Genomic DNA, 42,513 nt, shown 5'->3' on the forward strand with positions numbered 1-42,513 from the left:
TTTCTTTCAGGCTGCTGGTATGGGTTATGATAGGAAGCCTGAAAACTTGGAAAACACACATGAAACAGCGAACTCTGGCCAAGAAGCTCACCGCCACAGGCGTCGGCCTGCATTCGGGCGTGCGCGTGCTGCTGACGCTCAATCCGGCTGAAGCGGGCCGCGGCATTTCGTTCCGGCGCACCGATTTGTCGGGAAAGCAGGGCGAAGTGATTCCGCTGACGCCCTATCTGATTAACGATACCCGTCTGTCGTCCACCGTGGTTACCGAAGACGGGGTGCGGGTGGGCACCATCGAGCACATTATGTCGGCGCTGGCCGCTTACGGCGTTGATAATGCGCTGATTGAACTCAATGCGCCGGAAATCCCGATTATGGACGGCTCCAGCCTGCCGTTTATTTATCTGCTGCAGGATGCCGGCATTGTCGAGCAGGATAAGGAAAAGCGCTTTTTGCGGATTTTAAAGACGGTGGAAGTGAAAGACGGCGACAAATGGGTGCGCTTTACGCCTTACGACGGCTTTAAGGTGCGGCTGACCATCGATTTTGACCATCCGGTTTTCAACCGTGGCGGTACCACATTTGAGATTGATTTTGCCGGCCAGAATTATGTTGAAGAAATCGCCCGCGCTCGCACCTTCGGCTTTATGCAGGAAGTGGAAATGATGCGCTCGCACGGCCTGGGCTTGGGCGGCAATCTGTCTAACGCGGTGGTGATTGCCGACAACGACGTACTCAATCCCGACGGCCTGCGCTATCCCGACGAGTTTGTCCGCCACAAAATTCTCGATGCTATTGGCGATCTGTATATCGTCGGCCATCCGATTATCGGCTCCTTTGAAGGCTTCAAGTCCGGCCACGCCATCAATAATGCGCTGCTGCGCAAAGTGCTGGCCGACGACACCAATTACGAATGGGCGGAGTTCCCTGACAATCAGGATTTGCCTGCAGCCTTTAGCGGCGTGGATACGCTGGCAGCCTGAAAATATCGTCCGACAATCGAAAAAAGCAGCCTGAAAACCGAAAATCCGGTTTTCAGGCTGCTTTTTGCCGTATCAGTGTTTTTCAGGCTGCCTATACCTGATAGGTGGTGGAAGCGGTATTGCCGCCGCTGCCGGTCCAGTTGGTATGGAAAAACTCGCCGCACGGCCGGTCGGTGCGCTCGTAGGTATGGGCGCCGAAGTAGTCGCGCTGCGCCTGCAGCAGATTGGCAGGCAGGCGGCTGCTGGTATAGCCGTCGAGAAAAGTGAGTGCCGAGGTCATGCACGGGGCGGGAATACCGCTTTCGATGGTTTTGGCGACAACTTTGCGCCACTCCGGCAATGCGGTTTGCAGGATATCGCGGAAATAGGGATCGGAACCGAGGAAAACCAATTCGGGATCTTGGGCGTAGGCATCGCGGATGTTTTGCAGGAATACGCTGCGGATGATGCAGCCTTCGCGCCACAGCAGGGCGGTGTTGCCGTAGTCCAGCTGCCAGCCGAAACTTTCGCTGGCTTCGCGCATCAGCATAAACCCTTGCGCGTAAGAGATAATTTTCGCTGCCAGCAGCGACAGGCGCAGCGCTTCCAGCCAGCTTTCGCGTTCGCCTTTGATAATGGGATTCGGGCGGGAAAACAGCTTGGCTGCCTGCTCGCGCTGTGTTTTGAGCGCCGATACGCAGCGGGCAAACACGGCTTCGCTGATTAGCGTCAGCGGTACGCCGGCATCCAGCGCATTGATGGCCGTCCATTTGCCGGTGCCTTTCTGGCCGGCGGTGTCGAGAATTTTTTCCACCAGCGGGCTGCCATCGCTGTCCTGATAGCCGAGAATATCGGCGGTGATGCCGATCAAATAGGAATCGAGTTCGGTTTGGTTCCAGGCACGGAAGGTTTCCTGCATCTGCTTGTGATCCATGCCCAAACCGTCTTTCATAAACTGATAGGCTTCGCAAATCAGCTGCATATCGCCGTATTCGATGCCGTTGTGCACCATTTTGACAAAATGTCCGGCGCCGTTTTTGCCCACCCAGTCGCAGCAGGCTTCGCCGTTTGGCGTTTTGGCGGCGATGGCCTGCAGAATCAGTTTGACATACGGCCAGGCTTCTTCATTGCCGCCGGGCATAATCGAAGGGCCGTGGCGCGCGCCTTCTTCGCCGCCGGAAATGCCGGCACCGACAAAACGGATGCCTTGTTCGCGCAGCGCTTGGGTGCGGCGCTCAGTATCGGGATAGTTGGCATTGCCGCCGTCGATAATGATGTCGCCGGCATCCAAAAGCGGTAGCAACTGGCTAATAAAGTCATCAACCGCTTCGCCGGCGCGCACCATCAGCAGGATTTTGCGCGGTCGATCGAGCATCGCCACCAGTTCTTCCAAGCTATAGGCAGCCTGAACGGCGGTTCCTTTGGCGGTGGTGGCGAGAAATTCCTGTGTTTTGGACGCGGTGCGGTTGTAAGCGGCAACCTTAAAACCCTTGTCGTTCATATTCAAAACCAGATTCTGCCCCATTACTGCCAGGCCGATTACGCCGATATCCGCTTTCATTTTGCTACCTTCCAAATATTTTGAGACGGCGCACTTTACATTAGCTTTCCTGCCCAGACAACAGCTATTCCTGAGCTCGGGCTTTATCATTATTACGAATCTGATTTTAGAAATTTATTTGGTAATGCTAGTTTATATGGCCGGCTTATTTTGCTGGATAAAAATAATTCAGCCGATAAAACATTATTTTGAGTCGATATTAAGCCTGCGGAAAACCCTTGTAGCCGGCAGAATAATCATGTGGAACGATGTGGATAAAGCTGGGCATAAATACGAATTCTGTGTATAAGTTGCGCCGTGTTTTAGAATATCCCGCCTGAAGCATACCCAAATCAGGCGGTTTCGGCTAAAATCCGTCCGGCTTTCAGGCTGCCTGGTTTCGATAGGCAGCCTGAAAAAATCTTGGTCAGTCCGAAAGCCTTAAGGAATTGTTATGAAAGCATTGGTAGCCGTCAAACGGGTTGTCGATTACAACGTCAAAGTCCGCGTGAAAGCGGATGGTTCGGATGTTGATATTGGCAATGTGAAAATGTCGATGAATCCTTTCGATGAAATTGCGGTGGAAGAAGCCGTCCGTTTGAAGGAAGCGGGCAAAGTGAGCGAGGTGGTGGCGGTGTCGATCGGCGGCAAAAAAGCCGAAGATACCCTGCGTACCGCTTTGGCGATGGGTGCCGACCGTGCCGTGCATATCGAAACCGAAAGCAGCGTCGAGCCGCTGGCCGTGGCGAAACTGCTGAAAAAAATCGCCGAGCGGGAAGAGGCGCAACTGCTGCTTTTAGGCAAACAGGCGATTGACGATGATGCCAACCAAACCGCGCAGATGCTGGCGGCGCTGATGAATGCGCCGCAGGCAACCTTTGCCGGCAAAATCGAAGTGAACGGCGGCGAAGTACTGGTTACCCGCGAAATCGACGGCGGCGAGGAAACGCTTGCTTTCAGACTGCCTGTGGTGGTCAGCGCCGATTTGCGTTTGAACGAACCGCGTTTTGTGAAGCTGCCAAGCCTGATGCAGGCCAAAAAGAAACCTTTGGAAAAGCATACCGTTGAAGAATTGGGCGTTGATATTTCGCCGCGTTTGGCGGTGGCAAAATACGCCGAGCCCAAACCGCGCCAAGCCGGTATCAAAGTGGCGGATGTCGATGAGCTGCTGGCAAAACTGAAAGAAGCAAAGGCAATTTAAGGAGCGCGAAATGACTGTATTGGTATTGGCCGAACACAACGGCAAAACTTTGAATCCGTCCGTGCTGCACGCAGTAACGGCGGCCAAGCAGCTGGGCGAAGTGCACGTTTTGCTTGCCGGATCGGATATTGGTGCGCTGGCGGCGCAAGCGGCGCAAATCGAAGGGGTGGCTAAGGTATTGGCGGCCGATGCGGCGCATTATGCTGAAAACCTTGCCGAAGAAATCGCGCCGCTGCTGGCGTCGCTGGCCGGCGCTTACCGCCATTTACTGGCCGCTGCCAATGTTTACGGCAAAAACATCATGCCGCGCGTTGCCGCCCTGCTGGATAGCCAGCAGGTTTCTGATGTTGTTGAAATCATTAATGAAAACACTTTTGTTCGTCCGATTTATGCCGGCAATGTGTTCATTACCGTTTCTAGCCAGGATCCGCATCTGGTGCTGACCGTGCGCAGCAGCTCGTTTGACAAGGCTTCTGCCAGCGGCGGCAACGCCCAAATCGACAGCGTAACAGCCACTGCGCCGCAGAATCTGAGCCGTTTTGTCAGCCGCAAGCTGACCGAGTCCGACCGCCCTGATTTGACTCAGGCGCGGGTGGTGGTTTCCGGCGGGCGCGGATTGGGCAGCGCCGAGCAGTTTGATGCGCTGCTGACGCCGCTGGCCGATGCTTTGGGCGCCGCTATTGGTGCTTCACGCGCCGCCGTCGATGCCGAATATGCGCCCAACGATTACCAAGTGGGACAAACCGGCAAAATCGTTGCGCCCGAGCTGTATGTTGCCGTCGGCATTTCCGGCGCCATTCAGCACATCGCCGGCATGCAGGACAGCAAAGTGGTGGTCGCCATCAATAAAGATCCAGATGCACCGATTTTCAATGTTGCCGATTTCGGCTTGGTGGGCGATTTGTTTGATGTTGTGCCCAAACTGACAGCCGCTTTGCAGGTAAACGCATAAACAAGGTTTCACGTGAAACAAGGTTTGTTTCAGGTAGCCTGAAAACTGGTTTTATGGAAATATTCACTTATCAGACGATAGCCGCTTCGGTGCAGGCTGAATTTAAGGATAAAGGCAGCAGTTTTACTGCTCATGCCTATCCGGTTCGGACTGAGTCTGAAGTGAAAGAATACGTCGATAAGCTAAAGCAAGAGCATCATAAGGCGCGGCACCATTGCTATGCCTACCGCATCGGCGTGGACGGCAACCGTTTTCGCGCCAACGACGACGGCGAGCCGGCGGGAAGTGCTGGCCGGCCGATACTCGGGCAGATTGACTCTTTCGGGCTGACCGACGTTTTGGTGGTGGTGGTGCGTTATTTCGGTGGTACGCTGCTGGGTGTACCCGGCCTAATTCGGGCTTATAAAAGCTCGACCGAAATGGCTTTGCGTGAAGCGCAAATCATCGAAAAAAATATTGAAAAAACGGTATTGCTGCGCTGCGAATATCCGCATCTCAGCCAGATGCTGACCATAGGCCGGCAACATCAGGCGCAGGTGCTGGAGCAGGATTTGCAGCTGGACTGCCGGATTATATTCAGCATTCCCCTGTCGTCATACCGGCATTGTCTTGATGCCTGGATGGAAACGCGGCAGGCGGAAATTATCGAACAGGCAGCCTGAAAACTTTTCAGGCTGCCTTATTGTGATAAGGAAAAGGGATAATTATGAAAGTGTTAGTAATCGGCGGCGGCGGCCGCGAGCATGCTTTGGCGTGGAAGCTGGCGCAGTCTGAAAAAGTCTCGCGCGTGTATCTGATGCCCGGCAATGCGGGTACGGCGCGGGAAAATAAAATTGTTAATCTGGCGGCGAAAAACCATCAGGAGCTGATCGGATTTTGCCGCGATGAAAAAATTGCTTTTACCGTTGTCGGCCCTGAAGCGCCGCTGGCGGCGGGGATTGTTGATGATTTTCAGACTGCCGGACTGGCGGTTTTCGGCCCTACCCGCGCGGCGGCGCAGCTGGAAAGTTCCAAAGACTTTGCCAAAGCTTTCATGCAGCGGCACGGCATTCCTACCGCTGCCTACCAAACCTTTACCGATGCCGCAGCGGCGCATGCTTATTTGGAGCAAAAAGGCGCGCCGATTGTGATTAAGGCCGACGGTTTGGCGGCGGGCAAAGGCGTGATTGTTGCCGAAACCTTGGAGCAGGCGCATGCCGCGGTGGACGATATGCTGTGCGGCAACAAGATGGGCGATGCCGGCTCGCGGGTGGTAATTGAAGATTTTTTGCGCGGCGAAGAGGCCAGCTTTATCGTGATGGCCGATGGCGAAAACGTGCTGCCGATGGCCAGCAGCCAAGACCACAAACGTCTGCTGGACGGCGATAAAGGGCCGAATACCGGCGGCATGGGCGCGTACAGCCCGGCGCCGGTGGTCAGCCCGCAGGTGCACCAGCGGGTAATGGAAAAAATCATTTTGCCCACCGTGCGCGGTATGAAAGCCGAAGGCCATCCGTTTACCGGTTTTCTGTATGCCGGTTTGATGATAGACGGGCAGGGCGAGCCTTATACCGTCGAATTTAACTGCCGTTTCGGCGACCCCGAAACCCAGCCGGTTTTGAGCCGTTTGGACAGCGATTTTGCCGATTTGATTCAGGCTGCTTTGGACGGCCGTTTAAACGAAGTCCAAGCGCAATGGAACCCGCAAACCGCGCTCGGCGTGGTGCTGGCGGCGGAAAACTATCCCGATTCGCCGCGCAAAGGCGATGCCATCACCGGTTTGGAGCAGGCTCAGGAGCGCGGCTGCAAAGTCTTTCATGCCGGAACCGCCGCCAACGATGCCGGCGAAACCGTAACCGCCGGCGGGCGGGTGCTGTGCGTGGTCGGATTGGGCGACGATGTGGCGCAGGCCAAAGCGCAGGCTTACCGCGGCGTCGAAGCCATCCGTTTTGCCGGCATGCAGTACCGCCGCGATATTGGCGACAAGGCTTTGCCTGCCTGATGCCTGTTAGCCTGTTTTCAGACAGCCTGAAAACAAGCAAAACACGAATATCAAAAAAACAATAGAAAAGCAGCCTGAAAAGCGTTTTCAGGCTGCTTCAAGCGTTTATCCGCGCTTAGTTGCGGCAGGTGGTTTCGACGTTGTTGCCGTAGGGATCGGAGAACTGGAAGAAAGCTTCGTTGCCTTTCTGGTGCCATTCGGTCGGTTTGCCGTACAGGCCGTTTTTGGCGGCGTAGCGCTCGCCGGAAGCGGAAATTTCGCGTTTCAGGTTGACGCGTTTGCCGTCATGAATCAGCGTCAGACGGTCTTGGCCGGAGTATTGCACTTCGACGATGAAGCCGTTTTCGCATTCGAATTTGCTGCCGGCGTGGTTGTGGCGCGGCTCGGTATGGCGCTCTTCGTGGCGCTGGTCGTGATGGGAACCGTCGTCGAGTACGCCGCAGGCGGTTAAAGCCAGCAGCAGGGACAAAGGGGCGAGCAGTTTGGCGGTTTTCATAAATCAAACTCCAAAAGTAAGTGGAAAAATGCTGCCGCGGGGCAGACGGAGACAATGCTAATCAGGCTTGCTGCCGCTGGCAATATCACTTGACACAAATTTACACCGCCAAGGGTGGCCGTTTCAGCTTTTCATTAGGCGCACAGCCTTATAAAATGAAGCCCTTTTGGTTCCAATCCGCCGCTTTCAGGCTGCCTGAAAAAGACACAGGATTAACATTTATATACTGGAAACACCATGACCGACTATTCCAAAACCGTCAATCTTTACGAATCCCCCTTCCCTATGCGCGGCAATCTGGCCAAGCGCGAGCCGGGTTGGGTGAAGCAGTGGCAGGAGCAGCAGCGCTACGCCAAACTGCGCCGGAAGGCGGCGGGGCGGCCGAAATTCATCCTGCACGACGGCCCGCCCTATGCCAACGGCGACATCCACATCGGCCATGCCGTTAACAAAATCCTGAAAGACATCATCATCCGCAGCAAAACGCTGGCCGGCTTCGACGCGCCCTATGTGCCGGGCTGGGACTGCCACGGCCTGCCGATTGAAGTGATGGTGGAAAAGCTGCACGGCAAAGACATGCCGCCGAGCCGTTTTCGCGAGCTGTGCCGCGAATACGCCGCCGAGCAGATTGCCCGCCAGAAAAAAGACTTTATCCGTCTGGGCGTGCTGGGCGACTGGGACAAACCCTACCTGACCATGGACTACCGGACCGAAGCCGACACCGTGCGCACGCTGGGCGAGATTTACAAGGCTGGTTATCTGTATCGCGGTGCCAAGCCGGTGCAGTTTTGTTTGGACTGCGGTTCGTCGCTGGCCGAAGCGGAAGTGGAATACAAAGACAAAGTCTCGCACGCTATCGACGTTGCCTATCCTTTCCAAGATCCCGCTGCGCTGGCCAAGGCTTTCAGGCTGCCTGAAAACGATGCGCCCGCCTTTGCGGTGATTTGGACGACCACGCCGTGGACGCTGCCCGCCAGCCAGGCAGTCAGCGCCGGTGAGAATATTGTTTACCAGCTGATCGACACGCCCAAAGGCCGCCTGCTCTTGGCCAAAGACCTGGCCGCAGCCGCTCTGGAGCGTTACGGTTTTTCAGGCTGCCCCGTGCTGGCTGAAACCAGCGGCGCTGCGCTGGAAGGCCTGCTGTGCCGTCATCCCTTCTTGGAGCGCGATATTCCGCTGCTACTGGGCGAACACGTTACCACCGATGCCGGTACCGGCTTGGTGCACACCGCGCCCGCGCACGGTTTGGAAGACTATTTTGTCTGCAACAAATACGGTATCGAACTCTACAATCCGGTCAATGCCGAAGGCCGCTACATCGGCGAAGTGCCGCGCGTGGCGGGCATGACCGTATGGCAGGCCAATCCGGTGATTATCGACTGGCTGCGCGAAAACGAGCGCCTGCTGTGCGAAGCCAAAATCGAGCACAGCTACGCCCACTGCTGGCGCCACAAAACCCCGCTGATCTACCGCGCCACCGGCCAGTGGTTTATCGGCATGGACAAAGCCGGTACCGACGGCAAAACCCTGCGCGACAAAGCCATCAAAGCGGTGGACGACACCGAATTTTTCCCCGCCTGGGGGCGCGCCCGTTTGCAGGCGATGATCGAAGGTCGCCCCGACTGGGTGGTTTCCCGCCAGCGCTACTGGGGCACGCCGATGACCTTTTTCGCCCACAAAGAAAGCGGCGAGCTGCATCCCGATTCCGCCGCGCTGCTGGAAAAAATCGCCAAACGCATCGAAGAAAAAGGCATCAACGCCTGGTTCGAACTCGACAAAGCCGAGCTGCTGTCGCCCGAAGACTGCGAACAGTACGACAAACTGCCCGACACCATGGACGTATGGTTCGATTCCGGCAGCACCCACTTTTCCGTGCTCAAACAGCGCGAAGAGCTGGCCTGGCCGGCCGATCTGTATCTCGAAGGCAGCGACCAGCACCGCGGCTGGTTCCAATCTTCCATGCTCACCGGCTGCGCCACGCTCGGCCGCGCGCCCTACAAGCAGCTTCTGACCCACGGTTTTGTCGTTGATCAAAACGGGCGCAAAATGTCCAAATCCATCGGCAACGTCGTCGCCCCGCAGGAAGTCTATAACGAATTCGGCGCCGACATCCTGCGCCTGTGGGCGGCCGCCACCGACTATTCCGGCGAGCTGGCCATCTCCAAAGAAATCCTGAAACGCGTTACCGAAAGCTACCGCCGCATCCGGAACACTCTGAGCTTTCTGTTTGCCAACCTGAAAGACTTCAGCCCGATTGAAGACGCCGTACCCTTTGCCGATATGGTGGAAATCGACCGCTACGCCTTGGTGCTTGCCCGCCTGCTGCAAGAGCGCGTGGCCGGCGACTACTACCCGCGCTACGCCTTCCACTTTGCCGTGCAGGACATCGTCCAATTCTGCTCCGAAGAACTCGGCGCCTTCTATCTCGACATCCTCAAAGACCGCTTGTACACCACCCAAGCCGGCAGCCACGCCCGCCGCAGCGCCCAAACCGCGCTCTACCACATCACCCGCAGCCTGGTGCTGCTGATGTCGCCGATACTCTGCTTCACCGCCGAAGAAGCGTGGGACATCATCGGCGGCGGCGAAGAAGACAGCGTGCTGTTCCACACCTGGCACAACTTCCCGCCCGCCAGCGCCGGCGAAGCGCCGCTGCTGCACAAATGGACCGCTGTGCGCGAAGCCCGCGCCGTGGTTAACGCCGCCATCGAACCGCTGCGCGCCGACAAAACTGTCGGCTCGTCCCTGCAGGCCGAAGTGGTGCTGACCGCACCCGAGCCGCTTTACGGCTACCTGAAAGCACTCGGCAACGAACTGCGCTTCGCCCTGCTGGTTTCCGCCGTGCGGCTGGAGAAAGGCGACACCCTTGCCGCCAGCGTTACCCCCAGCGCCGCCCCCAAATGCGAGCGCTGCTGGCACTACGTCGGCGACGTCGGCACCGTTGCCGCCCATCCCACCCTGTGCGGCCGCTGCGCCGACAATATCGACGGCCAAGGCGAAAGCCGCGACTACGTGTAAGGGCTTTCAGGCTGCCTTTGGCAAACAGGCAGCCTGAAACGCAAACCCCAAAAAGCAGCCTGAAAACGACCAATCCGGTTTTCAGGCTGCTTAAACCGCTTTTGTTCACCCGTATTTTTTCAGGCTGCCCATGTCCAATCCGCCCCAAACCATCGCTGCCGTCGCCACCGCCCCCGGGCGCGGCGGCGTCGGCGTAATCCGCATTTCCGGCAAAGAGCTGCTGCCGCTGGCGCAGGCTCTTAGCGGCGGCAAAACGCCCAAGCCGCGTACGGCGCTCTACACCGATTTCACCGCTGCCGACGGCACGCCGATCGACAACGGTCTGCTGCTGTATTTCCCCGCGCCGGCCAGCTTTACCGGCGAAGACGTTATCGAGCTGCAGGGGCACGGCGGGCCGGTGGTGATGCAGATGCTGCTCTCGCGCTGTTTGGAGTTGGGCGCCCGCGCCGCCGAGCCGGGCGAGTTCACCAAACGCGCGTTTCTCAACAACAAACTCGATCTGGCGCAGGCCGAAAGCGTGGCCGACCTGATTGACGCATCCAGCCAGAGCGCCGCCAAAATGGCGCTGCGCTCGCTCAAAGGCGAGTTTTCGCGGCACATCCACGCGCTGGTGGACGAATTGATTACGTTGCGGATGCTGGTAGAAGCCACGCTCGATTTCCCCGAAGAAGACATTGATTTTCTCGAAGCCGCCGATGCCCGCGGCCGGCTGGCGGCGCTGCAGCGGCAGGTGGAAGCCGTGCGCGCGTCGGCGCGGCAGGGCAGCCTGTTGCGCGAAGGTATGACGGTGGTGCTGGTGGGCGCGCCCAATGTCGGCAAGTCCAGCCTGCTCAACGCGCTGGCGGGCGACGAAGTGGCGATTGTTACCGACATCGCCGGCACCACCCGCGACACCGTGCGCGAGCAGATTGCGCTGGATGGTGTACCGGTACACATCGTCGATACCGCCGGCCTGCGCGAAACCGACGATGTGGTCGAGCAAATCGGCATCGGCCGCAGCCGCCGCGCCGCTGAAGAAGCCGATGTGGCGCTGGTGCTGGTTGATCCCGCCGAAGGTCTGAACGCCGCCACCCGCGACATTCTCGCCCAGCTGCCGGCCGGCCTGAAGCGGATTGAAATCGAAAACAAAATCGACTTAAACGGCACCACGCCCGAGCGCCAGGACTTAAACCAAGCGGCAGACAGCGGCGCCGCCACCCGCATCCGCCTGTCGGCCAAAACCGGCGCGGGGCTGGATTTGCTGCGGCAGGCGCTGCTCGATCAGGTCGGCTGGCAGGGCGAAAGCGAAAGCCTGTTTCTGGCGCGCAGCCGCCATTTGAGCGCGCTCGAAGCCGCTGCCGCCGAGCTGGACGCCGCCGCGCTGTGCAATAATCAGCAAATCGAACTGTTTGCCGAGCACCTGCGGCTGGCGCAGCTTGCCTGCAGCGAAATCACCGGCGAATTTAGCGCCGACGATTTGCTCGGCGTGATTTTCTCGCGCTTCTGTATCGGCAAATAATCGGCAAACAAAGGCAGCCTGAAAGCCCGAAATCCGTTTCAGGCTGCCGCTATCGGGATTGGCAGACACCATGTGGCACATCGTTATCATCGCCTATATTTTCACCACCGCCATGTTTGCGGTGGCGCAGCCGGGCATCGCCCGCAAGCTGATTTACCTGACCTTTTGGACGATACTGCCGACGTGGTTTTTTTTCTGGTCGGCAATGATCCGTCACCGCAACCGCCAGATGAAGCTGCAAGAGCGCCTGCCGCAGGGCGGGCAGCCTGAAAACGCTCCGCCACTGCCGCCCCAAGACGGCACGGCGGAAGATTGAGCGTTCAGGCTGCCGGCAAAGCATCCGGGCAGCCTGAAAAACAAGGCAGCCTGAAAGCCGGTCAAACCGTTTTCAGGCTGCCTTGTTCTTTGCCTTCATCCCGCGTCTCCCGCTTTTGCTATACAATCGCGCCCGCCGCGCCTGCGGACGATTAACCGTTTTTTATTCCTTAAGGACACCCACATGCTGCATCCCGAACAAGTAAAAGAAATGATCCAATCCGTCGCCCCCTGCGAATTTATCGAAGTGGAAGGCGACGGCCACCACTTTTTCGCCCGCATCGTTTCGCCCGCCTTTGAAGGTCTGAACCGGCTGGCGCGCCACCGCCTGATTAAAGACGGTCTGGCGGAAAAGCTGGCGAGCAACGAACTGCACGCGCTGTCGATTTCGATGGCCGCTACCCCCGCAGAATGGGAAAAGGCAGGTAAAGCCTGATTGCAGGCAGCCTGAAAAAACATGAGCGCGTTTGCCGAACATACCGAAGCCTACCTGCTGACGCTGGTTCAGCAGGGGCGCTCGCCGCATACCGTAGCCGCCGCGCGCCGCGATTTGGCGCAGCTGCTGCCGCTGCTGCCCGATAACAGCGAACCGCAGCGGCGCGATCTGACGGCGGCGCTGATGCGGCTGTCGCAACGCGGTCTCAGTCCCGCCTCGCTGGCGCGCAAGCTGTCGGTTTGGCGGGCTTATTGCGCTTTTCTGGTGGCCAAAGGCAGCCTGAAAAACAATCCGGCGGAAAACCTGAAAGCCCCCAAACAGCGCGAGCGTCTGCCCAAGGCGCTGGAGCGGGAAACTTTGGCGCTGATGCTCGACAGGGCGGCCGCCGATGCCGACGGGGCGCTGGCCTGCCGCGACTATGCGGCGGCGGAACTGATGTACGGCAGCGGACTGCGTTTGTCGGAACTGTGCGCGCTGAATCTGGCCGACGTCCGTTTTGCCGAAGGCTGGCTGGACATCAAAGCCGGCAAAGGCGGCCGCCAGCGCCGCGTGCCGCTGACCGCCAAAAGCATCGCCGCGCTGCAGGCCTATCTGCCGCTGCGCGTGGCGGCGGCGGGCGAAACAGCGCTGTTTACCGGCCAAAGCGGTCGTCGCATCGGCGCGCGCCAAATACAGAAGCGCCTTGCACAGTGGGCGCAGCAGCACGGTGGCGAATCTTTGTCGCCGCATATGCTGCGCCACAGCTACGCCAGCCATCTTTTGCAGGCTTCGCGCGATTTGCGGGCGGTGCAGGATCTGCTCGGCCACAGCAGCCTGAAAGCGACGCAGATTTACACCAAGCTCGATTTCGACCATCTGGCGCAGGTTTACGACCAGGCGCATCCGCGCGCGCAGCGGCAGCCTGAAAGCGCAGAAAAGGAAGAAACGTGAACAATCTCTACCAATGGGCGCAGGTGGTGCATCTGTTTTGCGCCATTGCCTTTGTGGGCGGCGTGTTTTTTGAAATGCTGGTGCTGGGCGTGATCCACGATAAAAAACGGGTGTCGCGCGAATCGCGCCGCGAAGTGGAGCGGGCGCTGTCCTACCGCGCCACCCGCGTGATGCCCTTTGTGGTGCTGGGGGTGTTCGTTTCCGGCATCACGATGGCACTCAACCGCTACCTTGCGGTGCTCAGCCAGCCCTTCGCGTCGGCCTTTTCCATCCAACTGACGCTGAAAATCTGCGTGGCGGCGAGCATTCTGGTGCATTTTGTGATTGCAGTTTACAAAATGCGCACCCACACCCTGACGGCAGCGTGGTCGAAATACATCCATATTGCGGTGTTCTGCCATATGCTGCTGATTGTGCTGCTGGCAAAAACTATGTTTTTCGTCAGCTGGTAGTTTGGAATAAAACAAAAAAGGCAGCCTGAAAACTTTTCAGGCTGCCTTTTTGGCGTTTGCCGGCATCAGATGCGCATCGGCATCACGATGTATTTAAAGTTCGGCTGGTTGGGCACGGTAAATAGGGTGGAGCGGTTGGCATCGCCGAAAGCCAGCTGCATATCGTCGCTGTGCACGCTGCGCAGCACGTCCATCAGATAGTTGATGTTGAAGCCGACTTCCAATTCGCCGCCTTGGTAGGCGATTTCCAAATCTTCCTGCGCTTCTTCCTGCTCGTTGTTGCTGCACAAAATCCGCAGCACGCCGGGCAGCAGCTGCAGGCGCACGCCGCGGAATTTTTCGTTGGCGAGAATCGCCGAGCGCTCCAGCGCGCCCAAGAGTTCGCTGCGGCCGATCAGGAAGATTTTGTCGTTGTCCAACGGGATCACGCGGTTGTAATCGGGGAATTTGCCGTCGATGACTTTGCTGACGATAACTGTGCCGTTACAGGTGAAGCGCACTTGGTTGCGCAAAAGTTCGATGTTGATGTCTTCGTTCGGACGGTTGAGCAGTTTCACCAGTTCGAGCACGGTTTTGCGCGGCAGGATGACTTCGGCTTTGGGCAGCTCGGCTTCGATTTCGCAGCTGGCGTAGGCCAGGCGGTGGCCGTCGGTAGCCACCAGGCGCAGCTGGCGGCCTTCCACCTGCAGCAGCAGGCCGTTGAGATAGTAGCGGATGTCCTGCACCGCCATGCTGTACTGCACTTGGCCGAGCATGGTTTTCAAATCTTCCTGCTTGAGCGAAAACTGGATTTCGGTTTCGTCTTCCACATTCATGGTCGGGAAGTCTTCGGCGGGCAGGGTTTGCAGGTTGAAGCGCGATTTGCCGGCTTTGAGCGTCAGCCGGCTGTCGGCCCAGTCGAGCGCGACGATGGCGCTTTCGGGCAGGGCACGCAGGATGTCCTGCAGTTTTTTGGCGTTGGTGGTGATGGCGAAATCGCCGCTTTCGGTTTGCGGGCCGCCGGTGTGGATTTGGATTTCCAGATCGGTGGCAAGCACGTCGGTTTCGCCGTCGCGGCTGCGGATCAGCACGTTGGAGAGTATTGGCAGGGTGTGCTTGCGCTCGACGATGCCGGTAACGGCCTGCAGCGGTTTGAGCAGGCTGTCGCGGTCGGTTTGCAGAATCAACATGGCGTTTCCTTAAATTGCGTTAGGATTGGGGCGGAATCTTATACGTTTGGCTGCAAATAATAAAGCGCAGGCAGCCTGAAAATGCGTTTTATCGCGCTTTTGCCGCACGGGCGGCGTTTTCAGGCTGCCTGCGGCCGGCAGGGCGTGGTGTCAGTTTTGCACCAGAATCAGCAGTTTTTCGTAGTCTTTTTTGGTTTCGGGGTCTTCGTCGCGCAGCTTGGTGATGTTTTTCACGCCGTGGATGACGGTGGTGTGGTCGCGGCCGCCGAAGGCTTCGCCGATGGCGGGCAGGCTCAGGCTGGTCAGCTCTTTGGCAATCGCCATCGCCATCTGGCGCGGACGGGCGAAATTGCGGTTACGCTTTTTGCCGGTGAGATCGGCGATGCGGATGTGGTAGTAGTCGGCCACCGCCTTCATAATCAGTTCGACGGTAATCGGCTTGTAGTTGTGGGCGATGATGTCGGTCAGGGTGTCGGTAACCATGTCCATATCGATCAGCGACACATTGTCGAAACGGCAGCGGGCGATCAGGCGGTTGAGCGCGCCTTCGAGCTCGCGCACGTTTTGTTTGACGTTTTGCGCGATAAACAGCACCGCGTCTTCTGCCAGCCGGATACCGGCGTCGGCGGCTTTGCGCTCGAGAATGTCCACCCGCATTTCCAATTCGGGCGGTTCCAGCTTCAGCGTCATGCCCCACGAAAAGCGCGAAACCAGTCGCTGTTCCATGTTTTCCAGGCTGCTGGGGAGTTGGTCGCAGGTCAGGATAATCTGCTGGTTGCGCGAATGGAAATGCTCAAACAATAGGAAAAACTCTTCCATCGTGCGGTCTTTGCCCTGGATAAACTGGATGTCGTCGATAATCAGCAGCTGGTAGCGCAGATACTGCTGCTTGAAAGAATCCCAGTTTTTCTGGCGCACCGCGGCCACAAAGGTGTTCACATAATCGTTGGCATGGATGTAGAGCACCTGCGCCGCCGGATTGATGCGCAGCAGCTCGTGGCCGACCGCCTGCGCCAAGTGGGTTTTGCCCAGACCGGTGCTGCCGTAAACGAAAAACGGGTTGTACATATCGTCGCCCGGTTTTTCGGCAATGCTTTTGGCCACCGCCACCGCCAGATGGTTGCCCTTGCCTTCGACCAGCGATTCGAAAGTATAGTCGCTGCTCAGATTGGTTTGCTTGTGGCGCTGCTTGGCGTCGGCATCGGCTTTGGCCTGCTCGATGGCGGAAGCGGGCGGCGCTTTTTTGCCGCTGTCTGCCGCGCCTTTTTCCGTGTTTTCCGCCGTGCTTTTTTTCGCCGGCCGCAGATTGCTCATGCGGCGGTCGAGAATTTCCTGCGCCGTCCGTGGCGAAGCGTCTTTGCCGCCGGCAGGCTGTGCGGTGGTTGGTGTCGGTTCGGCGTTTTCAGGCTGCTTTGCCGCCTGCCGCTCGAAAGGATAGCGGGTGCCGCTGCCGACTTTAATCAAAAGCGGCGGCGCATCCGGCGCCAGCAGCTCGCGCGCCTGGGCGAGCTTGGCGCCGTACTGTGAGCGCAGCAGGTTGGCGGCAAACTGGGTTTTGGCGTACACCACCCACGCGCCGTCCTCCTCGCCCACGGTCAGCGGGGCGATGGAAAAATCAAACTGCTGCTCGGTCAGCTCGGCCGCCAGCAGCGACAGACACTGCGGCCAAAATTCGGCTAGTTTCATCATTGCGGGATTCTTTGCATCAAAGGGGTGCCGCCACAGGCGCTCCACAGGCAGCCTGAAACAGACAAGACAAGGAAAAGGGAGAGTGCGGCAGAAGTTTTCTGTTTTATATTGAAAGCATTGCCTGCTTTTCAGGCTGCTTTCCAAGCGCCGCGAAAGGGCGGATTATATAGGCAAAGCCCGCCGAAAGCCATCATCGCCGCCGCCCTTTCCCCGCCCGCATTTAAGCCGCTTTGCGTCCGACACTTACCTATTTTTATTGACAAAAGACAGCAAAACAGGTTTAATCCGCCATTTTGTTTCGACAACATTTCACGGGAAAAAATCATGAAACGCACTTACCAACCTTCAGTTACCAAACGCAAACGCACCCACGGCTTTCTGGTGCGCTCCAAAACCCGCGGCGGCCGCGCCGTGCTGGCAGCCCGCCGCGCCAAAGGCCGCAAACGTCTGGCCGTATAATTGGACCAGAGTTTCGGCAAGTCCTGCCGCTTGTTGAAAACGGAAGATTTTTCTTCCGTTTTTGCATTGAAAAAGCAGCGCTCGCGCCACTTTGTGCAGGTGTTTTATTCCGCCGACAACGGCCTGGGCCGGGCTCGGCTGGGTTTGGTGGTTTCCAAGAAAACCGCCCGCCGCGCCAACCGCCGCAACTATATGAAGCGGCTGCTGCGCGACTGCTTCCGCCGCCACCGCCACGGCCTGCCGCCGCAGGACTTTATCGTCCGCGTGCGCACCGCCTTTACCCGCGAGCAGGCCGCCCAAGTGCAGGACGAACTGCTACGCCTGCTGGCCGGTTAGCCGGTTAAGCGGATCGGCAGTAAGGCAGCCTGAAAATACGGCGGCAAAATGCGGCGCCTGTTTTCAGGCTGCCTGAAAACGGCAAGATCCCTACCGTGCGGTGCTTGTGTAAAAATCGCGGAAAATTCGGTGCTTGGCATTGATATTTGTCGCCGGCATCCCGATTTTGCCGCGGTTCCTACTTTCAGGCTGCCTGAAAAATGCTCAGCAAACTGTTTCTACTGCTTATCCGCTTCTACCAGCGCGGCATCAGTCCGCTGCTGCCGCCGCGCTGCCGCTACACACCCACCTGCTCGCAATACGCACTCGAAGCCGTGCGCAAATACGGCGCGCTCAAAGGCGGCTGGCTGGCGGCCAAACGCATCGCGCGCTGCCACCCTTTCGGCGGCTGCGGCTACGATCCCGTTCCCTAATTCAGGAAATATCCGATGGATTTCAAACGAATGATGACAGCGATGGCGCTGTCGCTGCTCATTTTAATGGGTTGGCAAAAACTGTTTCCGCCGCCCGAACCTGCCGCTGCCCAACAGCCGGCGGCAACGGCCGAAGCCAAGCAGCAGGCTGCCGCGCTTAATGTGTCGGCACCGCTGACCGTTGAAACCGATACCGTTAAAGCGCTAATTGATGAAAAAAGCGGCAACCTGCTCGGTTTGACGCTGCGCCGTTACAATGCCACCAACGACGAACAGAAGCCGTTTGTGCTGTTTCAGACCGGTAAAGAGCACAATTATGCCGCGCTCTCATCCGTAGTGGATGAAAAGCACAATAATCTGCTGGAAAAAACCAGCTTCAGCGCCGCCCAGAAAAGCTACGCGCTTAAAGGCGACAAGCTGGAAGTGCGCCTGAGCGCGCCCGAGCAAAACGGCCTGCAGGTAGAAAAAGTCTATACCTTCAGCAAAAACAGCTATCTGATCAATGTCCGCTTTGAGTTGAAAAACACCGGCAGCGAGCCGCTGAAAGTCGGCGGCGACTACCAAATCGTCCGCGACAATTCCACGCCCGAGGGCGAGGGCTGGTTTATGCACAGCTATACCGGGCCGGTGGTGTACACGCCCGAGGGCGAATTTCAGAAGGTTGAATTTTCCAAGCTCGACGACGATTTCAAAAGCGGCCGCGACACCGCCGAATACCAGCGCAAAAGCCAGGGCGGCTACACCGGCATGATCCAGCACTATTTCATGTCTGCCTGGGTGATGCAGCCTGAAAAAGGCGCCAATGCCTGCGCCAACGGCTGCGAGATGAGCGTCAAGCGTGTGGGCGAAAACCTGTACCGCGCCGGCGTTTACCCCGCTGCCGTCGAGATTGCGCCCGGTCAGAGCAAAACGCTGTCTGCCGATCTGTATGCCGGCCCGCAGATTACCGAGATTCTCAAAAGTACCGCGCCCAATCTCGAATTGGCCAAAGACTATGGCCGCGTCCACATTTTCGCCGCGCCGCTGTTTGCCCTGCTCAAATGGCTGCACAGCCTGATCGGCAACTGGGGCTGGGCGATCGTGGTGCTGACCCTGATTGTCAAAATCGTCCTTTATCCCCTGAACAACGCCGCCTACCGCTCCACCGCCAAAATGCGCGTGCTGGCGCCGAAAATGGAAGCGCTGAAGAAAAAATACGGCGAAGACAAACTGGCGATGCAGCAGGCGATGATGCAGCTGTATAAAGACGAGAAAATCAACCCGCTGGGCGGCTGCCTGCCGATGCTGGTGCAGATGCCGATCTTTATCGGTTTGTACTGGATGATTTTCCTGTCCGTCGAACTGCGGCAGGCGCCGTGGCTCGGCTGGATCAGCGATTTGAGCCGTCCCGATCCCTGGTATGTGCTGCCGGCGATGATGGCGGCGACCATGTGGTTCCAAACCAAGCTCAATCCCGCGCCCACCGATCCGATGCAGGCGCAGATGATGAAGATTATGCCGCTGGTGTTTTCGGTGATGTTCTTCTTCTTCCCGTCCGGGCTGGTGCTCTACTATGTGGTCAACAACCTGCTGACCATCGCCCAGCAGTGGCACATCAACCGCCGCATGGGTTTTGCCGGCGCGGCTCCCGCGGTGGAAGTGCTCGACAAAGAGCCTGCTGCCAAAGGCGGCAAAGGCAAGAAAAAATAATTTCAGGCTGCCTGAAACCGTCAAACCGCGGTTTCAGGCAGTTTTGTTTTTCAGGCAGCCCGAAAGAACCCGGCGCGCAAAACCGACATTCCAACCTTTTCCAACCCGCAAGGATAGGCCATGCAAAATCCGATGAACTGGACGCAGCTGATGTCCGCCACCCGCTTTTATCTGGCCGACGACAACAGCGTGCGCCCGCTGCCGGCCAAAGCCGCCGAAGACTACCGCAGCGCGTATCACGTCGATTACGACCGCGTGGTATTCAGCAACGCCTTCCGCCGGCTCGGACGCAAAACCCAGGTGCATCCGCTGGCGAAAAACGACCACACCCACAACCGGCTGACCCACAGCGTCGAAGTCGCCAGCGTCGGCCGCAGTCTCGGCGCCCGCGCCGGCGGCATGCTGGCCGCTGCCGGCGAGTTGCCGGAGCATCTGCAGCCCGTCGATATCGGCACCGCCGTGCAGGTGGCCTGTCTGGCGCACGATTTGGGCAATCCGCCCTTCGGCCACACCGGCGAAGACGCGCTCAGAAGCTGGTTCAGGCAGCCTGAAAACGCCCGTTTTCTCGACGGCCTTAGCGATGCCGAACGCCGCGACGTGCAGGGTTACGAAGGCAACGCCCACAGCCTGCGCCAAATCGCCAGCCTGCAAAGCTACCGCAACAGCGGCGGCCTGCGGCTGACCGCTGCATCGGTCGGCGCCCTGCTCAAATACCCGTGGGGCAGCACCCGCGACGGCACCCGCGGCAAATTCAATATCTACCAAACCGAAATGCCCTATATCCGCAGCGTCGCCGCCGAACTCGGCCTGCTCGCGCAAGACAGCGACTGCTGGGCGCGCCATCCCTTGTCCTACCTGATGGAAGCTGCCGACGACATCTGCTACGCGCTGATGGACTTGGAAGACGCCGTCGATTTGGGGCTGCTCGATGCCGGCGACGTTGAAAGCCTGTTCCGCCGCCTTGCCCCCGCCGGCAGCGACAGCGGCGGCGCCAACAGCAGCGAACGCAGCGCCCTGCTGCGCGGCCCCGCCATCGGCCGTGCGGTGGACGAAGCCGCGCAAACCTTTTTCGACTGCCGCCACGAACTCTTAAGCGGCAGCCTGAAAGCCAAAGACCTGCTCGCCCTGTGCAGCGACGAAGTGCAGGGCACGCTGGAAGCGGCAAAAAAACTCGCCCGCGAGCGCGTGTTCCGCCACCGCAGCAAGCTGATGTACGAGCTGGCCAGTTTCCCCTGCCTGGCCACCATACTCGATGCGCTGGTGCCCGCCGTCCACAGCCTGCTGCGCGGCCGCCCCGACGTGCGCCAAACCCTTGCCCTCGGCCTACTCGACAACGACCCCGTCCGCGCCGACGACAGCCTGTACGCCGCCTATATGAAGGTGCTGGATTTCGTCGGCGGCATGACCGACAACTACGCCGCCCGCATGGCGCGCGAACTCTCCGGCCTTGATATGGCCTGAACAGGCATTTGGCAGGCGGGCAGAGCCGTCGCCGCCGCGCAAAAAAAGCAGCCTGAAAACCTTGGACAAGGTTTTCAGGCTGCTTTGCCTTTTAGCTAGGCGGCTGCCGATGCTTTCAGGCTGCTTTCGCCGTGCCGGTTGCGGACTTTACAACTGCTCCAGTTTCGCAAAGGCAGTATCCAGCGTTTTGATGCCTTCTTTGCCGAAGTTGATGGTCAGGCGGGCGCTGTCGCCTTTGTCGGAGGCGTCGATGATGACGCCGGTGCCGAATTTGGGGTGGCGCACGTTCTGCCCCAGGCGGTAGCCGTGGAAGTTTTGCCCGTCTGCTTCGGGGCTTTGCTGCTCCGATTGTCCGATGCCCTGCTGCGGGTGCAGAGTCGCGGCGGCATAGGGTTTGGCGGGGGCGGACAGGGTGTGGACGATGTCGGCGGGGATTTCGCCGACAAAGCGCGAGAGCACGCCGTATTGGGTTTGGCCGTGAAGGATGCGCTGCTGCGCCATGCTCAGATACAGGCGGCGGCGGGCGCGGGTGATGGCAACGTACATCAGACGCCGTTCTTCTTCCACGCCGCCGCGCTCGGCCAGGCTCCATTCGCTGGGGAAGCGGCCTTCTTCCATGCCGGTTAGGAAAACGGTGTCGAACTCCAGCCCTTTGGCGGCGTGGACGGTCATCAGCTGCACGGCGTCGTCGCCTTCGCCGGCGCTGTTTTCGCCGGATTCGAGCGCGGCGTTGCTGAGAAAGGCGAGTATCGGAAACTCGGGGCTGGCGGCGGCGCCTTCGGGCAGGGTTTCAAACTGGCTCTCTTCGGCTCGGAAGGAGAGCGCGGCATTGACCAGCTCGTCCAAGTTTTCGTTGCGCTCTTGGTCGGCGGGATTTTTCTGTTTCTGGTAATGCGCTTCCAGCCCGCTGTCGGCAATGATTTCGCGCAGCAGGTCGGGCAGCGAGAGCACGGCGGCCTGTTCGCGCAGGCCGTCGATCAGGCGCACGAAAGCGGCGATTTTGGCGGCTTTGGCGCCCATGCCGCAGGCAGCCTGAAAGAGTGAGCAGCCCTGTTCGGCAGCGGCGGCCTGGATGGTTTCGATGCTGCGGGTGCCGATGCCGCGCGGCGGGAAGTTGATCACGCGCAAGAGAGCGTTGTCGTCGTCGGGATTGACGGCCAGCCGCAGGTAGGCCAGCGCGTGTTTGATTTCCTGACGCTCGTAAAAGCGCAGGCCGCCGTAGATGCGGTAGGGAACGGCAGCCTGAAAAAGCTGCTGCTCGATAATGCGCGACTGGGCGTTGCTGCGGTAGAGCACGGCGCATTGGCTGTAGGCGCCGCCCTCGCGGTGCAGCGCCTGGATTTCTTCAACGGCGAAGCGGGCTTCTTCCAAATCGGTGGCGGCGCAGAACAGACGGATTTTGTCGCCCGCTTCGGCCTCGGTGCGCAGGTTTTTGCCCAGGCGTTCGCTGTTGTGGGTGATGACGGCGTTGGCGGCATCGAGAATGCGGCCGACCGAGCGGTAGTTCTGTTCGAGCTTGATCGGCGCGTCGATGTGGAACTCGCGCATCAGATCGGCCATATTGCCGACGTGGGCGCCGCGAAAGCGGTAGATCGACTGGTCGTCGTCGCCGACGGCAAACACCGCCGCGCCGCCGCCGGCCAAGAGTTTCAGCCAGGCGTATTGCAGTTTGTTGGTGTCTTGGAACTCGTCCACCAGAATGTGGCGGAAACGGTTTTGGTAATGGGTGCGCAGCACGTCGTGGCTTTGCAGCACTTCGTAGCAGCGCAGCAGCAGTTCGGCAAAATCGACCACGCCTTCGCGGCGGCACAGCGCGTCGTATTCGGCGTAATACTGGATCAGGCGGCGGGTGTGCGGATCGGGCGCTTCCAATGCTTCGGCGCGCAGCCCGCTTTCCTTTTGCGCGTTGATAAAGCCCTGCAGGGTGCGCGGTGCGATGACTTCTTCGGCAATGCCCGCGCTTTTGAGCAGGCGTTTGATCAGGGCGAGTTGGTCGCCGGAATCGAGAATCTGAAAACTCTGCGGCAGGCCGGCGTCGCGGTAGTGCTGGCGCAGGAAACGGTGGCACAGGCCGTGGAAGGTGCCCAGCCACATCGCCCGCAGGTTGTAGGGCAGCACCGCCCCCAGCCGCGCCTGCATTTCCTTGGCGGCCTTGTTGGTAAAGGTAACCGCCATAATGCTGTGCACGTCGGCCTGAGCCGTCTGCATCAGCCAGGCGATGCGGGTGGTGAGCACGCGGGTTTTGCCGCTGCCCGCCCCCGCCAGCACCAGCGCCGACTGCGGCGGCCAGGTAACGGCGGAAAGCTGCTCGGGGTTGAGATGGTCCAAAAGGCGGGTGTCTGCGCTGGAAAACATGGTTTCAGGCTGCCTGAAAAAGAAAAGCGGCGATTGTATAGCAAAGGCAGCCTGAAAACGCGGATTCGGTTTTCAGGCTGCCTTGCCGCAGGCAAAAAACGGCGCAAAAGTAAGGTTAAAAGCGTTTTTCAGGCAGCCTGAAAGCGCAAAAGGCAACAAAGCCGCAGCCAAAACCAATCACATACTTGCGGAAACAAATGAACGGCACTATCATTAGCATCCATTAAATTAAACTAAAGTTTGTAAGGAAACACACCATGTATGTCTGCATCTGTAATGCCGTTACCGACCACCAGATTAAAGAGAGTGTTGCCGCCGGCGCATCGTCGCTAACCGACCTGAAAGACCAGCTCGGCGTGGGCAACTGCTGCGGCTGCTGCACCGACCTTGCCGGCTCGTTTCTCAGCGCCGCCGCCGTTTCTTCAAGCATTTCGGTAACTTCGCCGATGGGCGCCGAACATTAATTCCCTTTCGTTTTCATTTTTCGTTTCCGTTGTATTCCTTTATCAAATTGGGCGGCTGTAACCAGGCCGCCGTTTTTTTGCCCGCCGCCTGCCGCATTTGCGTACAATCGCCGCTTTCAGGCTGCCTGCGAGAGTTGTCCGATTATCATGCGTAGAACTTCGTCCCGAACCAAAACCTTCTCCCCCTTCAAATGGCTTTTGCTGTTGCTGCTTGCCGCCGCCGGCGCCTATGCCGCCCTGCTGTTTGCCCCCAAAGGCACCGGCAAGCCCTATACCCTGCGTATCGCCAAAGGGCAGGGCATGGCCGCCGTCAGCCGCCGGCTGGCAGACGACGGCATCGTTTACAGCCGCTGGGTGCTGCTGTCGGCCGCCTATTTCGACGGCAGCCACGACAAACTCAAAGACGGCAGCTACCGCCTGCCCGCCCGCCTTTCGGCATGGGAAGTTCTGCAGCGCCTGAAAAGCGAAACGCCCGACACCGTGCGCGTGCAGATTATCGAAGGCATGCGCTTTTCGCAGATGCGCCGCCTGATCAACCAAAACCCCGACATCCGCCACGACACCGCTAGCTGGAGCGACGAGCAGCTTCTAAACGCCGTTGCTTCCGACATCCCCTACCATCATCCCGAAGGGCTGTTTTTCCCCGACAGCTACGAAATCAGCATGAACAGCAGCGATCTGCAGATTTTTCAGGCTGCCCACAAAGCCATGAACCAAGCGCTCGACCAAGCCTGGGAAAGCCGCAGCGCCGATCTGCCCTACCAAGACCGCTACCAGCTGCTGATTATGGCCAGCCTGATTGAAAAAGAAACCGCCCACGCGGAAGACCGCGGCAATGTCTCATCCGTATTCCGCAACCGCCTGCGCAAAAACATGCGCCTGCAGACCGACCCCACCGTGATTTACGGCATGGGCGACGCCTATCAGGGCAAAATTCGCAAAGCCGACCTGCAGCGCGACACCCCCTACAACACCTATACCCGCAACGGCCTGCCGCCCACGCCCATCGCTCTGCCCGGCCGCGCCGCGCTTGAAGCCGCCGCCCATCCCGCCGACAGCGATTATCTCTATTTCGTCTCACGCATGGACGGCAGCGGCAAAAGCCAGTTCAGCCGCACGCTGGAAGAACACAACGCCGCCGTGCGCCAGTACATCCTGAAAAAATAAGCACCGCAGATAAAAAAGCAGCCTGAAAACCGGTAACAAGGTTTTCAGGCTGTTTTTTCGTTTGGAACAAAATGGCTGTTTTGCCCTATATGCCGAAAACACCTGCCCCGCGCAGGCAGGGCTGGGTTGGGCGGGACGGTTCAGACTTTGACCACATAGGTATCGGCCAGCAGATCCCACAATACACGGCGGTCTCGCTCAACCATAAACAACAGTACCAAATTGGCTATTAGGGCGACAATGCTGATTATGCCGCCAAGTATCGGAATCGCCCCCAGAATGCTGACAATCAGGTTGTAGCCAAACTCACGCACCAATACATATTTGACAAACCCCGGATTGTCTCCGTCTGCATTTACCACACGGATACCGAGCAGTTTTTTACCGAAAGTCTGGCCGTATTTCGTCATCAGTACCACTTGGTAAACAAGGTAAGCCAATACCAGCGCGATGAACACCAACATCATAAGCTCGGCGTTGTTGCGGAATGAGGGCACGATAAGGGCAGCAACAATGCCGATAACAAATATCGGCAGGCTATCCACTATACGGGCACCGATGCGCTCGCCCGCGCCGGCCAGAACCAGGGTTTCTTCGTCCATTCGCGTGTCGATGGCGGTGGATTGGTAGGCTTCGCGGTAATCAGTACGCTGCGGCTGATTGTTGAAAGAACCGTTGGGGTTCGGGCGGTAGTCTTGCATAACGATATCCTTCGAGGGGTTTAACGAAAAAAGGGCGCAATTATAACGGGCTGACAAACAAAACTTAGCATTTTTAACCCAAATGCCGGAACAACACCGACGATCGCGGCATAAATGCTACAGCCGGCAAAAAGCAGCCTGAAAACCCTGTTATCGGTTTTCAGGCTGCTTTTCGTTTGGCCGCTGTTTTTCCCGTCGCATCAGATACCAGCGCAGCCGGCTGCGGATGTCGTAGCCGATCGAGCCGAAGCCGAGCATAAACAGCGTGGCGGAGACCGGCAGGGTGAAATGGTAGCCGATCTGGTGGTAGCCCCAGGCGCCGATGATGCCTCCGATCACAAAGCTGGCAACGGTGCCGGTAAACAGCGCCATTTTCGGGCGGTTTACTTTTACGTCGGGCAGGCGCGGATTGGTGTCGCGGCGGTAGTAGAGCACTTTGGCCAGCTCGATGCCCAAATCGGTTACGGTGCCGGTCATGTGGGTGGAGCGGATGGCGCCGCCGGAGAGCACGGTCATCACGGTGTTGTGCATGCCCATGATAAACGACAGAAACAGCACGGTAGGCGGCACCATCGCGCTGCCGATATGAGACAGCGCCACGCCCAGCAGGCCGAACAGCAAAAGATACAGCGCTTCCATCCACATCGACAGCGCATAGCTGCTGTGAAAACGAAAACGCTTGGCCCACAGGATAATCCAGCCCGAATGGGTGGCGCCGGTGAGATAAGCGAGCACGCCCGAGAGCGCCAGCAGGCCGGTTTGCCAGCGGCCGAGCGCGAACTCATCGGCAGCGTTGGAAAGGTGGCCGGTGATGTGCGAAGTGTAGCCGGCCACCGCAAAGAAACCGCCGGCGTTGATCGCCCCCGCCAAGAGCGCCATCAGATAGCCCAGCAGCCGGAAACGGAAGTCCGAAATCGGGCTGTCGTGCAGATAGGGCTTGTCTGCCTGCCAGAATGGGTGGGAAACGGTTTTGCGCGGGCGGCGGGTGCGGGACATGGCGGTAAAAAAGAAAGAAAACGGCGTTTTCGTTGTTCGGGCAGCCTGAAGTGCGGCAAAACGGCTTTCAGGCTGCCTGAAACACGGCGCCGGCATTTTAGCATCTGCCGCGCGGCGCGGGCTTTGACTGATATCCAAGCCGGCGGATATTTTTCAGGCTGCCCGAATATGGCAGGCAGCCTGAAAAATGCTTGGGCGCAAACGTTTCAGGCTGCCCGAATCCATCTCAAGGCAGCCTGAAAAGCCGTTAGGACAATTTTCCTGCCCGCGCCAGCGCATCGGCTTCGTCCAGCCGCTCGGGCGTGCCGACATCGAGCCACAGGCCGTGGTGGAACTCGCCGCCAACGCGCCCATCGGTCATCGCATCGCGCAGCAGCGGCGCGAGTTTGGCACGGCTGTGTGGCGCAATGCCGGCAAACAGCTCGGGCGCGTAAACGCCGACGCCGCTAAATGTGCCGCCCTGCGCGTTCGGCGCGGCGGCATCGGCGTGCAGCAGGCCGCTATTGTCGAGCGCAAAATCGCCCGCCGGATGGTGCGGCGGGTTGGGCACCAGCCACAGATGCGCCAGTAGGCTGCGTTCGGCAAGGGCGGCAGCGCGTTCGGCGGCAGCCTGAAAGTCGATATCGGTAAAAACGTCGCCGTTCACCACCAAAAACGGTTGATTACCCAAGAGCGGCAGCGCGGTGGCAATGCCGCCGGCGGTTTCCAGCCCGCCTTCGTTTTCCGGCGAATAGGCGATATTCACGCCCCACGCCGCGCCGTCGCCCAGCGCGTCTTCGATTTGGCGGCCGAGCCAGGCGTGGTTGATGACGATGTCGCGAAAACCGGCGGCGTGAAGCCGGCGCAGGTGGTGGACAATCAGCGCTTCGCCGCCGGCTTTCAGCAGCGGCTTGGGCGTGCGGTCGGTCAGCGGACGCATACGCTCGCCGCGTCCGGCGGCCAGAATCATGGCTTTCATGGGGAACCTTTGTGCAGTTTGGGTGTTTCGGATGGGCAAAAGCAGCCTGAAAAAATGCTGTCCGCCGCACGGAATACGCTTGTTTGGCGTTTGGCAAAGGCAGCCTGAAAGCCGCGAATACGGTTTTCAGGCTGCCTTTTGCGGTGGGGCGGGTTTAGTGGTTGTCGTCCACCCACACGCTGCCGCTGCCGTTTCTGTCCAGACGGATGCCGTCGGGGGTGCGGGTGTCGTAGTTGCGCTCGCGGCGGGTGTTGCCGATGCCGCGATCTTCGCTGCTGATGCTGCTGGAGCCGTGTTTGCGGCTTTGCTCGCGGTCATAGCGGTTGCTGAAATAGAACTGCTGGTTGCGGCTGCTGTTGCAGCTGCGGATGCTCAGGTAGTTTTCGGAGGCATCGAGGCATTTGCCCGAATCGGCGCTGCGGATGCGGCCGCCGTCGAGATACCAGCGCTGGTTGTCTTTGCCGTTGCATTGGAACAGGATAACGCGGCTGCCGTCGCGGGTTTCGCCGCCGGATACGTCCAGACAGCGGCCGTTTTGGCGGATGGTGCCGCTGCGCGAATCGAAGCGGAATTGTTGGTTGGACTGGCCGTGGCAGCGGTAGCGGATCAGGCTGTGGTGGTCGTCGCCGTGGATGTCGAGGCACTCGCCGCGGTCGGTGCGGATCAGGCCGCCGGCATCGTATTGGTCGCGCTCGCGTTCGTAATCGTCGCGGCGGTTGTGTTCGGGGTAGTAGATGCGGTCGTTTTGCCCGTGCGAGTCGATGTCGATCAGATCGGGCAGCTGCACATTGCAGGCGGCCGGCATCAGCGGCAGCAGCAGGGCGGCGGTCATGGTTTTTTTATGTGGATTCCTTTCGTAAAAACAGCGGCTAAGGTCTTTCAGGCTGCCTGAAAACAGGCCGCGCCCAAGCCGGCGGCCGGCAGCATAAGGCCAAGCGGGCAGGCGGTAAACCGGCTGTACAAACGATTACGCTTTTTTTACAAATTCCGACTTTAAATTCATGGCGCTGCCGTCGATTTTGCAGGCGATGTCGTGATCGCCTTCCTGCAGGCGGATGTTTTTCACTTTGGTGCCCTGCTTGATCACCTGCGAGCTGCCTTTGACTTTCAAATCTTTAATCAGCACCACGGTATCGCCGTCGGCCAGCGGCGTGCCGTTGGCGTCTTTTACCACCGCCGCGCTCTCGGCGGCGGCTTCGTTTTCAGGCTGCCATTCGTGGGCGCATTCGGGGCAGACAAACTGGATGCCGTCGTGATAGGCGTATTCGGAGCCGCATTGCGGGCAGGCGGGTTGGGTCATGGTGGGTTCCTTTAATCAATGGTTGGGCGGATGGTTCGGGGTTTGGAGGCAGCCTGAGAGCCGAATAATGCGGCTTTCAGGCTGCTTTTGCTTTTCAGGCTGCTTTTTTGTCCTTACGCAATTTGGGCGAAGGCGCGGCGGAAATAGGCGAGGGCGGGGCGGTTGTGCTTGCCCAGGCGGATTTCTTCGATGCCGACGTAGAAAATGCGGTGGGTGCCCATGTCGTGATGCTGGAGGATGCGGCCGTGCAGGTGGGCGAGGGCGTCGTCAATCTGCAGCTGGCCGCTGCTGCCGCGGTGCCAGATGTGCTGCTCGAAACGCTCTTCGTGGGTGAGTTTGGTGATGCCGGCAAAATGCTCAGCGGCGTCTTGCTGGCCGGCGGAAAGCACGTTGATGCACAGCTCGCCGTTGCCGGTGAGTATCGGGCAGATGCGGGTGTTGAGATTGACGCACAGCACCACGGTGGGCGGGGTGTCGGTAACCGGCGCGACCGAGGTCATGGTGATGCCGTAGCGGCCGTGTTCGCCGTCGGTGGTAATCAGATAGACGCCGGCGGCGCAGGCGGCCATGGCGTTGCGGAAATCCTGCTGGATGCTGTCCATGGCGGCCTACCGGTAGATTTTTTGCGCGCGTTTGACGGCGCAGACGATTTCGTGGGGAATGGTGCCGGCGGCGGCGGCCACTTCGTTGACGCTGATTTCGTCGCCGAAGAGTTCGACGCTGTCGCCGCTGCCGCCGCCTTTGCTCAAATCAACGGTGAGCATGTCCATCGAGATGCGGCCGATGATGCGGCTGGGGCAGCCTGAAACCGATACCGGCGCGCCGCTGCCGGCGTGGCGCGGGTAGCCGTCGGCATAGCCGCAGGCCACCAGGCCGACGCGGGTGGGGCGGCTGGTGTAGAAGGCGGCGCCGTAACCCACCGGCTCGTGCGCCTGCAGGATGCGTTCGGCAAAAACTTGGCTGGAGAGTTTCATTACCGGCTTGAGCCGGCTGTCGCGGCCGCCGAACGGGTCGATGCCGTACAGCGCGATGCCCGCCCGCCCCCATTCGCGGTGGCTGGCGGGGTGGGCGAGAATGGCGGCGGAATTGGCCAGGCTTTCGGCGCCGGGCAGTGCGGCGCAGATGCTGTCGAAGGTTTCGGTTTGCAGCTCGGTCATGCCGCTGTCGGCGATGTCGGCGCAGGCAAAGTGGCTCATTTTGACGATTTCGGCCACCTTCGGGCTTTGCTTCAGCGCGTTGTAGGCGGCGGCGTAGTCCTGCGGGAAAAAGCCGGCGCGGTGCATGCCGCTGTCCATTTTCAGCCAGACGTTTACCGGCGATTGCCAGTTGTGGGCGAGCAGCGCTTCTAGTTGCGCCTGCTGGTGGACGACCGGCCACAGGCGGTGTTGGTCAACCAAAGCGTATTCGGCAGCCTGAAACACCCCTTCGAGCAGCACGATGGGCTTTTGGATGCCGGCCTCGCGCAGCTGCAGCGCTTCTTCCAGCAGCGCCACCGCAAAGCCGTCGGCCTCGTTTTCCAGCGCCTGCGCGCAGGGCAGCGCACCGTGGCCGTAGGCGTCGGCTTTGATTACCGCCAGCATTTTGCCGCCGTGTAAGGCTTTGAGTGTCCGGTAGTTGTCGCGCAGGTGCTGCAGGCGGATTTCGCATATCAGGGGGCGCATGGTTGCTGTGTCCTAGGCTTAAAGGCAGCCTGAAAATGGGTAAAGGGGCGGATTATAGGGGCTTTACCGGTTTTGATAAACTGCCGGCAGCCGCGGCAGCCTGAAAATAAAGGCTTGCCTGAATGGCGGAAAACACACTAAAATGCGCGGTTTCGCAAATTGACGATTTTTTCAAAGGAATTCTCATGGTAGTTATCCGTTTGTCCCGCGGCGGTTCCAAAAAACGCCCGTTCTACAACATCGTAGTAACCGACCGCCGCGCCCGCCGCGACGGCCGTTTCGTTGAGCGCGTAGGTTTCTATAACCCCGTTGCCAACGAAAAACAAGAGCGCGTACGCCTGCAGGCCGACCGCCTGAACCACTGGATCAGCCAGGGCGCGCAAATCACTCCGGCCGTTGCCAAGCTGGTAAAAGAACAGCAAAACGCCGCTTAAGCCCACCCGCATGAGCGACTCCGCGCAATGGGTGGCCATGGGCTACATCAAAGGCGTATTCGGAATCAAAGGCTGGCTGAAAGTCAAAACCGATACCGAATACGCCGACAGTTTGCTCGATTACCGGCGCTGGCGGCTGCATAAAGACGGCAGGCGGCAAGACGTGGAAATCGAAGACGGCAAAATCGTCGGCAGCGAACTGCAGGTCAAATTCGCCGGCATAGACGACCGCGACCAGGCTGCCTTGCTGCGCGGCTACACCGTTGAAGTACCGCGCGACGAATTTGCCGAAACCGAAGAAGACGAATACTACTGGGTCGATTTGGTCGGCATGCAGGTGAAAAACCGCGCCGGCGAAACCATCGGTACGGTACAAAACCTGATGGAAACCGGCGCCCACGATATTCTGGTGGTGGCCAAAGCCGAAGGCAAAACGCTGATTCCCTTTGTCAGCCAGTTTATCGACGGCGTCGATCGGGAAAATCGCACCATTACCGCCGATTGGGGCAGCGACTACTGATGAAAATCCAAGCCCTGACCCTGTTTCCCGAAATGTTTGCCGCCATCGGCGAATACGGCGTAACCGGACGGGCGGCCAAACAAGGCATCTGGTCGTTTTGCGCCATCAACCCGCGCCGCTTTGCCGACAACCGTTTGGGCTATATCGACGACCGTCCTTTCGGCGGCGGCCCCGGCATGATTATGATGGCGCCGCCGCTACAGGCGGCAATCGACGAAGCCGTGGCCAACTGCAGCGGCAATCCCGCCAGTCGCCGCGTGATTTATCTCAGCCCGCAGGGCGCGCCGCTCACCCACCAAAAAGTGAGCGAACTTGCCGGCTACGACAATCTGATACTGCTTTGCGGCCGTTATGAAGGCGTGGACGAGCGCCTGTTGCAAAGCAGTGTTGATGAAGAAATATCCGTTGGCGATTTCGTCGTATCCGGCGGCGAGTTGCCGGCGATGATGCTGATGGATGCCGTGTTACGGTTGATTCCGGGGGTATTGGGCGACATCGAGTCTGCCGCGCAAGACTCGTTTGCCAACGGTCTTTTGGACTGCCCGCACTACACCCGGCCCAGCGAATTTTGCGGTATGGCCGTTCCCGAGGTTTTAAAATCGGGCAACCATGCCGCAATCGCGGAATGGCGCTTGGAACAGGCGCTGCGCCGCACTTTGAACCGCCGCCCCGATTTGTTGGAGGGGCGCGCATTGATCCCACAGGAAGCCCGATTGCTGCAAAAGATTCTGTCCGAGCAGCAGGATAAGGCATAATCCAATTATATTCAGGAGTTTTCACATGAATCTGATCCAACAGTTAGAGCAGGAAGAAATCGCCCGCTTGAACAAAGACATCCCCGCTTTCGCCCCCGGTGACACCGTTGTGGTGTGGGTGCGCGTGGTAGAGGGCAACCGTACCCGTCTGCAGGCCTATGAAGGTGTGGTGATTTCCCGCCGCAACCGCGGTCTGAACAGCAACTTCATCGTGCGCAAAATCTCCAGCGGCGAAGGCGTGGAACGTACTTTCCCGCTGTACTCTCCCCGCGTGGAAAAAATCGAAGTCAAACGCCGCGGCGACGTACGCCGTGCCAAGCTGTACTACCTGCGCGGCCTGACCGGCAAAGCCGCACGCATCAAAGAAAAACTGCCTGCCCGCAAACAGCAGCAAGACTAAGTTTGGTGCAAAAACCCGTTTCCATTATCCGGAAACGGGTTTTTGTTGGTACCGGTACGCAAAAGGCAGCCTGAAAACTTCTCAGGCTGCCTTTATTGTTTTGGTTTAATGGCTGCGTGCGGTTACGAAACGGGCAAGGCTGCGCAGATGCTCTGCCCGTTCGTCAAACGCCTGCAGCTGTGCCAGCGCTTCAGCTACCAGCTCTTCGGCATAGCGGCGGGCGGCGTCCAGCCCCATCAGTTTCACATAGGTCGGTTTGTCGGCCTCGGCGTCTTTGCCGGCGGTTTTGCCCAGCGTCGCGGTGTCGGCGCTGCAGTCGAGCACGTCGTCCACCACTTGGAAGGCCAGGCCGAGACAGGCAGCGTAGCGGTCGAGCTTTTCCAGCGCGGCATCATCCAAGTCGGGGCAGCTTAAAGCGCCCAGCAGCACGGCGGCACGAATCAGCGCGCCGGTTTTCAGGCGGTGCATCGCTTCCAGTTCGGTTTGTGACAGCGATTTGCCGACATTGTCCAAATCCACCGCCTGCCCGCCGGCCATGCCGAGACTGCCGGATGCTGCGGCCAGCGTGCGGATCATGTGCAGCTGGCGGTCGGCAGGCAGGCCGTTGGTTTGCGACAGCAGCTCGAAAGCCAGCGTTTGCAGCGCATCGCCGGTGAGCAGGGCGGTCGCTTCGCCGTAGCGGACGTGGCAGGTGGGCTTGCCGCGGCGCAGGGTGTCGTTATCCATGGCCGGCATATCGTCGTGCACCAGCGAGTAAACGTGGATGCATTCGACCGCCGCCGCCGCCTGCTCGCAGGCAGCCTGAACGCTCTTGCCCAGTTCGGCCGCCGCCAGCACCAGCAGCGGGCGCAGGCGTTTGCCGCCGTCCAAAACCGCATAACGCATCGCCTGATGCAGGCTTTCAGGCTGCTTTGATGCCGCGGGCAAAACCCGTTCTAAAATCAGCTCGGTCTGCGCGCGGGCGCGGCTTTGCCAGCCTGAAAAATCATTCTTTGCCGTCAAGATCCAGCTCCTTTAATCCGTCCGCATCCAATACCTGCAGTTTTTGTTCGACCTGCGCCAGTTTGTTCTGGCAAAAGCGCACCAGTTCGCTGCCTTCCTGATAGGCGGCCAGCGCTTCTTCCAGCGGCAGGCTGCTGCCCTGCATCGCTTCGGTAATCGCTTCCAGCCGCGCCAGAGCGTCTTCAAAAGTTTTCGGGGTGGTTTTGCGCGTCATGCTTGTGTTCCCGTGTCGGGTAGTCGGAGATTAAAGGCGGCGATTATAAGCCATAAAGGATTGCAGGCAGCCTGAAAGCGAGTGCGGGGCTTAAAACGGGACAACAAAAGGCAGCCAATAAAACTTTGACAAAACATCCAGCTAATGGAATAATCCGCCCCTTTCGCGCATGGGGCGCGGAAAATTTTTTTACCGAACAACTACACGGAGTTGAGTATGTACGCGGTCATAAAAACCGGCGGCAAGCAGTATAAAGTTGCCGTTGGCGAAAAATTGAAAGTAGAACAGATACCTGCCGAACTCGACAGCCAAATCGAACTGACCGAAGTTCTGATGATTGCTGACGGCGAGTCTGTAAAAGTAGGCGCACCCTTTATCGAAGGTGCGAAAGTAACGGCTAAAGTAGTGGCACACGGACGCGGCGAGAAAATCCGCATTTTCAAAATGCGCCGCCGCAAACACTACCAAAAACGCCAAGGCCACCGCCAGAATTTCACCCAAATCGAAATCGTGGCCATCGCCTGATTACCCGTTCACCACAGTTTAAGGAGTATTAAACATGGCAACCAAAAAAGCCGGCGGTAGCTCTAAAAACGGCCGCGATTCAGAAGCCAAACGCCTGGGCGTGAAAGCCTACGGCAACGAACTGATCCCTGCAGGTTCCATCATCGTGCGCCAGCGCGGTACCAAATTCCATGCCGGCGACAACGTAGGCATGGGCAAAGACCATACCCTGTTCGCCAAAGTGGACGGCTATGTGGAATTCGCCGTAAAAGGCCGCCTGAACCGCAAAACTGTCAGCGTCCGCCCCTACACCGGCGAGAACTAAACCGCAGTTTTCCCGCCCTGCCCGTCAAACGGCAGGGCTTTTGCTTGCCCGCGTGAAGCAGCCTGAAAATAGCCGGCAGCGGGCAGACAAGCGCCGTGCCAGCCTGTATAATCCGCCCCTTTGTTTAACCCGCCGCCTCTTGCGAAAGCACCACCATGCTGTACAGCCTGCCTTATTTCCAGCAACATCTCGATGCCGATTTGGAACGTGTCAATGCGGTCATCGGCAAGGCCGTGCAGTCGGAAGTGGCGCTGATTTCGCAGATCGGCAGCTACATCATCAGCGCCGGCGGCAAGCGGCTGCGCCCCATCATCACCATTCTCGCCGGCAAAGTGCTGGGCTACGACGACGACAAACTCTACTCGCTGGCGGCAATGGTTGAATTTATCCACACATCCACCCTGCTGCATGATGATGTAGTCGATGAAAGCGAGCTGCGCCGCGGCCGCGCCACCGCCAATAATCTGTTCGGCAACGCCGCCGCCGTGCTGGTGGGCGACTTTCTCTACACCCGCGCCTTCCAGCTGATGGTCGGCTCGGGCAGCCTGAAAATCCTGGATGTGATGGCCGATGCCACCAACATCATCGCCGAAGGTGAAGTGATGCAGCTGATGAACATCGGCAATACCGACATCAGCGAAAGCCAGTATCTGCAGGTTATCCAGTACAAAACCGCCAAGCTCTTTGAAGCCGCCGCCCAAGTCGGCGCGATTCTTGCCGGCGCCGATGCCACGCAGGAGCAGGCACTGAAAGACTACGGTATGTACGTCGGCACCGCCTTCCAGATTATCGACGACGTGCTCGATTATTCCGGCAGCCCCGAGCAGATTGGCAAAAACGTCGGCGACGATTTGGCCGAAGGCAAGCCTACCCTGCCGCTGATTTACCTGATGCGCCGGGGCAGCGCCGAAGCCGCCGCCGACGTGCGCCACGCGCTCACCCACGCCGACCGCAGCTATTTCGACAAAATCCACGCCCACGTGCTCGCATCCGACGCGCTGGCCTACTGCACCGCGCAGGCGCGCCAAGCCGCCGAACGCGCCGCCGCCTGCCTTGAAGCGCTGCCGGATAACGAAGTGCGCCGCGCCATGCGCGATCTGGCAGAGCTGTCGGTAGCCCGTCTCTCTTAACCGTCTTTTCTGCAAAACCTCGCCGTAGTTCAACGGATAGAACGTATGCCTCCTAAGCGTAAAATACAGGTTCGATTCCTGTCGGCGAGGCCAATCTTTTTCGGGCGTAAAGCTCGTTTCTTGTTTTCTCCCGTCCTGTTTTCTGTTATTTTTGCCGCGCCAGCCGCTTTCAGGCTGCCTGCCGTATCCTTGCGGCAGCATAAACACACACAGGAGAAATCATCATGCGTCGTTTATTGTCCCAACTGTCTTTCCCGCTGGTTCAGGCGCCGATGGCCTACGCGCAAGGCGTGGAGCTGACCGCCGCCGTCTGCCGCGCCGGCGCGCTCGGTTCGCTGCCGGCGGCGATGTTCGCGCCCGATACTTTGGATGCCGCGCTGCACGAATTGCGCAGTTTGATTGGGGATGCGCCCTACAATCTCAATTTTTTCGCCCACCGCCCGCAATCGGTTACTGCCGAACAGCGGGCGACTTGGCATCGGCTGCTGGCGCCGCATCTGGCGCGTTTTGGCCTGGCCGAAAGCGATATTCCCACCGATGCCGGCCGCAATCCCTTTGACGAGGCGATGTTGGAAGTGGTGCGCCGCCACCGGCCGGCGGTGGTCAGTTTTCATTTCGGCCTGCCGCAAAGCAGCCTGCTGACGGCCGTGAAAGACAGCGGCGCGCTGGTGCTCGGCAATGCCACTACCGCCGATGAAGCGCGCTGGCTGGAAGGGCAGGGCGCGGACGGCATTATCGTGCAGGGGCTGGAAGCCGGCGGCCACCGCGGCATGTTTTTATCGTCTGATTTGACGCGCCAGAGCGGCCTGTTTGCCCTGCTGCCGAATGTCCGCCGCGCGGTGTCGCTGCCGCTGATTGCCGCCGGCGGCATCAGCGATTCCGCCGCGGTGCGGGCGGCGCTAGATTTGGGTGCCGACGCCGTCCAATGCGGCAGCGCCTTTCTGCTGGCCGACGAAGCCAAAACCAGCCCCGCCTACCGCGCCGCGCTGCAAAGCCCGCAGGCGGCCGATACCGTGCTGACCAATCTGTTTAGCGGCGGCATCGCCCGCGGCATCCGCAGCGCCTATATCGACGAAGCCGGCCCGATCCATCCCGCCGCCCTGCCGTTTCCGCAGGCCGGAGCCGCCGCCGGATTATTGCGCCGCGCCGCCGAGCAGGCCGGCAGCAGCGAATATTCGTCGTTCTGGGCGGGGCAAAACGTATTGGCGGCACGGCCGGGCAGCGCCGCCAAAATCGTTGCCAGACTGGCCGCCGGCTTTCAGGCAGCCTGAAACCGCCGCTTGGGCAGCCTGAAACGCCCAATCCGCCGCCAACGCGGCGATTTTTTCGTGCGGCGCTGTTTTCAGGCTGCTTTTGTCTATGTCAGTCGTCAGGCAGCCTGAAAACTGCGGCAAAACACGGCATTTGGGCTGCCGCGCAAAACCGAACCCGCACCGCGGCTTTTAGTCAAGCGGCTGATGCGTCTGCCTTACCTTTTCTAATGGTTCTTAACCCGTTATTGCATGAAATCGGGTAGAATGCCCGAGTTTTTATGGTGCGCGCGCAACACTAGGCGGCGCACTTCCATTTGGCCGGCGCCCAAACGGCTTTCCGGCACACTCTTTCGCGGCTGCGGCCGCTCCCGACCAATACAGCAGGCTGCTTGCCGCAGCCTGAAACGATTGCGGACGAATATGAATCTCTTCAAACAACTATGCGGCACGGCCTGCTGCCTGCTCGGCCTGCTGGCACTGCCCGCCACGGTCTCGGCGGCGCCCGCCAAGAAGCCCGCCAAAACCGCGGCCAAGCCGGCCGAAAAGAAAACCGACAAAAAATCCGATAAGGCCGACGCCAAAAAAGACAGCAAAAAAGCAGCCAAACCCGCTGCCGACAAAACCCCAAACGCCAAAGGCAAAGCTGCAGACAAAAACAAAAAAAACGACCAAGACACCCGCAAAGACAAAAACCAAGACAAAGCAAAAAAAGCTAAAGACAGCGCCAAAGACAAAGCCCGCGACGCCAAAAACGGCAAAACCAAAGAAAAGCAGCCTGAAAGCGCCAAAACCAAAGAAAAAGAACGCGGCAAGCCCGCCGGCAAAGCCCAGGCAAAAAAGCCGGCCGACGATCCGCTGCATTCCATCATCAGCCGCAAAAGCAAAACCGTCCCACATACGCCGGCGCCCAAAGCGGAGCCCAAGCCCGATACGGCAGCCAAGCCGGACGAAACGCCGAAGTCGTCTGCCAATAATTCCCCCGATCACGACGAACTCGACCGCCTGATTGCGCGCAAAAGCGACGAAGCGAAAAAAAGCCGTTCCGCCGAAGTCGCCGCCGCGCCGGCGCGCAAAGAGAGCGACAAAGAAAACGCTACCGAAGACAAACGCCCAATCAGCAAGGGCGATGCCGACGAGTTGATCGGCAACGCCATGGGTCTGATCGGCGTCGCCTACCGCTTCGGCGGCACTTCGCCCAGCACCGGCTTCGATTGCAGCGGCTTTATGCAGCACATTTTCCGCAAAGCCTTCGCCGTCAATCTGCCGCGCACGTCCGCCGAGCAGGCGCGCGTCGGCACTTATGTTGCCCGCACCGATCTGCAGCCGGGCGACATGGTGTTCTTCCGCACCCACGGTTCGCGCATTTCCCACGTCGGCATGTATGTCGGCAACAACCGCTTTATCCACGCGCCGCGTACCGGCAAGCGCATCGAAATCGTCAGTCTGTCAAACAAATACTGGAACGCCCGTTACGCCACCGCCCGCCGCGTGAAGCGCAACAACGCCGACCGTTTCGTCCGCTGATCCCGCTCACTTAAGGAAGACTATGCCGCAACCCAAAATGCCGGTTTGGTACGGCGACGACGGCGAAATCGTCTCGTGTACCGAAAAAATCAAAGTGATGGAGCAAAACATGGGCGAGCTTTTTCAGGCTGCCCAAGACGCTTTTGAAGACGGCCTGCTGATGGGCTGCAGCGAGCGCCAGCTGCGCGAATATCTGGCCGCGCTGATGGCAGCGGTGGACAATCCCTACCGCAAAAAGCCCTAAGTTCCATATCTGCCGCCGTTTCAGGCTGCCTGAAAAACCGCCCGTAGCGGCGGTTTGCCGTTTATCCCCAACCGAAAGCATCCGCATGGACAACCGCCGCCAAATCATTCTTGACACCGAAACCACCGGCCTGTATCCCAATGCCGCCGAAAACCCCGACCGGCTGATTGAATTTGCCGGTTTGGAAATGCGCAACCGCAGTTTTACCGACGAAAAACTGCATCTTTACGTCCATCCGCAGCGTGATATCCCCGCCGAAGCCGCCGCCGTGCACGGCATCACACTCGACAAGCTCGAAGGCAAGCCGGTGTTTGCCGAAGTGGCGCAACAGATTGCCGACTTTATCCGCGGCGCAGAGTTGGTGATCCACAACGCCAAATTCGACGTCGGCTTTCTCGATGCCGAGTTCGCCCGTCTCGGCATGCCCGGCGTTGAAGATTTGGGCTGCACGATTACCGACACGCTGGCAATGGCGCGCGAACGCTATCCCGGTCAGAAAAACAATCTTGATGCGCTGTGTAACCGCCTGGGGGTTGACCGCAGCCGCCGCGTGCTGCACGGCGCACTGATCGACTGCGAGCTGCTCGGCGGCGTTTATCTGGCGATGACCCGCGGCCAGTTCAGCCTGACCGACGCTTTCGAGCAGGAAGACGACGACACCCCGCAAACCACTGCCCCGCAGCCGGCCGACCATCTCCCGCGCCCTGTCGGCGTAAAACTGAAAGTGCTGGCGGCCGACAGCGAAGAGCGCGCCGCCCACGAAGCTTTTCTCGACCAAATCGACAAATCCTGCGGCGGCACCAGCATTTACCGCGCCGATGCCGGCAGCGCGCAGCAATAAACCGGCGGCAGCCTGAAAACCAGGCAACCGCCGCCAATATGCCAATATTAAAGGGCAGCCTGAAAACTTTTCAGGCTGCCTTTTTAATGTGTTGACGCTATTGCGGTGCCGCTGCCGCGTCGTGTTCGGCGATACAGTTTTGCAAGGCGGTAACCAGTTTGTCGAAAATCTCCTTGCTTTCTTTGGTTTCGCGGCCAAGCCCGTGGCTGATCAGCGCTTTGCGCCAGGCGGTGCGGTCGGGGTATTGCGCGGAAACCTGGTCGTAACCGCAGCCGCAGATTTTCTCGGCCGCCGCCGCGGTATAGCCCGGTTCGCCGTCTTCAGGCTGCTGCATTTCTTCGGAGCAGCTTTTGATGACTTCTTGGCGGGTTTCCTTGTCGTCAATATTGTTGGCCATGGTTTCGACGGCGGTATCGCAGCCGGCCAGCAGCAGGGTTAGGGCAAGGGCGGGGAGCAGGGTTTTCATGGTTATGGATGAATTAAAGATTGGGGGGCTGTGTAGAAGTCCGTCAAGCCGGCGTTCAGGCTGCCTTGTCTGGTGGGTAAGGCAGCCTGAAAGGGGAAGACTTATTCGATGCAGGATTCGACGGCCTTGACCAGCTGCTTTTCAAAAGCCTTGTTTTTGGCGCTGGCAGGGTTGCTGTTGTACTCGGCGAAGGCTTGGCGCCAGGCGGTGCGGTCGCTGTATTTGGCGGACACTTTGTCGTAGCCGCAGCCGCACAGTTCGGCGGCCTGCGCTTTGCTCACGGAGCCGTTGGACGCTTGGTGCGCGCTTGCGGCGCAGGAATCGACGAAACTTTTGCGCATGATTGCTTCGTCGGGTTCGCCGGCGTTGTTGGCGGTGTCGCTGCCGGGGTTGCAGCCGGCGAGCAGGGTGCAAAAGAGCGCGGCGGCGAGTACGGTTTTGGCGGTCATGGATTTCTTTCCTTCGGGTGGTGGGAAAAAGCGGTTTTCAGGCTGCTTTCTGCTTTTTGGACATGGCGGCCAGGCAGCCTGAAAACCGTGCGGACTATCTGCCGGCGAGAAACACCAGCTCGGCGAGCGCCGCCAGCCGCAGGGTGTCGCTGCCCCAGCGCGGGTGGTGCAGGCGGCGCATCCATAAAATCGGGCGCACGGTTTTGCCTACCGCAGCGGCGGCCGGCAGGGTGCGGTGGCGGCGCCAAACGGCGGCGGCGGCGGGCAGCAGGCCGTTTTCGCGCAGCCAGAAGGCGCTGGATTGCAAGTAGCACAGATAATCGCGGCTTTGACAGTGCGCCAGCGGCAGATAGCGGCCGGGGTCGTCTTCAAAGTCGATAAAGCCGGTTTCGCCGTCGTCGCAGGCGATGATGTTGCGGCCGAAAGCCTGGCTGAGATACTGATCGCGCTGATGGACGGCGGCGATGGCGTCCAGTCCGCGCTGCCAGCAGGCAACCGGATCGGCGGCAATTTTGATGGCGTCGAGAATATCGGTGTCGCCCAGATGGCTGAACATCAGCGCGTCGGCGTTGCGGGCGAGCAGCTGCGGCACGCGCACGCCGGCGGCGGTGAGGGTGGTCAGCCTTTGGGCTTCGGTATCGAGCGCGGTGCGGCCGCCGAAATTGGGTACGGGGCGCAGCACGCCCAGCCGCAGCAGCGAAGCGATGGCGCCAAGCAGGCGGTAGCGCCAGGCGGCGATGGTCTTGCCGGTTTTGCGCACCCATACGGTTTGGCCGTCGGCAAGGGTGTGGCGCGCGATGGTGTCCTGCTGCTGCGGCAGGATGGCGGCAAGCGCGGCGGCGTAATCGGTTTCGTTCATTGTTTTCAGGCTGCTTCGGATACGGGGGGCGCAGTTTGCCACACTTCCTGCACCGCGTCGCGCAGCAGCGCCAGCGCCGGATCCTGGCCGTATTCGTCGAGATAGACGAAGCTCATCGGCAGTTGCTGCTCGAATTCGTCGATCAGGGCGATGGGGCTGCCTTGGGCTTGGGCGGCTTGGGCGCTGTGTTTGGGTACCATCGCCAGGCCGATGCCGTCGGCAGCCAGGCCGATAATGGCCTGCGGGTAGTCGCAGATAATCTGTTTTTTCGGCGTGAGTTTGTGGCGGTGCCAGAACTGCTGCAGGTTTTTGTGGCTGCCGGAAACGCCGGACATTTCGATCCAGGTGAAGTCGTTGAGACTGCGCGGCAGGCCGCTGCGCAGGCGGCTTTCGTCGTCGGTGTGGCAGATGAGCGAGTAGGCGATGTGCTCCAGCGGCACGCTTTGCAGGGTGCGCTGGTTGAGCGGGCCGAGAAAAAAGCCGCCGTGCAGGCGTTTGGCCAGGATGCGGCTGAGGATTTCGCCGCTCATGCCGTATTGGATGTGCAGTTGGACGCCGGGTTCGCGGCGCACGATGCTGCGGGTGAGGCGGCTGACTTTGTCGGCGCGGATGGGGTGGATCAGGCCGAGGCGGGCGTGGTGGATGTAGTCTTCCGACAGGGTTTGCGCGAACACTTCGAGCCGGTGTTTGTGCTGCAACAGCTCTTCGGCTTCGGGCAGCAGCACTTCGCCGGCGCGGGTGAGGGTCATGCCGCTGTTGGTGCGGGTAAACAGCGGCGTGCCGACGTCGGCTTCGAGCGCCTTGATTTGGGCGGAAACGGCGGGCTGGGAAAGAAACAGCTTTTCGGCGGCCTGGGTAAGGTTTTGGGTGTGGGCGACGGTGATAAAGGCGCGCAGTTGGTTGATGTCCATGTGGGTTCCGTGTCTTCGGGCGTGTTGACAATCAGCGTTGCGGCGGTGTTTTTGGCAAAAAATGCCCGCCTGCCGCGTCAAAAATG

47 protein-coding genes and 1 tRNA gene are annotated in these 42,513 nt (G+C 59.4%); 30 read left to right on the forward strand and 18 right to left on the reverse strand.

Annotation, left to right across the window (positions count from 1 at the left end; genetic code table 11):
* Positions 1-59 precede the first annotated feature (59 nt).
* Entirely contained in the window at positions 60-980 is a 921-nt protein-coding gene (lpxC, locus tag MB824_RS09955) for a UDP-3-O-acyl-N-acetylglucosamine deacetylase (RefSeq protein ID WP_238748365.1), read from the forward strand.
* A gap of 91 nt (positions 981-1,071) precedes the next feature.
* On the opposite strand, the gene gnd is transcribed toward lpxC, so the two are convergent.
* A complete protein-coding gene (gene gnd, locus MB824_RS09960) occupies positions 1,072-2,520 on the reverse strand; it encodes a decarboxylating NADP(+)-dependent phosphogluconate dehydrogenase (protein ID WP_238748366.1) in 1,449 nt (482 codons plus the stop codon).
* Between the two features lie 433 nt (positions 2,521-2,953).
* Here gnd and MB824_RS09965 point away from each other — a divergent pair, with 433 nt between their 5' ends.
* The 4 genes from MB824_RS09965 to purD are packed head-to-tail and all read left to right on the forward strand — an operon-like array spanning position 2,954 to position 6,633.
* Positions 2,954-3,700: an electron transfer flavoprotein subunit beta/FixA family protein gene (locus MB824_RS09965; protein ID WP_238748367.1), complete on the forward strand. Its 747-nt coding sequence runs from the start codon at positions 2,954-2,956 to the stop codon at positions 3,698-3,700.
* A gap of 10 nt (positions 3,701-3,710) precedes the next feature.
* Complete coding sequence (locus tag MB824_RS09970) at positions 3,711-4,652, forward strand: electron transfer flavoprotein subunit alpha/FixB family protein (protein WP_238748368.1); 942 nt, start codon at positions 3,711-3,713, stop codon at positions 4,650-4,652.
* Between the two features lie 53 nt (positions 4,653-4,705).
* Positions 4,706-5,314, forward strand: a complete 609-nt coding sequence (locus MB824_RS09975) for an IMPACT family protein (RefSeq protein WP_238748369.1) — start codon at positions 4,706-4,708, stop codon at positions 5,312-5,314.
* A 44-nt stretch (positions 5,315-5,358) separates the two neighbouring features.
* Positions 5,359-6,633: a phosphoribosylamine--glycine ligase gene (purD, locus tag MB824_RS09980; RefSeq protein ID WP_238748370.1), complete on the forward strand. Its 1,275-nt coding sequence runs from the start codon at positions 5,359-5,361 to the stop codon at positions 6,631-6,633.
* Between the two features lie 115 nt (positions 6,634-6,748).
* Here purD and MB824_RS09985 read toward each other — a convergent pair whose 3' ends face one another.
* The gene (locus MB824_RS09985; protein WP_238748372.1) at positions 6,749-7,129 is read right to left on the reverse strand and encodes an MliC family protein; all 381 of its coding nucleotides are present in this window, start codon (positions 7,127-7,129) and stop codon (positions 6,749-6,751) included.
* Positions 7,130-7,366: 237 nt separating this feature from the next.
* Here MB824_RS09985 and ileS point away from each other — a divergent pair, with 237 nt between their 5' ends.
* The 6 genes from ileS to MB824_RS10015 all read left to right on the forward strand — a co-directional run bounded on the left by ileS (position 7,367) and on the right by MB824_RS10015 (position 13,778).
* A complete protein-coding gene (gene ileS / locus MB824_RS09990; protein WP_238748374.1) occupies positions 7,367-10,147 on the forward strand; it encodes an isoleucine--tRNA ligase in 2,781 nt (926 codons plus the stop codon).
* A gap of 130 nt (positions 10,148-10,277) precedes the next feature.
* Positions 10,278-11,645 carry a tRNA uridine-5-carboxymethylaminomethyl(34) synthesis GTPase MnmE gene (mnmE, locus tag MB824_RS09995; protein WP_238748375.1) on the forward strand — a complete coding sequence of 456 codons (1,368 nt, stop codon included), beginning with the start codon at positions 10,278-10,280 and terminating at the stop codon, positions 11,643-11,645.
* Positions 11,646-11,715: 70 nt separating this feature from the next.
* A complete protein-coding gene (locus MB824_RS10000) occupies positions 11,716-11,961 on the forward strand; it encodes a hypothetical protein (protein ID WP_238748376.1) in 246 nt (81 codons plus the stop codon).
* Positions 11,962-12,144: 183 nt separating this feature from the next.
* Positions 12,145-12,396 (forward strand): BolA family protein, encoded by a 252-nt coding sequence (locus MB824_RS10005; RefSeq protein ID WP_238748377.1) that lies wholly within the window; start codon positions 12,145-12,147, stop codon positions 12,394-12,396.
* A 21-nt stretch (positions 12,397-12,417) separates the two neighbouring features.
* Positions 12,418-13,326 carry a tyrosine-type recombinase/integrase gene (locus MB824_RS10010; protein WP_238748378.1) on the forward strand — a complete coding sequence of 303 codons (909 nt, stop codon included), beginning with the start codon at positions 12,418-12,420 and terminating at the stop codon, positions 13,324-13,326.
* Entirely contained in the window at positions 13,323-13,778 is a 456-nt protein-coding gene (locus tag MB824_RS10015; protein WP_238748379.1) for a CopD family copper resistance protein, read from the forward strand. The genes MB824_RS10010 and MB824_RS10015 overlap by 4 nt, the downstream gene beginning before the upstream one ends.
* A 65-nt stretch (positions 13,779-13,843) precedes the next feature.
* Here the strand turns inward: MB824_RS10015 and dnaN are convergent, their stop codons facing one another.
* Complete coding sequence (gene dnaN, locus MB824_RS10020) at positions 13,844-14,947, reverse strand: DNA polymerase III subunit beta (RefSeq protein ID WP_238748380.1); 1,104 nt, start codon at positions 14,945-14,947, stop codon at positions 13,844-13,846.
* A 150-nt stretch (positions 14,948-15,097) separates the two neighbouring features.
* A complete protein-coding gene (gene dnaA, locus MB824_RS10025; protein WP_238748414.1) occupies positions 15,098-16,633 on the reverse strand; it encodes a chromosomal replication initiator protein DnaA in 1,536 nt (511 codons plus the stop codon).
* Between the two features lie 327 nt (positions 16,634-16,960).
* Between dnaA and rpmH the strand changes: the two genes are divergently transcribed.
* The 5 genes from rpmH (at position 16,961) to MB824_RS10050 (ending at position 20,994) form a co-directional block, all read left to right on the forward strand.
* Positions 16,961-17,095: a 50S ribosomal protein L34 gene (gene rpmH / locus MB824_RS10030; RefSeq protein WP_002214728.1), complete on the forward strand. Its 135-nt coding sequence runs from the start codon at positions 16,961-16,963 to the stop codon at positions 17,093-17,095.
* Positions 17,096-17,431, forward strand: coding sequence for a ribonuclease P protein component (gene rnpA / locus MB824_RS10035; RefSeq protein ID WP_238748382.1), 336 nt, complete (start codon positions 17,096-17,098; stop codon positions 17,429-17,431). It abuts the gene before it with no gap.
* A gap of 200 nt (positions 17,432-17,631) precedes the next feature.
* Positions 17,632-17,844, forward strand: coding sequence for a membrane protein insertion efficiency factor YidD (gene yidD / locus MB824_RS10040; protein ID WP_238748383.1), 213 nt, complete (start codon positions 17,632-17,634; stop codon positions 17,842-17,844).
* 15 nt (positions 17,845-17,859) lie between these two features.
* Positions 17,860-19,533 carry a membrane protein insertase YidC gene (gene yidC, locus MB824_RS10045; protein WP_238748384.1) on the forward strand — a complete coding sequence of 558 codons (1,674 nt, stop codon included), beginning with the start codon at positions 17,860-17,862 and terminating at the stop codon, positions 19,531-19,533.
* Between the two features lie 120 nt (positions 19,534-19,653).
* Positions 19,654-20,994, forward strand: a complete 1,341-nt coding sequence (locus MB824_RS10050; protein WP_238748385.1) for a deoxyguanosinetriphosphate triphosphohydrolase — start codon at positions 19,654-19,656, stop codon at positions 20,992-20,994.
* A 147-nt stretch (positions 20,995-21,141) separates the two neighbouring features.
* On the opposite strand, the gene MB824_RS10055 is transcribed toward MB824_RS10050, so the two are convergent.
* Positions 21,142-23,349, reverse strand: coding sequence for a UvrD-helicase domain-containing protein (locus MB824_RS10055; RefSeq protein WP_238748386.1), 2,208 nt, complete (start codon positions 23,347-23,349; stop codon positions 21,142-21,144).
* A gap of 257 nt (positions 23,350-23,606) precedes the next feature.
* Here MB824_RS10055 and MB824_RS10060 point away from each other — a divergent pair, with 257 nt between their 5' ends.
* The gene (locus MB824_RS10060; protein WP_238748387.1) at positions 23,607-23,813 is read left to right on the forward strand and encodes a (2Fe-2S)-binding protein; all 207 of its coding nucleotides are present in this window, start codon (positions 23,607-23,609) and stop codon (positions 23,811-23,813) included.
* Between the two features lie 147 nt (positions 23,814-23,960).
* Positions 23,961-24,980, forward strand: a complete 1,020-nt coding sequence (gene mltG, locus MB824_RS10065) for an endolytic transglycosylase MltG (protein ID WP_238748388.1) — start codon at positions 23,961-23,963, stop codon at positions 24,978-24,980.
* A 140-nt stretch (positions 24,981-25,120) separates the two neighbouring features.
* Here the strand turns inward: mltG and MB824_RS10070 are convergent, their stop codons facing one another.
* The 7 genes from MB824_RS10070 to alr form a co-directional block, all read right to left on the reverse strand.
* Complete coding sequence (locus MB824_RS10070; protein ID WP_238748389.1) at positions 25,121-25,681, reverse strand: RDD family protein; 561 nt, start codon at positions 25,679-25,681, stop codon at positions 25,121-25,123.
* 150 nt (positions 25,682-25,831) lie between these two features.
* Positions 25,832-26,677: a YoaK family protein gene (locus tag MB824_RS10075; protein ID WP_238748391.1), complete on the reverse strand. Its 846-nt coding sequence runs from the start codon at positions 26,675-26,677 to the stop codon at positions 25,832-25,834.
* A gap of 247 nt (positions 26,678-26,924) precedes the next feature.
* The gene (gene murU, locus MB824_RS10080) at positions 26,925-27,635 is read right to left on the reverse strand and encodes an N-acetylmuramate alpha-1-phosphate uridylyltransferase MurU (RefSeq protein WP_238748393.1); all 711 of its coding nucleotides are present in this window, start codon (positions 27,633-27,635) and stop codon (positions 26,925-26,927) included.
* Between the two features lie 154 nt (positions 27,636-27,789).
* Positions 27,790-28,467, reverse strand: a complete 678-nt coding sequence (locus tag MB824_RS10085) for a ricin-type beta-trefoil lectin domain protein (protein WP_238748394.1) — start codon at positions 28,465-28,467, stop codon at positions 27,790-27,792.
* Between the two features lie 135 nt (positions 28,468-28,602).
* A complete protein-coding gene (locus MB824_RS10090) occupies positions 28,603-28,935 on the reverse strand; it encodes a zinc ribbon domain-containing protein YjdM (RefSeq protein ID WP_238748395.1) in 333 nt (110 codons plus the stop codon).
* A gap of 113 nt (positions 28,936-29,048) precedes the next feature.
* Positions 29,049-29,537 (reverse strand): 4-hydroxyphenylacetate 3-monooxygenase, reductase component, encoded by a 489-nt coding sequence (hpaC, locus tag MB824_RS10095; RefSeq protein WP_238748396.1) that lies wholly within the window; start codon positions 29,535-29,537, stop codon positions 29,049-29,051.
* 6 nt (positions 29,538-29,543) lie between these two features.
* Positions 29,544-30,596 carry an alanine racemase gene (alr, locus tag MB824_RS10100; protein WP_238748397.1) on the reverse strand — a complete coding sequence of 351 codons (1,053 nt, stop codon included), beginning with the start codon at positions 30,594-30,596 and terminating at the stop codon, positions 29,544-29,546.
* A 185-nt stretch (positions 30,597-30,781) separates the two neighbouring features.
* Here alr and rpsP point away from each other — a divergent pair, with 185 nt between their 5' ends.
* Genes rpsP through rplS form a run of 4 tightly spaced genes read left to right on the forward strand, consistent with a single transcriptional unit; the run spans position 30,782 to position 32,705 of the window.
* Positions 30,782-31,030 carry a 30S ribosomal protein S16 gene (gene rpsP, locus MB824_RS10105; protein WP_238748398.1) on the forward strand — a complete coding sequence of 83 codons (249 nt, stop codon included), beginning with the start codon at positions 30,782-30,784 and terminating at the stop codon, positions 31,028-31,030.
* A gap of 10 nt (positions 31,031-31,040) precedes the next feature.
* A complete protein-coding gene (gene rimM / locus MB824_RS10110) occupies positions 31,041-31,550 on the forward strand; it encodes a ribosome maturation factor RimM (RefSeq protein WP_238748399.1) in 510 nt (169 codons plus the stop codon).
* Positions 31,550-32,305, forward strand: a complete 756-nt coding sequence (gene trmD, locus MB824_RS10115; RefSeq protein WP_238748400.1) for a tRNA (guanosine(37)-N1)-methyltransferase TrmD — start codon at positions 31,550-31,552, stop codon at positions 32,303-32,305. The genes rimM and trmD overlap by 1 nt, the downstream gene beginning before the upstream one ends.
* Positions 32,306-32,330: 25 nt before the next feature.
* Positions 32,331-32,705 carry a 50S ribosomal protein L19 gene (rplS, locus tag MB824_RS10120; RefSeq protein WP_238748401.1) on the forward strand — a complete coding sequence of 125 codons (375 nt, stop codon included), beginning with the start codon at positions 32,331-32,333 and terminating at the stop codon, positions 32,703-32,705.
* 105 nt (positions 32,706-32,810) lie between these two features.
* Here the strand turns inward: rplS and MB824_RS10125 are convergent, their stop codons facing one another.
* Both MB824_RS10125 and MB824_RS10130 read right to left on the reverse strand, forming a co-directional pair.
* Positions 32,811-33,707, reverse strand: a complete 897-nt coding sequence (locus MB824_RS10125; protein WP_238748402.1) for a polyprenyl synthetase family protein — start codon at positions 33,705-33,707, stop codon at positions 32,811-32,813.
* Positions 33,691-33,921 carry an exodeoxyribonuclease VII small subunit gene (locus tag MB824_RS10130; RefSeq protein ID WP_238748403.1) on the reverse strand — a complete coding sequence of 77 codons (231 nt, stop codon included), beginning with the start codon at positions 33,919-33,921 and terminating at the stop codon, positions 33,691-33,693. The genes MB824_RS10125 and MB824_RS10130 overlap by 17 nt, the downstream gene beginning before the upstream one ends.
* Before the next feature lie 216 nt (positions 33,922-34,137).
* On the opposite strand from MB824_RS10130, the gene rplU reads away from it, so the two are divergent.
* The 8 genes from rplU to dnaQ all read left to right on the forward strand — a co-directional run bounded on the left by rplU (position 34,138) and on the right by dnaQ (position 39,742).
* Positions 34,138-34,446, forward strand: coding sequence for a 50S ribosomal protein L21 (gene rplU, locus MB824_RS10135; RefSeq protein WP_023887837.1), 309 nt, complete (start codon positions 34,138-34,140; stop codon positions 34,444-34,446).
* Positions 34,447-34,480: 34 nt separating this feature from the next.
* Positions 34,481-34,750: a 50S ribosomal protein L27 gene (gene rpmA / locus MB824_RS10140; RefSeq protein ID WP_238748404.1), complete on the forward strand. Its 270-nt coding sequence runs from the start codon at positions 34,481-34,483 to the stop codon at positions 34,748-34,750.
* A gap of 155 nt (positions 34,751-34,905) precedes the next feature.
* A complete protein-coding gene (locus MB824_RS10145) occupies positions 34,906-35,880 on the forward strand; it encodes a polyprenyl synthetase family protein (protein WP_238748405.1) in 975 nt (324 codons plus the stop codon).
* Between the two features lie 18 nt (positions 35,881-35,898).
* Positions 35,899-35,973, forward strand: a tRNA-Arg gene (locus MB824_RS10150).
* Between the two features lie 131 nt (positions 35,974-36,104).
* Positions 36,105-37,151: an NAD(P)H-dependent flavin oxidoreductase gene (locus tag MB824_RS10155; protein WP_238748406.1), complete on the forward strand. Its 1,047-nt coding sequence runs from the start codon at positions 36,105-36,107 to the stop codon at positions 37,149-37,151.
* Positions 37,152-38,135: 984 nt separating this feature from the next.
* A complete protein-coding gene (locus tag MB824_RS10160; RefSeq protein WP_407659234.1) occupies positions 38,136-38,657 on the forward strand; it encodes a C40 family peptidase in 522 nt (173 codons plus the stop codon).
* A gap of 22 nt (positions 38,658-38,679) precedes the next feature.
* Positions 38,680-38,901, forward strand: coding sequence for a hypothetical protein (locus tag MB824_RS10165; RefSeq protein ID WP_238748407.1), 222 nt, complete (start codon positions 38,680-38,682; stop codon positions 38,899-38,901).
* 85 nt (positions 38,902-38,986) lie between these two features.
* A complete protein-coding gene (dnaQ, locus tag MB824_RS10170) occupies positions 38,987-39,742 on the forward strand; it encodes a DNA polymerase III subunit epsilon (protein ID WP_238748409.1) in 756 nt (251 codons plus the stop codon).
* 97 nt (positions 39,743-39,839) lie between these two features.
* Here dnaQ and MB824_RS10175 read toward each other — a convergent pair whose 3' ends face one another.
* From MB824_RS10175 to MB824_RS10190, 4 genes are all read right to left on the reverse strand, one after another.
* A complete protein-coding gene (locus tag MB824_RS10175) occupies positions 39,840-40,208 on the reverse strand; it encodes a hypothetical protein (protein WP_238748410.1) in 369 nt (122 codons plus the stop codon).
* A gap of 101 nt (positions 40,209-40,309) precedes the next feature.
* Entirely contained in the window at positions 40,310-40,657 is a 348-nt protein-coding gene (locus MB824_RS10180; protein ID WP_238748411.1) for a hypothetical protein, read from the reverse strand.
* A 94-nt stretch (positions 40,658-40,751) separates the two neighbouring features.
* Positions 40,752-41,516: a BUD32 family EKC/KEOPS complex subunit gene (locus MB824_RS10185; RefSeq protein ID WP_238748412.1), complete on the reverse strand. Its 765-nt coding sequence runs from the start codon at positions 41,514-41,516 to the stop codon at positions 40,752-40,754.
* A 5-nt stretch (positions 41,517-41,521) separates the two neighbouring features.
* On the reverse strand, positions 41,522-42,427 hold the full coding sequence (locus tag MB824_RS10190; protein ID WP_238748413.1) for a LysR family transcriptional regulator: 906 nt from the start codon (positions 42,425-42,427) through the stop codon (positions 41,522-41,524).
* Positions 42,428-42,513 lie beyond the last annotated feature (86 nt).

Source organism: Kingella pumchi (genome assembly GCF_022288825.1).
GTDB lineage: Bacteria > Pseudomonadota > Gammaproteobacteria > Burkholderiales > Neisseriaceae > Kingella_D > Kingella_D pumchi.

What these genes read in the sequence shown, in the direction of transcription:
- lpxC (WP_238748365.1), top strand. Translation starts at nt 60, where the DNA reads ATGAAACAGCGAACTCTGGCCAAGAAGCTCACCGCCACAGGCGTCGGC.
- gnd (WP_238748366.1), bottom strand. Translation starts at nt 2,520, where the DNA reads ATGAAAGCGGATATCGGCGTAATCGGCCTGGCAGTAATGGGGCAGAAT.
- MB824_RS09965 (WP_238748367.1), top strand. Translation starts at nt 2,954, where the DNA reads ATGAAAGCATTGGTAGCCGTCAAACGGGTTGTCGATTACAACGTCAAA.
- MB824_RS09970 (WP_238748368.1), top strand. Translation starts at nt 3,711, where the DNA reads ATGACTGTATTGGTATTGGCCGAACACAACGGCAAAACTTTGAATCCG.
- MB824_RS09975 (WP_238748369.1), top strand. Translation starts at nt 4,706, where the DNA reads ATGGAAATATTCACTTATCAGACGATAGCCGCTTCGGTGCAGGCTGAA.
- purD (WP_238748370.1), top strand. Translation starts at nt 5,359, where the DNA reads ATGAAAGTGTTAGTAATCGGCGGCGGCGGCCGCGAGCATGCTTTGGCG.
- MB824_RS09985 (WP_238748372.1), bottom strand. Translation starts at nt 7,129, where the DNA reads ATGAAAACCGCCAAACTGCTCGCCCCTTTGTCCCTGCTGCTGGCTTTA.
- ileS (WP_238748374.1), top strand. Translation starts at nt 7,367, where the DNA reads ATGACCGACTATTCCAAAACCGTCAATCTTTACGAATCCCCCTTCCCT.
- mnmE (WP_238748375.1), top strand. Translation starts at nt 10,278, where the DNA reads ATGTCCAATCCGCCCCAAACCATCGCTGCCGTCGCCACCGCCCCCGGG.
- MB824_RS10000 (WP_238748376.1), top strand. Translation starts at nt 11,716, where the DNA reads ATGTGGCACATCGTTATCATCGCCTATATTTTCACCACCGCCATGTTT.
- MB824_RS10005 (WP_238748377.1), top strand. Translation starts at nt 12,145, where the DNA reads ATGCTGCATCCCGAACAAGTAAAAGAAATGATCCAATCCGTCGCCCCC.
- MB824_RS10010 (WP_238748378.1), top strand. Translation starts at nt 12,418, where the DNA reads ATGAGCGCGTTTGCCGAACATACCGAAGCCTACCTGCTGACGCTGGTT.
- dnaN (WP_238748380.1), bottom strand. Translation starts at nt 14,947, where the DNA reads ATGTTGATTCTGCAAACCGACCGCGACAGCCTGCTCAAACCGCTGCAG.
- dnaA (WP_238748414.1), bottom strand. Translation starts at nt 16,633, where the DNA reads ATGAAACTAGCCGAATTTTGGCCGCAGTGTCTGTCGCTGCTGGCGGCC.
- rpmH (WP_002214728.1), top strand. Translation starts at nt 16,961, where the DNA reads ATGAAACGCACTTACCAACCTTCAGTTACCAAACGCAAACGCACCCAC.
- yidD (WP_238748383.1), top strand. Translation starts at nt 17,632, where the DNA reads ATGCTCAGCAAACTGTTTCTACTGCTTATCCGCTTCTACCAGCGCGGC.
- yidC (WP_238748384.1), top strand. Translation starts at nt 17,860, where the DNA reads ATGGATTTCAAACGAATGATGACAGCGATGGCGCTGTCGCTGCTCATT.
- MB824_RS10050 (WP_238748385.1), top strand. Translation starts at nt 19,654, where the DNA reads ATGCAAAATCCGATGAACTGGACGCAGCTGATGTCCGCCACCCGCTTT.
- MB824_RS10055 (WP_238748386.1), bottom strand. Translation starts at nt 23,349, where the DNA reads ATGTTTTCCAGCGCAGACACCCGCCTTTTGGACCATCTCAACCCCGAG.
- MB824_RS10060 (WP_238748387.1), top strand. Translation starts at nt 23,607, where the DNA reads ATGTATGTCTGCATCTGTAATGCCGTTACCGACCACCAGATTAAAGAG.
- mltG (WP_238748388.1), top strand. Translation starts at nt 23,961, where the DNA reads ATGCGTAGAACTTCGTCCCGAACCAAAACCTTCTCCCCCTTCAAATGG.
- MB824_RS10070 (WP_238748389.1), bottom strand. Translation starts at nt 25,681, where the DNA reads ATGCAAGACTACCGCCCGAACCCCAACGGTTCTTTCAACAATCAGCCG.
- MB824_RS10075 (WP_238748391.1), bottom strand. Translation starts at nt 26,677, where the DNA reads ATGTCCCGCACCCGCCGCCCGCGCAAAACCGTTTCCCACCCATTCTGG.
- murU (WP_238748393.1), bottom strand. Translation starts at nt 27,635, where the DNA reads ATGAAAGCCATGATTCTGGCCGCCGGACGCGGCGAGCGTATGCGTCCG.
- MB824_RS10085 (WP_238748394.1), bottom strand. Translation starts at nt 28,467, where the DNA reads ATGACCGCCGCCCTGCTGCTGCCGCTGATGCCGGCCGCCTGCAATGTG.
- MB824_RS10090 (WP_238748395.1), bottom strand. Translation starts at nt 28,935, where the DNA reads ATGACCCAACCCGCCTGCCCGCAATGCGGCTCCGAATACGCCTATCAC.
- hpaC (WP_238748396.1), bottom strand. Translation starts at nt 29,537, where the DNA reads ATGGACAGCATCCAGCAGGATTTCCGCAACGCCATGGCCGCCTGCGCC.
- alr (WP_238748397.1), bottom strand. Translation starts at nt 30,596, where the DNA reads ATGCGCCCCCTGATATGCGAAATCCGCCTGCAGCACCTGCGCGACAAC.
- rpsP (WP_238748398.1), top strand. Translation starts at nt 30,782, where the DNA reads ATGGTAGTTATCCGTTTGTCCCGCGGCGGTTCCAAAAAACGCCCGTTC.
- rimM (WP_238748399.1), top strand. Translation starts at nt 31,041, where the DNA reads ATGAGCGACTCCGCGCAATGGGTGGCCATGGGCTACATCAAAGGCGTA.
- trmD (WP_238748400.1), top strand. Translation starts at nt 31,550, where the DNA reads ATGAAAATCCAAGCCCTGACCCTGTTTCCCGAAATGTTTGCCGCCATC.
- rplS (WP_238748401.1), top strand. Translation starts at nt 32,331, where the DNA reads ATGAATCTGATCCAACAGTTAGAGCAGGAAGAAATCGCCCGCTTGAAC.
- MB824_RS10130 (WP_238748403.1), bottom strand. Translation starts at nt 33,921, where the DNA reads ATGACGCGCAAAACCACCCCGAAAACTTTTGAAGACGCTCTGGCGCGG.
- rplU (WP_023887837.1), top strand. Translation starts at nt 34,138, where the DNA reads ATGTACGCGGTCATAAAAACCGGCGGCAAGCAGTATAAAGTTGCCGTT.
- rpmA (WP_238748404.1), top strand. Translation starts at nt 34,481, where the DNA reads ATGGCAACCAAAAAAGCCGGCGGTAGCTCTAAAAACGGCCGCGATTCA.
- MB824_RS10145 (WP_238748405.1), top strand. Translation starts at nt 34,906, where the DNA reads ATGCTGTACAGCCTGCCTTATTTCCAGCAACATCTCGATGCCGATTTG.
- MB824_RS10155 (WP_238748406.1), top strand. Translation starts at nt 36,105, where the DNA reads ATGCGTCGTTTATTGTCCCAACTGTCTTTCCCGCTGGTTCAGGCGCCG.
- MB824_RS10165 (WP_238748407.1), top strand. Translation starts at nt 38,680, where the DNA reads ATGCCGCAACCCAAAATGCCGGTTTGGTACGGCGACGACGGCGAAATC.
- dnaQ (WP_238748409.1), top strand. Translation starts at nt 38,987, where the DNA reads ATGGACAACCGCCGCCAAATCATTCTTGACACCGAAACCACCGGCCTG.
- MB824_RS10175 (WP_238748410.1), bottom strand. Translation starts at nt 40,208, where the DNA reads ATGAAAACCCTGCTCCCCGCCCTTGCCCTAACCCTGCTGCTGGCCGGC.
- MB824_RS10180 (WP_238748411.1), bottom strand. Translation starts at nt 40,657, where the DNA reads ATGACCGCCAAAACCGTACTCGCCGCCGCGCTCTTTTGCACCCTGCTC.
- MB824_RS10185 (WP_238748412.1), bottom strand. Translation starts at nt 41,516, where the DNA reads ATGAACGAAACCGATTACGCCGCCGCGCTTGCCGCCATCCTGCCGCAG.
- MB824_RS10190 (WP_238748413.1), bottom strand. Translation starts at nt 42,427, where the DNA reads ATGGACATCAACCAACTGCGCGCCTTTATCACCGTCGCCCACACCCAA.